This is a genomic window from Streptomyces sp. NPDC054813 (assembly GCF_053611365.1).
In genome coordinates, this window is the sequence record NZ_JBSHAF010000027.1 from 63,816 (window position 1) to 120,516 (window position 56,701).

General features: G+C 68.6%; 51 protein-coding genes and 10 pseudogenes (2 of these 61 only partly in view). 28 read left to right on the forward strand and 33 right to left on the reverse strand.

Annotated features, from left to right (window positions below):
* A protein-coding gene (locus tag ACWGJB_RS39850) for an RNA-guided endonuclease InsQ/TnpB family protein (protein ID WP_453384994.1) crosses the window boundary here: on the forward strand, nt 1–786 show its 3' portion. Its footprint begins 405 nt before the window's first position; only the last 786 of its 1,191 coding nucleotides appear in the window; the start codon falls outside the window, past its left edge; the stop codon is at nt 784–786.
* A 192-nt stretch (nt 787–978) separates the two neighbouring features.
* On the opposite strand, the gene ACWGJB_RS39855 is transcribed toward ACWGJB_RS39850, so the two are convergent.
* Nucleotides 979–1,227: a hypothetical protein gene (locus ACWGJB_RS39855; RefSeq protein WP_453384915.1), complete on the reverse strand. Its 249-nt coding sequence runs from the start codon at nt 1,225–1,227 to the stop codon at nt 979–981.
* Between the two features lie 338 nt (nt 1,228–1,565).
* Between ACWGJB_RS39855 and ACWGJB_RS39860 the strand changes: the two are divergent.
* Nucleotides 1,566–1,705 (forward strand): annotated as a pseudogene (locus ACWGJB_RS39860) (transposase); the annotation flags it as partial.
* A gap of 17 nt (nt 1,706–1,722) precedes the next feature.
* Here the strand turns inward: ACWGJB_RS39860 and ACWGJB_RS39865 are convergent.
* From ACWGJB_RS39865 to ACWGJB_RS39930, 14 genes and pseudogenes are all read right to left on the reverse strand, one after another.
* Nucleotides 1,723–2,898, reverse strand: a complete 1,176-nt coding sequence (locus ACWGJB_RS39865) for an epoxide hydrolase family protein (protein WP_453384916.1) — start codon at nt 2,896–2,898, stop codon at nt 1,723–1,725.
* A gap of 125 nt (nt 2,899–3,023) precedes the next feature.
* Nucleotides 3,024–4,237: pseudogene (locus tag ACWGJB_RS39870) on the reverse strand (IS701 family transposase); the annotation flags it as partial.
* Nucleotides 4,224–4,680 (reverse strand): annotated as a pseudogene (locus tag ACWGJB_RS39875) (helix-turn-helix domain-containing protein); the annotation flags it as partial. The pseudogenes ACWGJB_RS39875 and ACWGJB_RS39870, both read right to left, overlap by 14 nt.
* 85 nt (nt 4,681–4,765) lie before the next feature.
* A complete protein-coding gene (locus ACWGJB_RS39880) occupies nt 4,766–5,314 on the reverse strand; it encodes a GNAT family N-acetyltransferase (protein ID WP_453384917.1) in 549 nt (182 codons plus the stop codon).
* 844 nt (nt 5,315–6,158) lie between these two features.
* Nucleotides 6,159–7,568, reverse strand: a complete 1,410-nt coding sequence (gene zwf / locus ACWGJB_RS39885; protein WP_453384918.1) for a glucose-6-phosphate dehydrogenase — start codon at nt 7,566–7,568, stop codon at nt 6,159–6,161.
* Nucleotides 7,490–8,314, reverse strand: a complete 825-nt coding sequence (locus ACWGJB_RS39890; RefSeq protein WP_453384919.1) for a 6-phosphogluconolactonase — start codon at nt 8,312–8,314, stop codon at nt 7,490–7,492. Before ACWGJB_RS39890 ends, zwf begins: the two co-directional genes overlap by 79 nt.
* Nucleotides 8,315–8,319: 5 nt before the next feature.
* Nucleotides 8,320–9,351, reverse strand: a complete 1,032-nt coding sequence (gene gnd / locus ACWGJB_RS39895; RefSeq protein WP_453384920.1) for a phosphogluconate dehydrogenase (NAD(+)-dependent, decarboxylating) — start codon at nt 9,349–9,351, stop codon at nt 8,320–8,322.
* Nucleotides 9,352–9,361: 10 nt separating this feature from the next.
* Nucleotides 9,362–10,990 (reverse strand): glucose-6-phosphate isomerase, encoded by a 1,629-nt coding sequence (gene pgi / locus ACWGJB_RS39900; RefSeq protein ID WP_453384921.1) that lies wholly within the window; start codon nt 10,988–10,990, stop codon nt 9,362–9,364.
* Nucleotides 10,991–11,035: 45 nt separating this feature from the next.
* Nucleotides 11,036–11,404 (reverse strand): transaldolase family protein, encoded by a 369-nt coding sequence (locus ACWGJB_RS39905; protein ID WP_453384922.1) that lies wholly within the window; start codon nt 11,402–11,404, stop codon nt 11,036–11,038.
* Nucleotides 11,401–13,467 carry a transketolase gene (tkt, locus tag ACWGJB_RS39910; RefSeq protein WP_453384923.1) on the reverse strand — a complete coding sequence of 689 codons (2,067 nt, stop codon included), beginning with the start codon at nt 13,465–13,467 and terminating at the stop codon, nt 11,401–11,403. Before tkt ends, ACWGJB_RS39905 begins: the two co-directional genes overlap by 4 nt.
* A 51-nt stretch (nt 13,468–13,518) precedes the next feature.
* On the reverse strand, nt 13,519–14,292 hold the full coding sequence (gene ppgK, locus ACWGJB_RS39915) for a polyphosphate--glucose phosphotransferase (protein ID WP_453384924.1): 774 nt from the start codon (nt 14,290–14,292) through the stop codon (nt 13,519–13,521).
* A gap of 447 nt (nt 14,293–14,739) precedes the next feature.
* A pseudogene (locus ACWGJB_RS39920) lies at nt 14,740–14,814 on the reverse strand (GNAT family N-acetyltransferase); the annotation flags it as partial.
* 564 nt (nt 14,815–15,378) lie between these two features.
* A pseudogene (locus tag ACWGJB_RS39925) lies at nt 15,379–16,032 on the reverse strand (ISAs1 family transposase); the annotation flags it as partial.
* 53 nt (nt 16,033–16,085) lie between these two features.
* A pseudogene (locus ACWGJB_RS39930) lies at nt 16,086–16,532 on the reverse strand (transposase family protein); the annotation flags it as partial.
* Nucleotides 16,533–16,567: 35 nt separating this feature from the next.
* Here ACWGJB_RS39930 and ACWGJB_RS39935 point away from each other — a divergent pair.
* Complete coding sequence (locus ACWGJB_RS39935) at nt 16,568–17,854, forward strand: MFS transporter (protein ID WP_453384925.1); 1,287 nt, start codon at nt 16,568–16,570, stop codon at nt 17,852–17,854.
* A 354-nt stretch (nt 17,855–18,208) separates the two neighbouring features.
* Here the strand turns inward: ACWGJB_RS39935 and ACWGJB_RS39940 are convergent, their stop codons facing one another.
* The 4 genes from ACWGJB_RS39940 to ACWGJB_RS39955 form a co-directional block, all read right to left on the reverse strand.
* A complete protein-coding gene (locus tag ACWGJB_RS39940; protein ID WP_453384926.1) occupies nt 18,209–18,364 on the reverse strand; it encodes a hypothetical protein in 156 nt (51 codons plus the stop codon).
* Between the two features lie 379 nt (nt 18,365–18,743).
* Nucleotides 18,744–19,289 (reverse strand): HEAT repeat domain-containing protein, encoded by a 546-nt coding sequence (locus ACWGJB_RS39945; RefSeq protein WP_453384927.1) that lies wholly within the window; start codon nt 19,287–19,289, stop codon nt 18,744–18,746.
* Nucleotides 19,290–19,430: 141 nt separating this feature from the next.
* Entirely contained in the window at nt 19,431–19,592 is a 162-nt protein-coding gene (locus tag ACWGJB_RS39950) for a hypothetical protein (RefSeq protein ID WP_453384928.1), read from the reverse strand.
* Nucleotides 19,583–20,011: a Shedu anti-phage system protein SduA domain-containing protein gene (locus tag ACWGJB_RS39955; RefSeq protein WP_453384929.1), complete on the reverse strand. Its 429-nt coding sequence runs from the start codon at nt 20,009–20,011 to the stop codon at nt 19,583–19,585. The genes ACWGJB_RS39950 and ACWGJB_RS39955 overlap by 10 nt, the downstream gene beginning before the upstream one ends.
* Before the next feature lie 146 nt (nt 20,012–20,157).
* On the opposite strand from ACWGJB_RS39955, the gene ACWGJB_RS39960 reads away from it, so the two are divergent.
* The 15 genes and pseudogenes from ACWGJB_RS39960 to ACWGJB_RS40030 all read left to right on the forward strand — a co-directional run bounded on the left by ACWGJB_RS39960 (nt 20,158) and on the right by ACWGJB_RS40030 (nt 34,827).
* A complete protein-coding gene (locus ACWGJB_RS39960; RefSeq protein ID WP_453384930.1) occupies nt 20,158–20,343 on the forward strand; it encodes a hypothetical protein in 186 nt (61 codons plus the stop codon).
* A 248-nt stretch (nt 20,344–20,591) separates the two neighbouring features.
* The gene (locus ACWGJB_RS39965; RefSeq protein ID WP_453384931.1) at nt 20,592–22,211 is read left to right on the forward strand and encodes an FAD-dependent oxidoreductase; all 1,620 of its coding nucleotides are present in this window, start codon (nt 20,592–20,594) and stop codon (nt 22,209–22,211) included.
* A 102-nt stretch (nt 22,212–22,313) separates the two neighbouring features.
* Nucleotides 22,314–23,177, forward strand: a complete 864-nt coding sequence (locus tag ACWGJB_RS39970) for an acyl-CoA thioester hydrolase/BAAT C-terminal domain-containing protein (protein ID WP_453384932.1) — start codon at nt 22,314–22,316, stop codon at nt 23,175–23,177.
* Nucleotides 23,178–23,395: 218 nt separating this feature from the next.
* Nucleotides 23,396–24,034 carry a LysE family translocator gene (locus ACWGJB_RS39975; protein WP_453384933.1) on the forward strand — a complete coding sequence of 213 codons (639 nt, stop codon included), beginning with the start codon at nt 23,396–23,398 and terminating at the stop codon, nt 24,032–24,034.
* 230 nt (nt 24,035–24,264) lie between these two features.
* Nucleotides 24,265–24,657, forward strand: a complete 393-nt coding sequence (locus ACWGJB_RS39980) for a VOC family protein (RefSeq protein ID WP_453384934.1) — start codon at nt 24,265–24,267, stop codon at nt 24,655–24,657.
* A gap of 181 nt (nt 24,658–24,838) precedes the next feature.
* Nucleotides 24,839–25,195, forward strand: a complete 357-nt coding sequence (locus ACWGJB_RS39985; protein WP_453384935.1) for a transposase — start codon at nt 24,839–24,841, stop codon at nt 25,193–25,195.
* A gap of 158 nt (nt 25,196–25,353) precedes the next feature.
* Nucleotides 25,354–26,070, forward strand: coding sequence for a FadR/GntR family transcriptional regulator (locus ACWGJB_RS39990; protein ID WP_453384936.1), 717 nt, complete (start codon nt 25,354–25,356; stop codon nt 26,068–26,070).
* Nucleotides 26,067–27,461, forward strand: a complete 1,395-nt coding sequence (locus ACWGJB_RS39995) for a hypothetical protein (RefSeq protein ID WP_453384937.1) — start codon at nt 26,067–26,069, stop codon at nt 27,459–27,461. Before ACWGJB_RS39990 ends, ACWGJB_RS39995 begins: the two co-directional genes overlap by 4 nt.
* Nucleotides 27,462–28,083: 622 nt before the next feature.
* A complete protein-coding gene (locus ACWGJB_RS40000; RefSeq protein ID WP_453384938.1) occupies nt 28,084–28,755 on the forward strand; it encodes a hypothetical protein in 672 nt (223 codons plus the stop codon).
* 6 nt (nt 28,756–28,761) lie between these two features.
* A complete protein-coding gene (locus tag ACWGJB_RS40005; protein WP_453384939.1) occupies nt 28,762–29,418 on the forward strand; it encodes a DUF5987 family protein in 657 nt (218 codons plus the stop codon).
* A complete protein-coding gene (locus tag ACWGJB_RS40010; RefSeq protein ID WP_453384940.1) occupies nt 29,415–31,001 on the forward strand; it encodes a GMC family oxidoreductase N-terminal domain-containing protein in 1,587 nt (528 codons plus the stop codon). Before ACWGJB_RS40005 ends, ACWGJB_RS40010 begins: the two co-directional genes overlap by 4 nt.
* A gap of 684 nt (nt 31,002–31,685) precedes the next feature.
* Nucleotides 31,686–32,261: a hypothetical protein gene (locus ACWGJB_RS40015; RefSeq protein ID WP_453384941.1), complete on the forward strand. Its 576-nt coding sequence runs from the start codon at nt 31,686–31,688 to the stop codon at nt 32,259–32,261.
* A 144-nt stretch (nt 32,262–32,405) separates the two neighbouring features.
* Nucleotides 32,406–32,816, forward strand: a complete 411-nt coding sequence (locus tag ACWGJB_RS40020) for a cupin domain-containing protein (protein ID WP_453384942.1) — start codon at nt 32,406–32,408, stop codon at nt 32,814–32,816.
* 438 nt (nt 32,817–33,254) lie between these two features.
* Nucleotides 33,255–34,276 (forward strand): annotated as a pseudogene (locus tag ACWGJB_RS40025) (AAA family ATPase); the annotation flags it as partial.
* An 86-nt stretch (nt 34,277–34,362) separates the two neighbouring features.
* The gene (locus tag ACWGJB_RS40030) at nt 34,363–34,827 is read left to right on the forward strand and encodes a hypothetical protein (protein ID WP_453384943.1); all 465 of its coding nucleotides are present in this window, start codon (nt 34,363–34,365) and stop codon (nt 34,825–34,827) included.
* Nucleotides 34,828–34,870: 43 nt separating this feature from the next.
* Here the strand turns inward: ACWGJB_RS40030 and ACWGJB_RS40035 are convergent, their stop codons facing one another.
* Nucleotides 34,871–37,363 carry a SpoIIE family protein phosphatase gene (locus tag ACWGJB_RS40035; protein WP_453384944.1) on the reverse strand — a complete coding sequence of 831 codons (2,493 nt, stop codon included), beginning with the start codon at nt 37,361–37,363 and terminating at the stop codon, nt 34,871–34,873.
* Between the two features lie 343 nt (nt 37,364–37,706).
* Nucleotides 37,707–38,408: an SDR family oxidoreductase gene (locus tag ACWGJB_RS40040; RefSeq protein WP_453384945.1), complete on the reverse strand. Its 702-nt coding sequence runs from the start codon at nt 38,406–38,408 to the stop codon at nt 37,707–37,709.
* Between the two features lie 550 nt (nt 38,409–38,958).
* Here ACWGJB_RS40040 and ACWGJB_RS40045 point away from each other — a divergent pair.
* Both ACWGJB_RS40045 and ACWGJB_RS40050 read left to right on the forward strand, forming a co-directional pair.
* Nucleotides 38,959–39,399: a winged helix-turn-helix transcriptional regulator gene (locus ACWGJB_RS40045; protein ID WP_453384946.1), complete on the forward strand. Its 441-nt coding sequence runs from the start codon at nt 38,959–38,961 to the stop codon at nt 39,397–39,399.
* Nucleotides 39,400–39,409: 10 nt separating this feature from the next.
* Nucleotides 39,410–39,850: a transposase gene (locus ACWGJB_RS40050; RefSeq protein WP_453384947.1), complete on the forward strand. Its 441-nt coding sequence runs from the start codon at nt 39,410–39,412 to the stop codon at nt 39,848–39,850.
* 223 nt (nt 39,851–40,073) lie between these two features.
* Here the strand turns inward: ACWGJB_RS40050 and ACWGJB_RS40055 are convergent, their stop codons facing one another.
* The 5 genes from ACWGJB_RS40055 to ACWGJB_RS40075 are packed head-to-tail and all read right to left on the reverse strand — an operon-like array spanning nt 40,074 to nt 44,684.
* Nucleotides 40,074–40,829 (reverse strand): IclR family transcriptional regulator, encoded by a 756-nt coding sequence (locus tag ACWGJB_RS40055; RefSeq protein ID WP_453384948.1) that lies wholly within the window; start codon nt 40,827–40,829, stop codon nt 40,074–40,076.
* A 40-nt stretch (nt 40,830–40,869) separates the two neighbouring features.
* A complete protein-coding gene (locus tag ACWGJB_RS40060; protein ID WP_453384949.1) occupies nt 40,870–41,619 on the reverse strand; it encodes an SDR family oxidoreductase in 750 nt (249 codons plus the stop codon).
* 46 nt (nt 41,620–41,665) lie between these two features.
* The gene (locus ACWGJB_RS40065; RefSeq protein ID WP_453384950.1) at nt 41,666–42,430 is read right to left on the reverse strand and encodes an SDR family NAD(P)-dependent oxidoreductase; all 765 of its coding nucleotides are present in this window, start codon (nt 42,428–42,430) and stop codon (nt 41,666–41,668) included.
* Entirely contained in the window at nt 42,427–43,293 is an 867-nt protein-coding gene (locus tag ACWGJB_RS40070) for an alpha/beta fold hydrolase (RefSeq protein WP_453384951.1), read from the reverse strand. Before ACWGJB_RS40070 ends, ACWGJB_RS40065 begins: the two co-directional genes overlap by 4 nt.
* Before the next feature lie 53 nt (nt 43,294–43,346).
* Nucleotides 43,347–44,684, reverse strand: a complete 1,338-nt coding sequence (locus ACWGJB_RS40075; RefSeq protein WP_453384952.1) for an MFS transporter — start codon at nt 44,682–44,684, stop codon at nt 43,347–43,349.
* A gap of 156 nt (nt 44,685–44,840) precedes the next feature.
* Between ACWGJB_RS40075 and ACWGJB_RS40080 the strand changes: the two genes are divergently transcribed.
* The 3 genes and pseudogenes from ACWGJB_RS40080 to ACWGJB_RS40090 form a co-directional block, all read left to right on the forward strand.
* A complete protein-coding gene (locus ACWGJB_RS40080; protein ID WP_453384995.1) occupies nt 44,841–45,173 on the forward strand; it encodes a transposase in 333 nt (110 codons plus the stop codon).
* A gap of 25 nt (nt 45,174–45,198) precedes the next feature.
* The gene (locus tag ACWGJB_RS40085) at nt 45,199–45,822 is read left to right on the forward strand and encodes a hypothetical protein (RefSeq protein WP_453384996.1); all 624 of its coding nucleotides are present in this window, start codon (nt 45,199–45,201) and stop codon (nt 45,820–45,822) included.
* Between the two features lie 290 nt (nt 45,823–46,112).
* A pseudogene (locus ACWGJB_RS40090) lies at nt 46,113–46,490 on the forward strand (transposase); the annotation flags it as partial.
* 436 nt (nt 46,491–46,926) lie between these two features.
* Here ACWGJB_RS40090 and ACWGJB_RS40095 read toward each other — a convergent pair.
* From ACWGJB_RS40095 to ACWGJB_RS40105, 3 genes are all read right to left on the reverse strand, one after another.
* Nucleotides 46,927–47,340, reverse strand: coding sequence for a VOC family protein (locus ACWGJB_RS40095; protein ID WP_453384953.1), 414 nt, complete (start codon nt 47,338–47,340; stop codon nt 46,927–46,929).
* Nucleotides 47,337–47,921 carry a dihydrofolate reductase family protein gene (locus ACWGJB_RS40100; protein WP_453384954.1) on the reverse strand — a complete coding sequence of 195 codons (585 nt, stop codon included), beginning with the start codon at nt 47,919–47,921 and terminating at the stop codon, nt 47,337–47,339. The genes ACWGJB_RS40095 and ACWGJB_RS40100 overlap by 4 nt, the downstream gene beginning before the upstream one ends.
* A 139-nt stretch (nt 47,922–48,060) precedes the next feature.
* Nucleotides 48,061–48,228, reverse strand: a complete 168-nt coding sequence (locus ACWGJB_RS40105) for a hypothetical protein (protein WP_453385000.1) — start codon at nt 48,226–48,228, stop codon at nt 48,061–48,063.
* A 174-nt stretch (nt 48,229–48,402) separates the two neighbouring features.
* On the opposite strand from ACWGJB_RS40105, the gene ACWGJB_RS40110 reads away from it, so the two are divergent.
* Nucleotides 48,403–48,966 (forward strand): dihydrofolate reductase family protein, encoded by a 564-nt coding sequence (locus tag ACWGJB_RS40110; RefSeq protein ID WP_453384955.1) that lies wholly within the window; start codon nt 48,403–48,405, stop codon nt 48,964–48,966.
* A 15-nt stretch (nt 48,967–48,981) separates the two neighbouring features.
* Here ACWGJB_RS40110 and ACWGJB_RS40115 read toward each other — a convergent pair whose 3' ends face one another.
* Nucleotides 48,982–49,215, reverse strand: coding sequence for a hypothetical protein (locus ACWGJB_RS40115; protein WP_453384956.1), 234 nt, complete (start codon nt 49,213–49,215; stop codon nt 48,982–48,984).
* A gap of 295 nt (nt 49,216–49,510) precedes the next feature.
* Between ACWGJB_RS40115 and ACWGJB_RS40120 the strand changes: the two genes are divergently transcribed.
* Nucleotides 49,511–50,074, forward strand: a complete 564-nt coding sequence (locus tag ACWGJB_RS40120; protein ID WP_453384957.1) for a DinB family protein — start codon at nt 49,511–49,513, stop codon at nt 50,072–50,074.
* A gap of 463 nt (nt 50,075–50,537) precedes the next feature.
* Nucleotides 50,538–51,352, forward strand: a pseudogene (locus ACWGJB_RS40125) (IS630 family transposase); the annotation flags it as partial.
* 412 nt (nt 51,353–51,764) lie between these two features.
* Here the strand turns inward: ACWGJB_RS40125 and ACWGJB_RS40130 are convergent.
* The 3 genes from ACWGJB_RS40130 to ACWGJB_RS40140 form a co-directional block, all read right to left on the reverse strand.
* Complete coding sequence (locus tag ACWGJB_RS40130; protein ID WP_453384958.1) at nt 51,765–52,883, reverse strand: NADH:flavin oxidoreductase; 1,119 nt, start codon at nt 52,881–52,883, stop codon at nt 51,765–51,767.
* Between the two features lie 106 nt (nt 52,884–52,989).
* Entirely contained in the window at nt 52,990–54,570 is a 1,581-nt protein-coding gene (locus ACWGJB_RS40135; RefSeq protein WP_453384959.1) for an MDR family MFS transporter, read from the reverse strand.
* A gap of 30 nt (nt 54,571–54,600) precedes the next feature.
* Nucleotides 54,601–55,200: an NADPH-dependent FMN reductase gene (locus ACWGJB_RS40140; protein ID WP_453384960.1), complete on the reverse strand. Its 600-nt coding sequence runs from the start codon at nt 55,198–55,200 to the stop codon at nt 54,601–54,603.
* Nucleotides 55,201–55,319: 119 nt separating this feature from the next.
* Here ACWGJB_RS40140 and ACWGJB_RS40145 point away from each other — a divergent pair, with 119 nt between their 5' ends.
* Nucleotides 55,320–56,057 carry a TetR/AcrR family transcriptional regulator gene (locus ACWGJB_RS40145; protein WP_453384961.1) on the forward strand — a complete coding sequence of 246 codons (738 nt, stop codon included), beginning with the start codon at nt 55,320–55,322 and terminating at the stop codon, nt 56,055–56,057.
* A 225-nt stretch (nt 56,058–56,282) separates the two neighbouring features.
* Nucleotides 56,283–56,701, forward strand: a pseudogene (locus ACWGJB_RS40150) (transposase family protein) (its annotated part continues 198 nt past the right edge of the window); the annotation flags it as partial.

Genomic DNA, 56,701 nt, shown 5'->3' on the forward strand with positions numbered 1-56,701 from the left:
GCACCCACGTCCCTGACCGTCACCAAAGACAGCTCCGGCCGGTACTTCCTCAGCTTCGTCGTGGACACCGAGCCGGACATCCTCCCGGGCCTGGAGACCGACGCCGGTCTCGACCTCGGCCTGTCCGCCTTCGCCGTCCTGTCCGACGGGACGAAGATTGACAGCCCTCGTTTCCTGCGCCGGACCGAAAAGAAGGTCAAGCGCCTTCAGCGGGAGCTGTCCCGCAAGGCCAAGGGATCGAAGAACCGGGCCAAGGCCCGTATCAAGGTCGCACGCCAGCACGCCAAGGTGACAGACCGGCGCCGGGACTTCCATCACAGGGCCTCCACACAGATCATTCGCGACAACCAAGCGGTGTACGTGGAGGACCTCGCGGTGTCCGGCCTCGGGCGCACCCGGCTCGCCAAGTCCGTGCACGACGCGGGATGGTCCGCGTTCGTGGACATGCTGGAGTACAAGGCGGCCAAGCACGGCCGCACCTTCGCCAAGGTGGACCGGGCCTTCCCGTCCTCTCAGGTCTGCTCGGCCTGCGGATTCCGGGACGGCCCAAAGCCCCTGCACGTCAGGGAGTGGATGTGCAGCGAGTGCGCCACCGTGCACGACCGCGACCACAACGCAGCCCGTAACGTCCTCTTCGAAGGACGCCGTATCGTCGCCGCCGGACGGGCGGAGACGCTAAACGCCTGTGGAGCGCCGGTAAGACCGGCACCCGTGCCCGCACAGCGCAGTGGAGCAGGAAGCCCCTGGGAGGGTCAGACGACCCAGGCCGGAATCCCTGGACTTTAGGCCAGGGAGCACGTCAATGCGCCACGACTCAAACACCGCGATTTCAGGGACTACCAACATGGATTGGTAATGGACGCGGCTCCGCCGGCTGGTCCATACATCGCCACAACCGGGCCGGTGGCTGCGGTGAGGAATTCAGACGGCGGCCACAGGCCAAAAGCCCTGGACGGGGGCTCGCGCAGGTTCCGAACGCTACCGGCCACAGCCGTCGAAGAAGAGATCCGCCTGTCCCCAACGAGCCGGAGCCGGCTCGCCCGTGTCGAGCAGACTCTCAAGCTGTCCGGCATCGACGACGTCCAAGCCCAGGACCAGCCGGAGAGTCGTTCCCGGCAGTTCGGCATACGGAACGAGAGCCCTCGCCCCGGGCGGGCTGGCGGTCCGGCTGACGAAATTGCATCGCAGAGGAATGCGCGTGGAAGTGAGGGTTTGCGCCTCGATCACGCCCCTCCTCCTGCCCCAACGCAGCGTTGATCCAGTCCAGTTGAGGATCATGGGTGACGTCCGCACCCGGAGCGTGGTAGCCGATGCTGCGGTTGGTCATCAGCATCCGGATCGCCGTCAAGAGGATCGCGAACCTGGCAGCTCGCTCCCGGCCTTCGGCCAGCAGGGGCGCCTCGTACTCCTCCGGAGCGTCCGGATCCTTCCGGCTGGCGGCTAGTAGGGCTTGGTCAGGTTCATTCGCTGGTGGCGTGTCCGTTTGATCGGGTGTGTCGTTGACTGGGTGTGCTGGGTGGGGAGTTGCCGCGGTCCGCTGTGACCTGGAGGACTTCGCGGCAGAGATGTTCGAGCCGTTTGCGTGGGCGGATCAACGCCGGTGGGGTCGGGTGTATCTGCGAGGGCTGCTGCTGGACGGGCGGCGTGAGTGGGTGGAGCCGATAGCCGCCCGGCTGGGCTGAACGGCAACCGGCAGGCCCTGGCCCGCGTGCGGCGGCGCCCTCAGCCCTTCGCCGTCGCCCGGTAGGGGCGGAAGAACGCACGTAGCTCCTCCGCGTAGAGCTCGGGCTCCTCGAACGGAGCGAAGTGCCCGCCGCGCGCGGGCTCGGTCACGTACACCACGTTCGTCGTGCGCTCGAGCCATGCCCGCGGCGGGCGGACGATGTCGCCGCGGAAGAGCGAGAAACCTGACGGCACCTCGACCCGGCGGGCGTGCTGCGCGGGCGGGATCGCGGCGTTCGCGCGGTACATGCGCATCGACGAGCCGATCGTCCCCGTGAGCCAGTAGAGCGTGACGTTCGTGAGGATCTCGTCCTTCGTGAAGCGCCGTTCGACGTCGCCGTCGCCGTCGCTCCACGCCCGGAGCTTCTCGACGATCCACGCGGCGAGCCCGGCCGGCGAGTCGGTGAGGCCGACCGCGGCGGTCTGGGGCTTCGTGCGGTGCATGGCGGCGTAGGCGCCCTCGCTCGCGCCCCACGCTGCGGCGCCCTCGAGCCAGGCGCGCTCCTCGGGCGCGAGGTCCGCCGGGTCGCCGGTGAAGACGGGCAGGCCCCCGTCCATGCGGTGGACGGCCACGACCCGGTCGGGGTGGTCCAGCCCGAGGTAGCGGCTCACGTGGCTGCCGATGTCCCCGCCCGCCGCGCCGAACCGCTCGTAGCCGAGAACGCTCATCAGCTCGGCCCACAGGCCGGCGACGGCGATGGAGTCGAGCGGCGGGCCGGTGGGGCGGTCGGAGTACCCGTAGCCCGGCATGTCGGGCACGACCACGTCGAACGCGTCGGCGGGGTCGGCGCCGTGTGCTCCGGGGTCGGTGAGGAGCGGGATGACCTTCGTGTAGCGCCAGAACGAGTCCGGCCAGCCGTGGCTGAGGACCAGGGGCAGAACGGGACCGGCCGGGGCTGCGGCCCGGGCGTGCACGAAGTGGATGCCGAGGCCGCCGAGCGGGACGCGGAAGCGGGAAAACCGGGCGAGCGCCGCCTCCTGCGCCAGCCACTCGAACCCGTCCGCCCAGTAGGCGACGAGCTCCCGGAGGTAGGCGAGGTCGGTCCCGAGTGACCACCCTGCGTCCTCGGGCGTGTCCGGCCAGCGCGTCGCGCGCAGCCGCGCACGCAGGTCCTCGAGCGCAGCGCGGGTGGTCCGCTGGGTGAACGGCTCAAGGCGGGGCACGGCGTGCGGCATGGGAGTCATCCTAGTAGTGCTTGGTCAGGTGGGTATCGGTTCTGGCATGTCGCGGTGACAGGTGGGACAGGCGCCAGTCCAGACCGCGAGGAGTGACTGGAGTTCGCGGGTGACCTGGTAGAGGCTCAGGCTGGCGCCGTCTCTTTTGGGGACCGGGTCAGTCGCTGCAGGGTGCAGAAGGCGCGAGCGACGGAGACGAGGGTGACGTGGTGGTGCCAGCCCCGCCAGGTGCGGCCCTCGAAGTGGGCCAGGCCCAGGGCCTGCTTCATCTCGCGGTAGTCGTGCTCGATGCGCCAGCGCAGTTTCGCGGTGCGCACGAGGGTGGTCAGCGGGGTGTCGGCTGGGAGGTTGGACAGCCGGAACTGGACGGGTTCGGGGTCGGTGGCGGGCCATTCGGCCAGCAGACAGCGCACGGGCAGCTCCGGGCCGTCGGTGTTCTTGCGGATTTCGCGTCCGGCGGGACGGATCCGCAGAGCCACGAACCGCGAGTACATGCGCTTGACGCCGCTGCGGCCGCTGCCGGCCCGGGAGCCTTCCCGCCACTGCACTGGCTTCGCGGCCTGCTTGCCGGCCTCGATGACCAGCTTCTTCACCATCCGGGCCGGCTCGGGGTAGGCGGGCTGCGGCCGTGGGCCGCGACCGCCGTAGGGCGGGGTGTGCGGCTGTGCCGCTTCCGGCTGGGCGGTGGTCGTGGTGGAGATGCCCACCACGTAGCTCAGCCCGCGTTCTTCCAGGCCAAGCCGGAAGGCTGCCGCATCGCCGTAACCACCGTCGGCGACGACGAGCGGGACTTCGATACCCCACGACCTCGTCTCGTCGATCATGTCCAGGGCCAGCCGCCACTTCTCGACATGCCCCAGCCCGTCGGGAATGCCGCACGTGGTGCGGCGGGCCACCTTGGCCGCATCGGCCTTCGGCGAAGCGGGATCCCAGCTCTCCGGCAGGAACAACCGCCAGTCCACGGCCGCCGACGCTGCATCGGCGGCCAGGTGCAGCGAGATGCCGGCCTGGCAGTTGGTGACTTTGTCCGCGGTCCCGGTGTACGGACGTGCCACGCACGCCGAGGCATCCCCGTCCTTGAGGAACCCCGTGTCATCGACGATCAGCGCGGTCGGCTTGATCACCTGCTGCATCCGCCATGCCAGGCGGGCGCGTACATGCGCCGCGTCCCACGGGCTGGAGGTGACGAAGTGGGCCAGGGCCTGCCGGTTGCCGTTCCGCCCAGCCGGGCGGCTATCGGCTCCACCCACTTACGCCGCCCGTCCAGCAGCAGCCGTCGCAGATACACCCGACCCCACCGGCGTTGATCCGCCCGCGCGAACGGCTCGAAGAAACGAGACGCCCTCCTCGCGGAGCAGAACCAGCAGGCCCTCCTGGCTGATGTCGTCGACCACCCCCTCGGCGACCAGGATGTCGGCCAGCTTGGCCAGACTCCAGGTCGAAAACGGCAGGCCGTGCTCGGCCGGCCTGGTCTTGGGGATCTTCTTGATCTCGCGCCGCTCGGGCAGTGTGCAGTGTGAAGATTCTGGGCCGGCCGCCCTTGTACTTCGGGTAGAGCGCCTCGAAGCCGTCGGCGTTGAAGTTGTGGATCACGTCCCGGACCCGGTCCGCGCTGGTGAACGTGACCTCGGCGATCTTCGCAACCGGCATGCCCTGCGCGGACAGCAGCACCATCTGGGCCCGCCGCCAGGTCACCACCGACCCGGTGTCTCGGCGGATGATCCGCAGCAGGCGCTGCCCCTCGTCGTCATCGATCTCGCGGACGCATACTCGTTCTGCCACCCGGACAGCCTGGCGATATCGCACCGTCCGGACCAGCATCCGCACGGCGCGTCACGTCACGACAGGGGTGGAGGTTCTCGCGGGACTATGCGCTGGGGTCGCGGAGGCCGACTGCGTCGTGCCGCCAGAACGGCTCTGCGTAGACCAGCGTGCCTGTCATCCATGGCTCATACTCCGGGAGCCTGAGGGCCTGGAAGGCGCCATGTGGAATGCGCAGAGATGGCTTTCGGAAGCCCTGGTCGTCACCGGGCGCGAAGCCGAAGCGCGAGTAGTAGCCCGGATCGCCCTCCAGGAAGACCAGGGGGACGGCCCGCTCGGTGAGGGTCTTCAGTCCGTGTCGGACCAGGGCCGAGCCGATACCGCGCTTGTGATGCTCGGGCATGACGGCCAACGGGCTGAGCACATGCACCTCAACCAGTCGCTGAGGGGCATCGAGCAGGCTGCGGGTGAACATGACGTGCCCGACGATCTGCCCGTCGAGCTCAGCGACCAGTGAGAGGCCGTCCGCGGGCGTGATCGTGCCCCGCAGGGTATCGACCAGGTCGGCCACGACAAGGCCGTGGTCACCGAACGCCCGCAGGTGGATGTCCCGCACAGACTCTCTGTCGCTCGGAAGTTCTTCGCGAAGATCCATGACCGGAGGGTAAGGACCAGTCCCACTCGCTCGCACACGGTTTTGAAGCCCGAAGATGCGCGGTGAGTGACACCGAGTTGCAAGTTGCACACCACATACAGCGTCCGAACGGCGCGTCACATCACCACAGGGCAAAGGTTCTCTGGTGCGGCACTATAGGGCCACGAAACCGGGTCCGCTCAGGCCGGGCTGCCCATGGTCGATGAAGCAGCGCCACCCATGGCCCGCCCTCGCCATCTCCTGTTCGACCACCATGCACACGTGCCCCCTGCGCGCATGCACCGCGCTGCGCATCAGCCGCTGAAGGTTGGGCGTGTCCGTGATGTCGGTCCGCAGAAGCGTCGTGGCTTCCACGAGCGGTCGGATACGGCGCCAAATAGCCTCATCAACGATCGCTGGAGAGGAGATTGACGAACTTGCCGCCGCCTCCGCCCGCGCGTCGAACGCCATCACCGCCGACGCCATCGCCGAACACGCATTCCGGCAGGACAACTACGGGCCAAAAGCCGCCTAATCGGGTCTGCATCACCTCGTATCGCACTTCGCCGCCCGCCGACCACCCGGAGCCCGATGGCTCTCACCAAGCACCACGACGTCTTCGTCGGCTCAACCGGCGACGGATAGAGGCTTCGCCGGACGGAACTCCCGCCGCGAGCGCCAGGAGGAAACCCTCGAAGATCACTACTGCCTTTGCGTCGATGATTTACACGACCTCGGCGTCCGCAGGCCGTTCCCGGACACCGAAAAACCCCTTCTGGACGCCACCATCCGCTGGGCTGGACCCGTTCCTCACGCAGGTGCGCTGATCATCTTGCGGTTCACTTAGGTCCGGGGCGCGGCTGTATCAGTCGGGAGGCCTCGCCGGCAGCCATGGTTCGTGCCATCGCGGGTATCCGGCGACGAGCTTGCTCGCTCCCGCCGGTCCCCAGGTCCCCTGCCGATAGCGCTCGGGGTCGCCGGGCGCCTCCAGCAGTGGCTGGACGATCCGCCACGTCTCCTCCACCGAGTCCTCCCGGGTGAACAGGCTCGCGTTGCCCTGCATTGCATCGCTGAGCAGGCGCTCGTACGGCTCGGGTGCCTCACCGAGCTCGGCCGCGAAGAGGAGGTCAAGGTCCACCAGCTGCGTGTCCTGCTTGCCCGGTTGCTTGGCCTGGATGCTGAAGTTCATGCCAGGGCTCGGATCGATCCGCAGGATCCACTGGTCGGGCTCGGGGGCGAACCGCTCCGCGAACGCAAGCCGCGGCGGGCGCTTGAACACGATCCGGATCTCGGTCACTCGCTCGGGGAGCGACTTGCCGGCGCGGATGAAGAACGGCACCCCGGACCAGCGCCAGTTCTCGACCTCCAGCCGCAACCCGACGAAGGTCTCGGTACGCGAGCGCGGCTGCACGCCGGGGACCGCCAGGTACCCCTCGTACTGCCCGCGGACGTAGTGGGCCGGGTCGGCGTCCGGGATCGCCCGGAACACGTCAACCCGGCGGTCTCGGAGCGCGTCCGCATCGGCGGCTGATGGCGGTTCGGACGCCACCAGGGCGAGCAGCTGCAGCAGATGGTTCTGCACGACGTCGCGGAGGGCGCCGACCGGGTCGTAGAAGTGGCCGCGGTCCTCGACCCCGAAGTCCTCGGCCATGGTGATCTGCACGCAGGAGACGTGGTCGCGGTTCCACACCGGCTCGAACACGGAGTTGGCGAACCGCAGGAACAGAATGTCCATCGCCGGCTCTTTGCCGAGGAAGTGGTCGATCCTCAGCAGCTGATCCTCGTCGAGGAGCTGACGCAGCTCGGCGTTGAGGGCGCGCGCCGACGCGAGGTCATGCCCGAATGGTTTCTCCACGACAACCCGGGCGCCCTTGGTCAGCCCGGCGCCTGCCAGGCCCCCGACCGTCCGCGCAAACAGCGACGGCGGGATCTCGAGGTAGAAGACCGGGCTCCGCTTGCCGTTGACCGCCTGGGCGAGGCGATGGAACGTCTCAGGGTCGGCGTAATCGCCCTGCACATAGCTGAGTCGGGCGGCGAACCGGGCAAAGACGCTTTCGTCGAGCGGCTCGCCCGTTGCCTTGATCGCCGTGCGGGCGTGGTCACGCAGCGCGTCGTCGGACCAGCCGTCGCGCGCCACTCCGACGATCGGGCAGGTCAGTAGGTTGCGCCGCTCAAGCCGATAGAGCGAGCGGAACGTCATCTTTCGCGCGAGGTCGCCAGTGATGCCGAAAATGACCAGCACGTCTGCGGGAACGTTCGACGAGTTCGAAGCCACCTCATCCTCCTTACGGAGCCGACACGGCAATGGGGTCGGGCATCATGGTTGCCGGCGGCTGGGCGCCGACGCGGGCAGGAGCCCGGCCGGCTGCCGCCGCGTCCGCGAGGACGAGCGACGCCGCCGCCTCGACCCGGCCGGCGGGAATCGACCGGTCTCCCGCCTCGAGCCTCGAGAGCGGTTCGCGCCTGTCCGCTCCGGTGATGAGCCAGAGCACTTGCTGGGCGCGAGCGAGCGAGCGCAGGGTAGGTGAGTGTCATGCGCTGGTGGCCCATGTAGGGCGCCGTCAGGGCCACCGGCCGGTCCGAGACTTCGAGCACCGGGTCCCGTGGCGCCAGTGAGGCGGTGTGTCCGTCCGGGCCGAGGCCCAGATGAACGAGGTCGAATCGCTCGGGCAGCGACCGCCCGTAGGCGGCGGCCGCCGCGTCGAGGTCGGCACCGTTCACGGGCATCGCGATGACCTCGGCCTGGGCCGTACCGAGGCTCTCCCGCAGGTGGGTGAGGTTACGGTCCGGGTCGCCGTCGTGCGCGACCCGCTCGTCGACCTGGAACACCGCCACGTACGGCCAGGGGACGTCCTCATGTGCGAGCCGCGCGAACATCGCCCATGGTGTGTGCCCCCCGCTGACGGCGAACGTGAATCGGCCGTGGGCTTGCACGCAGGCCCGGGCCAGCCGCGCCACGAACGCCGCAGCGGTGCCGGCGACGGCATCGGGGCCGGCGTCGACCTCGAGTTCGTGATGCACAGCCCTCAGCCCTTCTTTTCGGCGTGCCCGCCGAACTCGGAGCGCATCGCCGAGAGGATCTTGTCGGTGAACTCCCCGGCCTCCCGGGACTCGAAGCGCTCGTAGAGCGAGGTGGTGATGACCGGTATCGGGACGCCTTCGTCCACCGCGGCGAGGACGGTCCAGCGGCCTTCCCCGGAGTCGGAGACCCGCCCGGCGAAGGCGTCGAGGGAGGGCGACCTGGCGAAGGCGTCAGCGGTCAGGTCGACCAGCCACGAGCCGACGACCGAGCCGCGCCGCCAGACCTCTGCCACCTCGCCGACGTCGATGTCGTACTGGTAGGCCCACGGATCGCGCAGCGGCGTGGTCTCCGCGTCGACCTCTTGCCGGCTTGTGCCGGCGTCCGCGCGCTTGATGATGCTGAGGCCCTCGGCGATCGCGGCCATCATCCCGTACTCGACCCCGTTGTGGACCATCTTCACGAAGTGCCCGGCGCCGTTCGGCCCGCAGTGGAGGTACCCGAGCGGGGCGGTGCCGTCGGTCCGGGTCCGGCTCGGCGTCGGCTCGGCGCTGCCCTCGCCTGGAGCGATCGTCTTGAAGATCGGGTCGAGGTGGGCCACGACCTCGTCCTCGCCGCCGATCATCAGGCAGTAGCCGCGCTCCAGCCCCCAGACCCCGCCGCTGGTCCCGCAGTCGACATAGTGCAGCGACTTGTCGGCAAGACGCTTGGCGCGCGTGATGTCGTCGCGGTAGTAGGAATTGCCGCCGTCGATGAGGATGTCGCCGGGTTCCAGCAACGGCTCCAGCTGGTCGAGGATGGAGTCGACGATCGCAGCCGGAAGCATGAGCCACAGGGCCCGTGGCTTGTCCAGTTTCGCGACGAAGTCCTGGAGTGAGTCTGCGCCCGTCGCGCCGTCGCCGGCCAGTTCGGCGACGGCGGACGCGTTGACGTCGGACACGACGCAATGGTGGCCGTCTCGCATCAGCCGACGCACCAGGTTCGCCCCCATCCGGCCGAGCCCGATCATCCCGAGCTGCATGGGCTTGTCTGTCGCCACGGGGTGCCTCCTAGTCCTTGAGCGTGCGGTAGTGCCGGATCAGCGCGTTCGTGGACGAGTCGTGGCCGAGTTCAGGGTCGGTCGCGCTCTCGAGCTCCGGGATGATCGCGACAGCGAGCACCTTGCCGAGCTCGACGCCCCACTGGTCGAAGGAGTCGATCCCCCAGATCGTCCCCTGGGTGAACACGCTGTGTTCGTAGAGCGCGACCAGCGTGCCGAGCCGGTACGGGGTGAGCACCTCGGCCAGCAGCACGTTCGTCGGGCGGTTGCCCTCCATCACCCGGTGCGGCGCCACGTCCTCGGCCGTCCCCTCGGCGCGCACCTCGTCCTCGGTCTTGCCGAAGGCGAGGGCCTGGGCCTGGGCGAAGACGTTCGACGAGAGGATGTCGTGGTGGCTGCCGAGCGGGTTGAGCGACTTGCCGAAGCCGATCAGGTCCACCGGGATGAGCTTGGTGCCCTGGTGGATCAGCTGGTAGAAGCTGTGCTGCCCGTTGGTCCCCGGTTCCCCCCAGTACACCGCGCCGGTCTGGTAGTCCACCGGCATGCCCTCAAGCGTCACGTGCTTGCCGTTGGACTCCATGGTGAGCTGTTGCAGGTAGGCCGGGAAGCGTTTCAGGTACTGGTCGTAGGGCATCACGCCGACGGTCTGGGCGTCGAAGAAGTCGCCGTACCAGACGGCGAGCAGTCCCATCAGGACCGGCAGGTTCTGTTCGAACGGTGCGGTACGGAAGTGCGTGTCCATCGCGTGGAATCCGGCGAGGAGATCGCGATACTTGTCGGGGCCGACAGCGAGCATCGTCGAGAGACCGATCGCGGAGTCCATCGAGTAGCGTCCGCCGACCCAGTCCCAGAAGCCGAACATGTTCGCGGTGTCGATGCCGAACTCGGTGACCCGTCGCGCGTTCGTGGACACCGCCACGAAATGCCGGGCGACCGCCGCCTCGTCACCGAGCTGCGCCAGGACCCATTCACGCGCAGAGCGGGCATTGGTCATCGTCTCCAGCGTCCCGAACGTCTTCGAGGCGATGATGAACAGCGTCTCTTCGGCGGCCAGATCACGGGTCGCCTCGACGATGTCCGTCGAGTCGACGTTCGAAACGAACCTGAACGTGAGATCGCGCCGGCTGTAATGGCGCAGCGCCTCGTAGGCCATGACGGGCCCGAGGTCAGAGCCGCCGATGCCGACGTTGATGATGTTGCGGATCGGCTTGCCGGTGGCGCCTCTCCAGGCGCCCGAGCGGATCTGGTTCGCGAACGCCGTCATCCGGTCGAGCACCTCGTGCACCTGCGCGACGACGTCCACTCCGCCGACGACAAGCGAGGACTCCTTTGGCATCCGTAGCGCCACGTGCAGCACCGGCCGGTGCTCCGAGACGTTGATCCGATCGCCGGCGAACATCTGGTCGATGTGCTCGCGCAGTCCCGATTCCTCGGCGAGCTGGAACAGCAGCCGCAGGGTCTCGTCGGTGATCCGGTTCTTCGAGTAGTCCAGGTACAGCCCGGTGGCCTCGGCCGCCATCCGCTCGCCGCGTCCCGGATCGGCGGCGAACAGCTCGCGCAGGTGGCGCCCGCCGATCTCGGAGTGATGGTCCGCGAGCGCCTTCCACGCAGGACGCGCACGCAGCGCGGTCGATGGCATGGCTTGCTCCTCTGATGGGTTCAGTCCGGCCGCTCGGCACCGAGGTCAGGCCACGGCTTTGCTCTGTAGGTCGAGTGGCTCCATGAGGTCGCTCCAGACCGCGACAGACGGCTTGGCGCCGTCGGTGCGTCCGTGGTTGGGCAGGAACAGGTCGGCGGCCCGCGGCAGTTCCTCGATGGCCGGCTCGAAGAACAGCTCCTCGCCCTTGCGCCCGCCCGCCGCCTTCGCGCGGATCGCGTCGTCGTAGTCACCGGAGCCGATCGCCTTGTCGAAGATCGCGGGGCTGGAGGTGAGCCCTGTCACCGAGTACTGGTCGATGTGGTGCTGGATCTGGCCCGTATCGAGCGTCGAAGGGGTGATGTTGTCCAGCCAGATGCTCCGGCTCTGCTCGTGGAGGGCCCGGGTTACGTTCACGCCTGCTCCCTACCGGCGGCCACGCACTCGCGGGCAACCCGGGTGACCTTCTCGGGGGTGAAGCCGAATTTGGTCAGCAGCTGCTTGAGCGGCGCCGATGCCCCGAACGTATGCATGCCGACGACCGCGCCGCCGTCGCCGACGTAACGGTCCCAGCCGAGGGTTGCCGCCTGCTCGATGGCGACCCGGGCCCTGACCTCGGGCGGGATGACCGAGTCGCGGTATTCCCTGGGCTGGCGGTCGAACAATTCCCAGCAGGGCATGCTGACCACGCGAGCCGCGAGGCCCTCGGTGGCGAGCTCGTCACGCGCCTCGAGCGCGAGTTGTACCTCCGACCCGGTGGCAAGCAGGATGACGTCGGGCTTGCCGTCCGCCGCGTCGACCAGGACGTAGGCTCCCCCGGCCACCCCGGATGCGGCCCCCATCGCGGAGCGGTCGAGGGTCGGCAGTGCCTGACGGGACAGGACCAGCACCGCCGGCTCGTGCCTGAGCGCGGCGACGACCCGCCAGGTCTCGACGACCTCGTTCGCGTCGGCCGGGCGGAACACCAGCAGCCCCGGCATCGCGCGCAGCGACGCGAGCTGCTCGACCGGCTGGTGGGTCGGACCGTCCTCGCCGACCCCGATCGAGTCGTGGGTGAAGATGTGCACGACCGGGATCTCCATCAGCGCTGAAAGCCGAATCGCGCCGCGCGCGTAGTCCGAGAAGATCAGGAACCCCGACCAGTACGGGCGCAGCTTGGTCAGCGCCATCCCGTTCGTGATGGCGGTGGCGGCGTGCTCGCGGATCCCGAAGTGGAGGTTGCGCCCCGAGCGGTCGTCGGCCTGGAAGTCGCCGGCGCCGGAGAACGTGAGGTTGGTCTTGGTGGACGGCGAAAGGTCCGCCGACCCGCCGACCACCCACGGCACGGCTTGGGCAAGCGCGTTGAGCACCTGGCCGCTGGAGTCACGGCCGGCGATGCCCTTGGGGTCGGCCGGGAAGGTCGGCAGCGCCGACTCCCAGCCCTCCGGCAGGTCACGCCGCTGAATGCGCTCCATCTCGTCGGCGAGATCGGGATGGGCGGTTCGGTAGGCCTCGAATCGAGCCTCCCAGCTCGTCCGGGCTTCGCGACCGCGCGCGCCGACGCCTGCGGCGAAGTGCTCGTAGACGCCGTCGGGAACGAAGAAGTCCCTGTCTTCCGGCATCCCGAGGAAGCGCTTGGTCGATTTGACGCCCTCCACGCCGAACGGCGCGCCGTGCGCCTTCGGGGTGTCCTCGGCCGGCGACCCGTAGCCGATGTGGCTGTGCACCACGATGAGCGTCGGGCGCTCGTTCTCGGACTTGAAGGTGTGCAGCGCGCGGGCCACGGCGTCGAGGTCGTTGGCGTCGGCGACGGTGGTGACGTTCCAGCCGTAGCCGATGAACCGGGCCGCCACGTCCTCGGTGAACGTGATGTCGGTGTGGCCCTCGATCGTCACCCGGTTGGAGTCGTAGATCCAGCAGAGGTTCGACAGCCGCTGGTGGGCCGCGAGCGAGGCGGCCTCCGAGGAGATCCCCTCCATCATGCAGCCGTCGCCGGCCATCGCGTACACGTCGAAGTCGAAGACGGTGAAGTCGTCGCGGTTGTACCGGGCGGCGAGCCACTGCCCGGCGATCGCCATCCCGACCGAGGTCGCAACTCCCTGGCCGAGCGGGCCGGTCGTGGTCTCCACGCCGCTGGTCCACCGGTACTCCGGGTGCCCGGGGCAGCGCGAGCCGAGCTGGCGGAATGTCCTGAGGTCGTCGAGGCTCACGGCGGGTCGGCCGAGGATCTCGTAGTCGGGGTCGACAGCCTGCACGCCGGTGAGGTGGAGCAGCGACCAGAGCAACGCGGAGGCGTGGCCTTCCGACAGCACGAAGCGGTCGCGGTTGGGCCAGATCGGGTCGGCCGGGTCGAAGCGCAGGAAGCGCTGCCAGAGCGTGTACGCGACCGGGGCGATTCCCATCGGCGTCCCCGGATGGCCGGAGTTGGCCGCCTGGATGGCGTCCATGCACAGCGTGCGGATCGTGTTGACGGAAAGCGTTTCCAGGTCGTTGTTGCTCAATGCGAGCCTCCCTGAAGGTGCCGCCCCTGCGCTCATATCGAGCGCGGCAGACTAGGGTTGAGCTTTGCCGGCCGGGGCGAAGAGCGCCGCGCCGACAATGCCCGCATCGTTCAACAGCTGAGCCGGCACGATCTCGGTCCTGAGCTCGATGTGCGGCAGGAACTTGTCGGCCTTCTTGCTGACGCCGCCGCCGATGATGATCAGGTCGGGCCACAGCAGCCGCTGGACGAGCTCGAGATACGTCTCCAGACGGTGCGCCCATTTCTTCCAGGACAGGTCGTCGTGCTCGCGCACCGACTCCGCGGCCCAGTCCTCGGCATCCTCGTGGTGCAGCGGAAGGTGCCCCAGCTCGCTGTTGGGCACCAGGAACCCGTCCGAGAAGACGGCACTGCCGATACCGGTGCCGAGCGTCACCATCACGACGACGCCCTTGCGTCCCTTGCCGGCGCCGAAGCGCATCTCGGCGATCCCGGCCGCGTCGGCGTCGTTCACCACCCTTACGTCGCGGCCGGTCGCTCCTGCGAAGAGCTGGGCCGCGTCCGTCTCCATCCAGGCCGGGTCGATATTGGACGTCGTCTGGACTTTGCCACCCCGGATGACGGCCGGGAGCGTCAGCCCGACCGGTCCTGGGACGCCGATCTGGGAGAGCACCGTCACGACCACGTCCGCGACTGCCCCCGGGGTCGCCGGCTGCGGGGTCGGGATCCGGACCCGCTCACCGATGAGGCTGCCGAGTTCGAGGTCGACCGGCGCTCCCTTGATACCGGTCCCGCCGATGTCGACCCCCAGCACGTGGGCCGTCTTGTCAGGAACTGTCTGCGTCACTGCCTGCTCCCCTCAGGGGCCGGCCCAAAATGCGTTGTGTGAATTTTGGACGTCAGGCCCCGCAAGAGCTTCGCCCCGTAATCCGCAATGCTCCCATATGTCGATTATCTTCGCCACATCACTCTTATAGGGTTGCATAGAATCCTAATGGGCATATGCAGGCATCGTGCGCCTGCAAGGGCATTGGCTTTCCCCTCCGTTCGAGAGGAACGCGACTGCAACTCATGCCAGCCGCGGCGGTACCTTCCAGCAACTTTCGGAAATCAAACCGACCGGGAAGGGCAGACAGCAGCGCCGGGTTGATGACGGGAGGATCGTGGCGACGTCCTCACGGGGCACGGCGGGCCATGCGATGACGCGGGCGGCCCGGCACTTGGCGGCCGGCCGCAGCTGCTGCTCCCTCGCGGGCCGGGCATCCCGGTCCGGGTGGCTTTGTGAGCCTTGCCGGTGACCGGCCCGCAGCGAGGTGGTGTCGGCGGCATGGGTGTACCCGGCGCGTTCGAAGTTCTTCCGGATCCCGGCGTCAGTACGTGCTCGGCGGTGACCCGCCGAGGTGCGGAGGACAGCGCGTCCCGCCGTGTGGCAACATCCTCACGATGCATGTCGGATAGGCCAAAGGCCGCCGGGAGTGCTTCTTGAACCGCGGTGGACAGTCCCTTTGGTAAGCCCGTACGCCCAGCTAAAAGGCACGCTTCACCCATTCGGTCAACCCTCGGCCGCCGGGGTGACCGACGCCCGCGCGTCCCTTTTCCGGGGTGCGGACGACCTGCGTGCGGGATAGGCTTTTGACGGCAAGGTCAGGTTATCCGGGCGGTTTTGCAGACGCCCGGGCCTCATTCGTAATGATCAGTTCATCCTGCGGAGACCTTTGACGTGCGTGGTGCACCCCCAGGGCTTCGGCGTAGTCGAATGACGTCCTTTTTGTGATCACGCGAGGTCGAAGAGTGTGAGGGGGCGGCGGGGATCGCGGGCGTTGCTGCGGAGGGCGGCCGCGATGTTGGTGACGCCGGCGAGCTTCAGGGCTCCGATGGCGAGGCTACGCCAGGCGGCCAGGGCGCGCGGCGCGTTGCCGGTCCGCAGCTGGGAGGCTTCCTCGGCGAAGGTGGTGTCGCGGACGTGGTGTAGGGCCTCGATGTGCCAGTGGTCCTTGATCAGTCTCGCCAGCTGGGCTGGAGTCGCCTGCTCGAGGGTCATGCTGGTGACCGCATACACCGTCTTCACCGTGGTCTTGCCGGACTTGCGGTCCGTACGGCGGCGCTTGATCTGGACGGCCTGGCGGGCTCCGGGGAACAGCAGGTTGTTGACGGTGGCGACCTTGATCCAGCGGATCTCCGAGCGGCCGTGGCCGATGCCCTTGACTTGGCCCTGGAGCGGGATGTCCCGCCAGGGAAGGGATTTGATCTGCTTCTGAAGCTTCTTCTGGTTGTCCTTGACGATCACGATGTAGTGGGCTTTGCGGGCGAGGAGGTACTCGGCGTGCTCGCGCTGGGTGTGCAGTGCGTCGCTGGTGACGACGGCTCCGGCCAGCTCGGCGACGGAGTCCAGCAGAGGCTGGAAACAGGTGATCTCGTTGGTCTTCTCGCCGACGTCCAGCTGAGCGAGGACAGGCCGGTGGTGTGCTCCAGAGCGGCGAGCAGATGGATCTTCCGGCCTCGGGCCTTGGTCGCGCCTCGCAAGCTCTTGCCGTCCACGGACAGCCCGCGCAGTCCGGTCGACTTGGGGCGGCGGTCGGTGAGCCAGCTGGCGATCGCCTGGTCCAGCGCGTCGCCGTCGATGCGGGCCGGCAGCCGCCGGACCGTGGTCTCCGACGGCAGGGTTCGCCGGGGCTGGAGTGGGTCGGAGCCGACGCCGAGCCGGTGGAGGACATGCGCGGGAGCATCAGCGATCCACTCACCGACCGCCAGCAGCGAGGTAGCCCCTGCCAGCACGGCACAGGCGGTGAGCGCGAGTACGACGGCCAGCGTGTGGCGCACCCCGCGCGGGTCACGCGGGTCCGGCACCTGGCACAGCCGTTCCAGCAGGTCCGGGACTTCCTCCGAGGCAACCTGGGGCTGATGGCGGAGCTGGTCAAGAGCAGGCGGGATCGGGGATGATGCGTCGGCAGGCATGGTCTTCCGCTGGGGGCATGGGGCGTGGAGAACTCCATGATCTTGGAAGCCGTGCCTGTAGCGTTCCAGCGGCCCGAGCTGGCGGATCGGCAACGAGCCAGACGTCATACGCCTACGCCGAGGCCCTGGCATGGACACGGGTTGTGGCTGATGCCACTATCGGGCGGATGCCTGATGACAACGGAAAACATCCCTCGATCTGGCATCATCGCGACTTCCTGCTGTTATGGGGTGGGCAGACGGTCAGCGAGATGGGGTCGCAAGTCACCGTCCTCGCCCTGCCGTTGGTCGCCGTCGTGCTGTTGGAGGCCTCCGCATTCCAGGTAGGCCTGTTGTCGGCCGCGGAGACGAGTGCGTATCTGCTGGTGGCACTGCCGGCCGGGGCCATAGTGGACCGGGTCCCCAAGCTCCGGCTGATGATCTGGTGCAACCTCGCGCTGTTCCTGGTGATCGGCTCGGTGCCGCTGGCGCAGGCAGTCGGGGCGCTGACGCTCGCCCAGCTCTACGCCGTCGCGCTGGTCTCCAGCGTCTTCTCCGTGTTCTTCTCGGTGGCCTACCAGAGTTATCTGCCGGTGCTGCTCGACCGTAACCAGCTCATGGACGGCAATGGCAAGGTCGCCGTCTCTCGGTCGGTCACGCAAATTGCCGGGCCCAGTCTGGGCGCGGGGCTGGTGGCGTTGATCGGCGCCGCGGGGGCGATGGCCGCCGACGCCCTCTCCTTCGCGTTGTCGGCGGGCTCGCTGACGGCCATCCGTACCCGTCAGCGATGCTCGCCCTCGGCCGAAGCCGACCGGCGTCCCGGGCTGTGGGCGCAGATCCGTGAGGGGCTCGCCTATGTCACCCGCGACCCCATCCTGCGGAACTCGGTGGCCTTCAACGGCACAGCCAACTTCTTCGTCATCATGGTGGAGACCCTCGGCCCGGTGTTCCTGATCCGCACGCTGCATCTGCGTCCTGCCCTGGTTGGGCTGCTGCTGGCGCTGGGGGCCGTCGGCGGGGTGGCCGGCGGCGTGGCGGCACGGTACCTCGCCCGGAAGGTCGGCTCGGCGAGGATCAGCTGGATCTCGATGACCGTGCTGTCCCTGCCCGGCCTGCTGATCCCGCTGGCCGGGCACGGTTGGTGGGTGCTGCTGTTCGGCTTCGGCTGGATCTCGTGGACCTTCGCCTCCACCGTCGCGGGTGTCTCGCTGACCACTTACCGCCAGGCCGCCTGCCCGCCGGACATGCTCGGCCGGGTCAGTGCCGCCGCACGCTGGATCACCTGGGGCACACTGCCGCTGGGCGGCGTGGTCGGCGGCGCGCTCGCCACCGCCCTCGGCGTCCGGACCACCTTGTGGATCGCCGTCGCCGGCGGCTGCTGCGCGGGACTGTGGGTGTTCTTCTCACCATTGCGTGGCATGCGCGACATCCCTCTCGGAAAGCCCGAGCCCGCACCCGTCGGCGGAAAGCCGTAACGCCACCGCGACCTCATCGGGCGGTCAGCTTCCCACGGGCCCGAGTTGGCGGATCGGCACGAACCCAGACATCACACCACTACGCCGAGGCCCTGGGTGCACCCCCTTCGCGTTCGCAGGGGTGAGCAGCAGCCGATTCCCTTCCTCGAATGCGTGCCTCGCTTTGGGCACTGCAGTGGTGCTGCTTCAGGGCCCGCAGCTTTGCGTCCCTGAAATGCAGTTCGGGATGGGAGTTGTTGTTGATCTTTCCCGTTGTGAGGGTACGCGCAGTGCGCGTACCTGGCTCCGGAGGCGTGCCGGCTGGCGCAGTCGTTCGAACCGCGCCGGGATGGGGCCGGACGGCCCGGCGAGCGGTCATGGCGGCGAGATGGCCGCGTCGTCAGGCGCTTGATCCGGTGCGTCGGGCAGCGCGACGGGACCAGCTGGCGCACCGCCCGTGCTGTGCACGACGTTCAGGAGAGCGACCGCGGCACTCAGGTTCGTCTTGGCGAGCTCGAACGCCTTGGTCATGGCGCGGCTGGTCGACCGGACCCGCATCGGTGCGGCGATCCCGTCCGGGAAGAGATACCTGACGATGCCTGTGATGCCCCAGGCGATGGCAGCGAACAGGGTGTGCCGGCCGGTCAGGTGCAGGATGCGGGGCAGTTCCGCGGTGGACGCGGCGCGACTCCAGGTTCGGGACAGGGTTCCTTCACCCCTTGGTGCGCTGGGGTGGGGCAGGACAGTGCTGGATGCAGGTGCTTGTGTCGCGCCGTGGCGAAGCAGGCTCGGTTATAACGGCTGTGTAGGGCGACGTGCGTCACCATGACGGAGGCGACGGCAAGGCGCGCAACTCCTGTGCGCCTGGTGGTTTCTCGCTCGCTCGCTAGGGCCTGATCGGCGGGTCAGCTCAGAGCCGCGTGGCAACCCCGGCGTGCACCCCGACGGCCCGCAGCAGCCGGACCGCCGCGATCCTCTCGTGGCGCGGACGGTCCTCGGCCAGAAGCCCGCGCAGCAGCTCCTGCGGTACGCGGTCGGCCCACGGCAACAGGGCAGCGGTCGCCTGCCGGACCACCGCCGCCGACGGATCGTCCAGGAGCGGTCGTATGTCATCGACGCGTACCGCGTCCAGCGCCCGCAGCCCCGCCAAAGCGCAGGCGCGGACGCCGGGGACCGGGTGCGCGAGGAGCGTCCGGACCAGGTCCGCATCCTCAGGCACCCCGCACTCGCCGAGGCCCACTGCGGCGGCGGGCCGGGTCGCGGGGTCGGCACACAGCGCGCGGTACAGCGGCGCCGGGTCGGTGCCGCCCTGCCGCAGCACCCACCGGGCGCACGCCCGTACCACGGCCGACCGGTCGGTGAGGTACGGCTCGGCGTCGGCGTGCCGCCCGGCCCGGCGCAGCGCGGTCACCCCCGCCGACCTGACCCGGGGGTGCCGGGACCCGAGCAGCGGCACCACGACCTTGCTGAACTCGGCTCTCGCCCGCCCAGGGGCCGCCGGCCACGCGGAACGGCTCCCGGGAGGGGGGGGCATTTGCCCGCGGCTGTAAGCCCTGGGCCAGAGGCGATCAGGTCTCCGGCTTGGTGCGTTCGGGCCTCAGCGGTCCTCCACGATGAAACAGGCCCGTTCGTAGAGCTCGTCGAACGTGATGACTTCGGCGTCCTGGACAGATCGCCTGTACTGCTCGAAGGAGGTGATCTTCTCCGGGTTCGCTGCGCCGCCGTCGGTGAACTCGCTGAGGCTTCCGATCAGCAGCACCTGTCGCGGGCGGACGGTGGAGACTTCGATGCCGGTCGGGGCGCCGTCGTCCCGGAAGTGCCTATGCAGTTACCGCTGACCAGTTGTTGGGCCTTGTAAGCGGTCTTCTGCACCTGCGCCACGGCGCCGACGACGCCCTTGGAGACCTGATAGAGGTCCGGCACCCGGTACGGCGCGCTGGCCAGCAGGGATGTCAGGTGCGTCTTGATCTCGCAGAACCGCAGGCTGCTGATGAAGCCTTTGGAGCGCATGACGGCGTCACTGCGCTTCCCCGCTCCTGCGAAGATGTTCGCGCGCGTCGTGATGCGCTCCGGCTTGCCGTCGTCGATGAGGCCACAAGCGACGAGAGTGAGACCGTATCCGAACATCCAGGAATTCTCCTCGAAGAAGCCCTGCCAGACCGCTTCCAGCCCGGCCACCTGGCCGCGCTCCTGCTCGAAAACTCAGCATCGTTCAACAGCCGTCTGAACCGCTGGAGTTGAGCCTTGCCGTTGCTGATCGGCCGGATGTCCTTCTTCGTGAGGGCGCCGCCGGTGGCGGTCTTGACGGCTTCGAGGAGCGTTGCGTGATCCTGGTCGGCCAGGAGTCGAGCCAACTCGGCTTCGTCGTCGACGACCAGCCGCAGGCTGCTCTCAGGGATGTCTGGTCCGACGCAGCTCTGGAGAAAGCGGATGACTTTCCAGAAGCTTTCATGGACATCGCTGGTGTCGACAAACGCCTTGGCGATCTGAGGGGTCTCGGTGCCAGGTAGCGCTTCCATGGCACTGTCTACGCAGCCTTGGTCTTGTAGCGAATTCGATCGCAGCCGCCGATCCGATTCAAGGGCTTGCCCTTGCGTGCGGCCCTACAGCCTGTGCAGCGGCGGTTCATCGCGGCCTCGATACGGCATCCGGGCGATCACTCGGGCGTGATCGGCCAGATGTCGGCAGAGGTGGGGGAGAGTCCTACAGGGAGGCGCTGGTACAGCACGGCGCTCCGGACCCTGGAGGAGACGATCGTATGAACGACAGCGGTGACGGTGACGAACATGTACCCGTGTTGATTGCGGGGGGAGCACTCGTAGGACTGTCCGCATCGTTGTTCCTCGGGCGCCTGGGTATCCGTCACCAGGTTGTCGAACGCCGCACGACGCTTTCGGAGCACCCGCGCGGCCGGCGCACCAACATGCGGACGATGGAACTCTTCCGGACCGCAGGCCTGGAGCCGGCGATCCGCCGGGCGGCGGGAACCCTGTCCCACAACCGGGGCATCCTCCGGGTGGACACGCTGCACGGCGAACACCGAGAGTGGCTGCAGGCGCCGGTCGCCGGCAGACCGCCCGAGCACGGTCTTTGTTCGGCAGTTCGCTGCGATTGCCCCCAGAGCGATCTCGAACCGGTGCTGCTGCGGGGCATCAGGGAACTCGGCGGGGACGTACGGTTCGCGACGGAGCTGATGTCGTTCACACAGGACGATCGTGGGGTAGCGGCTGTCGTGCGCGACACGGAGTCCGGTGAGTCCCGCACGCTGCGCGCGGACTACCTGCTCGCCGCCGATGGGTCACGCAGCACCGTGCGCGAGCGGCTCGGCATCGGTCAGACGGGACCGGGAGTTCTGTTCCACCGCCTCAGTATTGTCTTCCGCAGCAGGATGCTGCGCGAGCTGGTGGGGGAGGACCACTTCGTCCTGTGCTACGTCACCGATCCTGCGGGCCAGGGCGTGCTGCAGCCCGTGGACGACAAGGAGCGCTGGGTCTTCCAGCTGCCCTGGTTCCCCGAGAGGGGACAGACGGCCGAGCAGTTCACCGACGAACTGTGCACCGAGCACATCCGCGCGGCGGCCGGAATGCGCGACCTGGATATCGAGATCACCAGCAAGGCGCCCTGGTGCGCCGCGGAGCGGCTGGCGGACGTCTACCGGGACGGCAGGGTGTTCCTCGTCGGTGACTCGGCACACGAAATGCCGCCGACCGGAGCCTTCGGCGCCAACATCGGCATTCAGGACGCACACAACCTCGCGTGGAAGGTCGCCGCCGTCCTGCGCGGCTGGGCGGACCCCCGCCTGCTCGACACCTACGAGGCCGAGCGCCGCCCCCTGGCCCAGGCCATCAGCGCACGGTCGACCTCTCAGGCACGCAGCGACCAGAACTCCGGTTATACCGCCCGGAAATCGGCGGGCTACTCCGAGGTACCGATCACGGTGGCGCTGGGATACCGCTACACGTCCCCGGCGGTGGCCGGTGGCGGTGGACCCGTCGTCCCCGACCTGTTGCGCCTGTGTGCCGACCCGGGCTCCCGCGCCCCCCACATGCAGGTCGTACGCGACGGTGAGGTCATCTCCACCATCGACCTGTACGAGCACTCCTTCGTCCTGCTCTGCGGGCGTCCGGACTGGTCCGAAGCGGCGCGCGGGGCGGCCGGACGGCTGGGTGTGCCGCTCGAGGCCTACCTCATCGGCCGGGGAGCCGCGTACGACCTCGACACCGGAGAGGGTCCCGACTGGTCGGCGGTTCATGGGACGACACCCGACGGCGCGGTCCTCGTGCGCCCGGACGGCTTCGTCGCCTGGAAGACCGACGATGGACCGGCAGCCGACGGATGCGGACTGGACGACGTGATCCGGCGGCTGCTCGGACGGTGAACGACGGCCGGCGACCGTGCTCCCGCATGCTTGCGGCAGGGGTGCCGTTGGTGCACTTGGGGCATCTGATCCGCTCATGGTGGCCTCCGCTAGGTTGACGGCATGGCCGCCTCAATCGCTGAGTACGAACTGATCGAGCCCTGGGCCGGCTTCATCGCTGAGCCTCTAGAAGGTGGCGGCAGTGCGGGTGTCCTGGTGCTGTCCGGATCGAGCGGCCGGATCGAGAGGGAACGATGTCGGCTCTTCGCCCGTGCCGGTGTGGTCGCAGCGACGGTTCGGTGGTTCGGTGGGCCCGGGCAGCCGCCCGGCATCTGTGAGGTTCCGCTGGAGACCTTCGTTGAGGCGACCGGGCTGCTGCGCGAGCGCGGTGTTGAACGTGTCAGCGTTCTGGGGCTTTCGAAGAGCGCCGAGGCGGCGTTGCTGGTGTCCACGCTCTCGGACTGTGCTGATGCTGTGATCGCGCTTGCCCCCTCGTCGGTCGTCTGGGCCAATGTCGGTCCTGGACGTGACGGCCGGGATCGCCCGTATCGATCGAGCTGGACTTGGCAGGGGCAGCCGCTGCCCTTCGTTCCTTATGCCGAGTCTTGGCTCCCTCCGAAGCCTTCAGGCGGACTTGTCGCCGTGCTCGATTGGTATGAATGCAGTCTCACGGCATACGAGGACCGCCTCGACGCCGCGGCTATCCCGATCGAGAGGGCCGACGCCGATCTGGTGTTGGTCGCGGGCGGCGCTGACAAGATGTGGCCGTCCGTGCGGTTCGCCCAGGAACTTGCTGAACGGTGCACTGCGGCCGGGCGCGAGGCGGTTGTGATCACCCAGATCGACGCGGGCCACCGCATCGTCTTCCCGAACGAGGTGGCACCACCTCCATCTACTCGCTTTGACCACGGTGGAACCCCGGAGGCGGGCGCGGCGCTGGGAGCGGTCGCCTGGCCGCGCGTGATGGCGGCCATCCGCGGCTTCTGAGCATGTCGGGCATCGCTGCTCAGGAAGCTGGTTCCCCAAAGACAGACGGCCGGCGCGATGCGGCCCGGTCAACTGTCGGCTGGCGCCGCTGCTTCGGCCAGCTGGGGGTGGCACCTTTCCGTGCCAGGGCCTGTCTCTTTGGAGTGGAAACTGACCGGCTCAAGATCCACCGGACCTGCTAACAACGCAGGCGATCCGGCGGGGTAGGCTGGCATTCCATGGCAATGAGCTCCGCCCTGTGGTCCTTCGCCCTCGTTGTAGGGCTTCTCACTCTGACTCCCGGACTGGATACGGCGCTGATCTTGCGCACGTCGGCCCTTGGCCGGCGCAGGAGAGCCTGGGGCGTCGTCCTGGGAATCCAGACCGGCACCTTGGTGTGGGGTGCGTTCACCTCCCTCGGAGTGACCGCGCTTCTCACGGCCTCCCACCTCGCTTACACCGCATTGCGGTGGATCGGCGCCGCCTACCTGATCTGGATAGGGGTCCGCATGCTCCGGGACACCTTCCGGGGGCTGCCCACGGCAGACGCGGACGATTCTGTTCCGGCCGCCGGTGTGGACTCGGTCAGCGGTGGCTGGCGGCAGGGGACGCTGGCCAACCTCCTGAACCCGAAGATGGGCGCCTTCTACGTCGCGGTCCTGCCTCAGTTCATCCCCCCAGGCGCCGGCCACTTCACCATGGGCCTCCTGCTCACCACCGTGCACATCGTGATCGGTCTGCTCTGGTCTGCCGTCCTCATCGGCTTCGCTCGCGTCCTGCAGGGCTGGCTCCGCAAGCCCCAGGCCCGCCGCCTGCTCGACCGGATCACCGGCACCGTCATCGGCGTCTTCGGTATCAGGCTGGCACTCAGCAACTGACGATCCGAAGGCCAGGGTCCAGCGACCTGCTCAGCACCGGACCCAGATCAAGATGGACGTGACGTGGTGTGCGGCCTGGTAGGCGATGGCGAGTCCTGGTAGGCCTGGGCCGGGGTGCAGCAGACTTTGCCTCGCAGCATGCATTGGTGGTGCCACCGTTTCGCATGCGCCCATCCTTCAGCCGAGCGATGGCCGATACCCGCCCTGGCCGGACCAGAGAAGAGCGCCCCATGAAGATCCATCTGACCAGTGTCTTCGTCGACGACCAGGCGAAGGCCGAGCACTTCTACACTGAGATTCTCGGCTTCGTGAAGAAGCACGACGTCCCACTGGGCGGGGAAGCCCGATGGCTGACCGTCGTCGCGCCCGACGAGGTCGACGGCCCCGAACTCCTCTTGGAGCCCGCAGGCCACCCCGCGGTCAAGCCCTACCGCGAGGCGCTCGTCAAGGACGGTATCCCGCTTGCCCAGTTCGCCGTCACCGACGTAGAGGCGGAGTACGAGCGCCTGTATGCCCTCGGTGTGCGCTTCACCCAGGAGCCCCTGACCATGGGTCCTGTCACCACCGCCGTCTTCGACGACACCTGCGGCAACCTGATCCAGATCGCAACGCAGGCGCAGTAGGCAGTCGGCCGTGAGCAGGTCCGGCCGGCGGAGCTGAACGTGGCTTCCCAGCCGGACCGGTCGCGGTGTGTAGTCGACTCTTCCCACGTCAGGGCGTTGAGAACCGATGGGTGGTGAACCGCTCCGGTCTGATGGAGGCTCTGATGTGCCACGGGTCTGATGGAGCCGGGTTGCTGGAGAATTGACCGGCCAGCAGTGTCCGGAGGCTGTCATGCCCCGTAGTTGTCCTCCCGAGTTACGTCGCAAGGTTCTGGACCTGGTCGAGTCCGGCAGCAAGGTCGCTGAAGTCGCTCAACTCCTGGGAATCAGCGAGCAGACCACCTATGTATGGCGCCGCCATCGTTTGATCGACACTGGTCAGCTGCCCGGCACCACGACCGCTGAACATGCTGAACTGGCCGCCGCCCGACGGCGGATCGCCGAGCCGGAAGCGGAGGTGAAGATCCACCGCAGAGCTGCTGAGCTCCTTCCGGCCGGCGTATTGCTGCAGGCGCTCGGCAGCGATGCGGGCCGGCGGAGTTGCGGATGCCCGCCGTAGCGGTCGCCGGGGCCGTGCCCGGTTCGGCGGCGGCACCTTGAAGAACCGGCGTCCAAGCGCGTGGCACCACCGCAGTTCCGGTCACGGTTATTGACGCCGTGTCATTGACGGTGGTTCAGTGGCTGAGCCACTGAACCACTGAATCGCAGGAGGCCAGAGTGGAGGAACTGCCACGCGAGACGATCGTCGACGTGCTGGAGAAGCAACTGCGCGATGACATCCTCGCCGAGCGTCATCCCGCCGGAAGCTATCTGCCTCCCGAACGTGAACTCGCCGACGGATTCGGGGTCACCCGCACCTCCCTCAAGCACGCCTTCGGACGACTGGCGCACGCCGGACTGCTGGAGACGCGCCACGGAGTGGGGACCCGGGTACGGGATTTCCTGCGCCTGGGCGGCGCGGACCTCCTGCCGATGCTGGTGCTCCACAACCCCGACTGGATCGGTGAGATCTTCGAAGTCCGCAGCAGCGTCGGCATGTTGATCGCGGAACGCGCGGCGACCCGTGCCACGGCGACCCAGGTCGCCGAACTGCGTCTGCTGCTGGCGGCCGTCGGGGACGCTGCGGGCGGCGAGCCCGTGCAACTGGCGGACGTCGAGGTGCACCGTGCGCTGGCCCGTGCCACGGGCAACCGGGTGTACGTCCTGCTGACCAACACTCTGTTCAACGCGTATCTGCCAGTGCGCAGGGCGCTGGTCGGGCCCTTCGAGGATCCCCAGGCCGCTCGTGACCGTCTGGCACCGGTCGTCGAGGCCGTGGCCGCCGGCGACCAGGAGGCCGCACGCACCGCCGCGGGCGACTATCTGTCGGCAACGGAACGCATGATGCTCAAAGGGCTGGCACGCTCCCGGCGACGTCGGGAAGGTGCCCTGTGAGCTCACACGGGACGGTGTTCAGGGAGACCATGCTGGGCCGTGTGCGTCTGGCCGACGAGGACCGCGACCGCCCCGTCCGGCTGGACCTGCTGGTCCGTGCCGACGCGGTACCGCTGCCCCACCGCACGACGCGGGCGCACGTGACCGGCCGCGTACGCGTAGCGGGACGCGCCGACGACACCGAAGCCGTGGGCGACCTGGAGACAGCGCCCCATTCGCGCGACTGGATCCGCTACCGGATCACCTTCGCCATGGAAGGCCGGCGCCTCACTCTGGTCGGCTGCAAGTCGATGTCGCCCACGCGTCCGCTCGCCTCCCTGACCGTACTGCCGTACACCCTGTACGAGAACGGTGACCGCGTGGGCGAGGGCACGCTGCGCTTCCCCCTCGCCACCGGCCTGCTGCCCTTCCTCGCGAGCTTCCGGTTCCCACGTGCTGTCGCGTCCCCCGCCGACACGCATCTGACGTCCCGCTGGGACGGCACGCCGGGGCGGACCGAGGTCTGGTACACGACCCTGACCGACCCGGCCACCGACAGCGGGATCTGGCTGCACCACGAACTGGTGGCGCCCTCCGACGGTTCCGCCGCCTACGCGCACGGCTGGATCGCCGTCTTCCCCAAGGACGGCCACGTCGAACACACACGCTTCGGCCCCGTACCGTGGACGGCGCATCCGGAAGGCTTCACCGCCGAGGGCATCTGCGTCCGACCCGGCCGGCTCACGGGCTCCGCGGGGACGTTCACCTGGGCGCTCACCGAGAGCCCGGAGGGCCCGCCGCTGTACACGTTTCCCCGCTGGTCCTGGCGACGCCCCTGGCTTCCGGCCTCGCACATGCTCCCCGCCACCCGCGTCCGCTACAGCGGAACCATCAGGTACGGCGCCGGTGAGCTGCGGCTGGACCACGCTCCGGGAGCCGGCGCCCGCATCTACGGCCATGGCAACGCCCGCCGCTGGGCCTGGCTCCACGCCGACCTGGGGGGCGGTGACGTCCTGGAAATCGTCGCCGCGGTGTCCATGCGACGCGGACTCGACAGGCTGCCACCCCTGGTCTTCCTGCGCCTGCACCGAAACGGCCGCAGTTGGCCCCGGCGCGCGGAACGCTCCGCGGTGGGCTGGGCGGGCATCGGCCGGTTCCGCGCGGACATCCGTCTGCCTGAGTGGCGGGTCGAGGGCAGGTCAGGCCTGAGGCGCATAAAGGTGACGGTTACCCAGCCGCCGCACCAGACACTGACGCTCGGCTACACCGACCCCGACGGCTCCACCGCGGTCTGCCGCAACAGCGAGAGGGCGGACGCGGTGGTCAGCCTGGAGCGCTGGTGGGGCACATGGCGGCGGGAAGCTGTATGGAGGCTGTCGGGTACCGCGCACGCGGAGGTCGGCGACCGATGAACCATCGAGGTCCCCCCGCCTTGGCGGACGTGCAGCCCCCCTGCTCGCGGACGACGGCACCTCCGCGTGGACGCGGGCCGTGCCGGGCGGGGCCGAGATGCTGCTCGAGGCCATGCCCGGTGCGGCACGGACGGTCGTGCGCGCTGTGGCCGCGGCGATCGAGGACTGCACCGTGGCCCGTACGGGCGGGCGGCCTGCCGCCTTGAGCGCGGCGGGGCGGGAGCGGGGTCATGGGGTCGCCCGGTTCCCACCGGTCCCTGCTACCACTCCTGGACGCGGTCAGGGTACCGCTCTGCCGGCGGCCGCCGGCGAACGGACGCTGCGTCAGTGTCGTCCGCCGCCCATGGCGTCCGGCGCCGGCGACCCGCCGCTGGACTGTACGCCGTCCAGCGACCTGCCCACGCGTTCGAGCGCCGACGCCGTCGTTGTCGGGTCGGGCGCCGGCAGAGCCACGGCCGTCCGGACACTCACCCGCGTCGGCATGCGTGTCGTCGCCATCGTGACTCGGTCACCCGCACCACCTCTGCCAGTGAGCAAAGTGCCCCATCCTCGGCCTGCCGGTTCCCCGCCATCGGCGGCCTTTCCTGAGCGACACCACCCTTTTCCGCGTCCAGGAGGTCCTGTGTCCCCTGTGCACCTGCGCACGACCGCGGCCGGCTTCGCGCTGGCCCTCGGGTTCTGCGCCGCGCTGCTCCCGAGCCATGACGCATCCGCCGCACCCGCCGAATCGGCCGCTGCCGTCCGTGCGGCCCCAACCGCGAGCACCTCAGCGGTCCAGGCATCCTCCGACGTGCCTCCGGTCGGGCCCTTCACCGAGCCGGGCTTCGCCGCCACGTGCACCTGGCACAACTTCGGCGAGGGTGAACAGCCGCCTTTGTGGCTGATGTTCGTGAACCCGCTGTGCGTGGAGTACAGCAAGCGCGACATCACCTTCGACGACGGTGGAGCCCTGCGCTTCCTGGTCGCCGAGCCCTCCCGCTTCGCCATCACCATGCTGACCTGCCACTACTACCAGAAGGACCACTGGAGCGTGCAGGCCACCAACGGCGCCGTACCGTACGTGGCCTGGGACGGCCAGTACTGGTGGGACAAGACCGACCGACGAGCCGGTGCCCGCCTCACCCACTTCAGCATCAACGGCCGGACAGTGGGCATCGGCGACGCCGTCACCGCCCTGCGCGCCTCGAACTTCAACAACCTGGCCGACGCGCTGTCCGATTACGGCCAGGAGGCCGGAGAGACCGGTCTGACGGTGGCGCTTCCGTCCGACCTCGGCTGCGCGCTGATCGGCTGACCGGCCGTGTCCACCCTCGACCGACGAGCGATCCTCAAGGCGCTCACCGCATCGGTTGCCGTGCTGGCCGCCGGGGGGCTCACCGCCACCCCGGCGGCCGCCGCGGCGCATGTCGCCGAGAACTGGACGACACAGACCCTGGGGGCCTTTGCCGACACCATCATCCCCGGTGAGCACCGGTTCCCGAGTGACGAGGTGTGCGCCGGAGCGGTCACCGGGCCAGGCGCCGTCCAGGCGGGCGTCATCGACGTCATGAACTCACCCCAGCTGCCGCTGGCCCCACTGCTGCCGGAGATTGCGGCCCTGCTCGACGCCCGTGCCGTCGCCTATGCGGCGGTCCGGCTGATCTGGCTGTCACCCAGTCGGCCGCCCTTCGTCGACCTCTCCTTCTCGCATCGGACCAACCTGGTCAGCGGCCTGTTCGGCTCGGACGACATCGACGAGCCGGTCTGGCAGGTGATGAGCCTGATCGTCGGCATCGCGTTCGACACCGCCGGGCAGTTCGACACGGCCGCCGCCCTGGCCCAGGGCCATCCGGGACTGACCTGGCTGAAGTTTCCCAAGCCGGACCCGGACGGCCTGTGGCGGTTCGGGGACTTCTCCTACGGCCGCCCGCTCGCGGCGCTCCACCCCGCTACGACCCCTTCCGGGAGCCCGACATGACCGAGACCACGGACGTCCTGGTGATCGGCAGCGGCTTCGGCGGGGCCATCCCCGCGTACTACATGGCCGCAGGCGGCGCACGCGTCACCGTTCTTGAGCGCGGACCCCGCTTGGGTGCGGCGCAGTTCAGCCACTCCATGCGCCTGGGCACCTACAACAAGATCGTCGATGTGATCCGCGGCGACGGCGTGTCGGTGGTCGCGGGCAACTGCGTGGGCGGCGGCAGCGTCGTCTACTTCGCCGCCTCGCTACGGGCACCGTCGTACGCCTTCGAGCGCCACGGCAGCATCGGGCGGCGGATGTGGCCGGCGTCCATCAGCCGTGCCACGCTCGACCCGTGGTACGACCGGGTGGAGCAGGCACTGCCGGTCGCCCGCACCGGCTGGTCGGACGTCTCCTACGCGGGCGGGGTACTGGCGGCCGCCTGCCAGCGGGCCGGGCACACCTGCAATCCGGTTCCGGTGGCGGTGGACACCGCGGCCTGCACCAACTGCAACTGGATGCTGTCGGGCTGCGCGTTCGACGCCAAGCGTTCCATGCTGCTCAACTATCTCCCCGCGGCGGAAGCCCATGGTGCGGTCATCCGGCCACTCCACGAGGTTCAGCTGATCACCCCCTCACTGGAGTCCGGCTACCGCTACGCGGTCGCCTACACCGTCCTCGACCCCGATGACTACACCTGCACCACGAACGTGGGGATCATCCACGCCAAGGTCGTGGTGCTGGCGGCGGGTGCGGTGGGCACGCCGGTGATCCTCCAGCGGTCCTCCCTGCTGCTCGGCGGCATCCCGGGCGCGGTCGGACGCCATTTCTCCGGCAACGGCGACCACGTCAGCGTCGCCGACGTCGACGAGGGCAAGGCGGGGTCGCTGCTCGGACTCTCCCGTCCCGACGGGACGGTCTACCAGGGGCTGCCGATCGGCCGGCCGATCACCTCCGCCACGTACGACTACCTGGATCCGTCCGCACCGGAGTACAGCCGGTTCATGCTCCAGCAGATCTACTTCCCGCCGCTGACCAACGTCCTTGCCCAAGGGACCGGCGTGCCCGGCTGGTTCGGCGTCGACAAGCGGCAGATGCGGGCCCGCTGGACGTCGTGGCTGACTCTGCTCGCCATGACCGAGGACGACAACGAAGGCACCTTCGGGGCGGTTCCTCCCACCGGGAGCTTCATCCGCCTGGCACCCGGTCTCGGCCAGGGCACGATGTCCTTCCACCCCACCACCCGAACCCGCCAGGCATGGGACCGGGCAGACACGGCGCTCCGCGGAATTCTGGAGAAGGATGGTCTGTCCCGGGTCCGTCCGTGGACCGAGGCCTTGGCCGGTACGGTGACGGCCCACCCGCTCGGGTCTGCGCGCATCGGTGACGACCCGGCCACGAGTGCCCTCGATGACAGGCACGAACTACGGGGATTCACGGGCCTGTTCGTCACGGACGGCTCGGCTGTTCCGGCCTCGCTCACCGTCAACCCGTCACTGACCATCGCCGCGCTGGCCGAACGTGCCACCGCCGGGATCGCGACCCGCGTCGCCGAGGCCGGAGTGGCGATGACAGGGGGCGTCCCGCTGCCCGGCCGATAGAACCACGGGAGACTCCGAACCGCACTGCCCAGCCCGACGGGCGGACCGGAAGCCCACTTTGACGCGGGGGTCGCGATCAACAGTTCGGCCAGGCTGTCACGCCGGCTTCGGGGTGCCCGTACGGGTCGTACGTCGAGAGCTCACACGCATCGATCCTTGATCCGTCCATTCCGGCGGCGTAGGCGTTGAGCGTGGCATTCGACGAGCCGAGGCCACCCCCGGCCGGCGCGGGGATCACGGATCGGGTCGACGGGATGAGCTTCGCCAAGAGGACCACCCCCCAGGCGCGGGGATTACCAGGACGGCACCGCCGCCGGCCTGTCCGCGACCAGGTTTGTCCTCCAGGGTGTGTGCGGCTCCGAAGAGGGGTGTGCGTCGTCGGATGACGGGGCTGTGAGGCATGGTCTGCCACCGTGGTCACACGTCACGAGGCGATCCTCCATCTGTCCCGGACCACCTGCGATGCCTTGCGTCGCAATGACGGACCGCGGGCGCGGCGAGGGAAGACGCCCCATCCGGCTGCGGACGGAATATGCGCGCGCCGTAGTATCAAGGGACGATCCACAGGTTTCCTGGCTTGGCCTGATGCCCGTGTGCTGCCGTGCGATGCGAGCAACAGTGCGGTCATCGACGCAGTCGGCTCGGGGAGCGGCCCTCCGGAGCCGATAGCAGGGACAGGCAACGTTGAGCGAGCAGCGCGACCCCGCCGACTCGGCGGTCCAGAGAGCCAAGGCATCCGTACCGGACGGTTCCACGTTGCGCCGCCGCCACCGAAGGGCGGTAGGGCAATTTGCCTTGTGCGTGTTCGTGCTCGTTCCTTGGACCGTTTACCTGGCCGTCTCACTACCCCATCGCTTCGAGGCCCGGTACTGGCCCATGGTGTGGGTGGGCTTCGACATCATGCTGCTTGTCTCGCTGGTCGGCGCCGGGGCGGCAGTCTGGCTGAGACGGCAGGCTCTGATTCCGATGTCTTTCGTCGCGGCCACACTCCTGGTCTGCGATGCCTGGTTCGACGTCTCCCTGAACTTGGGGGGAGGCGACGTGTGGGGAAGCGTCGCTTCGGCTGTGCTGGTGGAACTGCCACTTGCCTGTGTGCTCGTTCTGCGCGCGCGCCGGGTGCTGAAGATCTCGGCTCGGCTGGCCTGGCAGCGACTGGGGCTGGCGGGCGAACCCCCTCCGCTGTACAAGATGCCGCTGTTTGTTGCCCTGGCAGCTTCGAGCGACATTCAGCCGGACTCGAAGGGCGCCCCGGACGCCTGACGACCTCTTGGCACCACGTCTCTCGACTTCGGAGACCCGGAGTCGTCCATTGGACAGTCTGCAGGCAGGTTCGCCACGTTGGGCTGTCACAGACGGGGAGGCCGTCTTGTCTTTGCTGATGACGTTTTCCATTTGGAGGAATCCATGAGTGCCGACCATGCGCACCTGCCCCCCGGGGTTGAGATTATTGCGACCCGGCCGGATGCGGCGGTCCAGATCCCGGCCGGCGCCGAGGCCAGGACCGTCCGGATCACCCTGAAGCCCGGTGACCCCGGCGCGCCGCCGCACCGGCACCCCGGGCCGATCTTCGGCTACGTGACCCAGGGCGAGGTCCTCTTCGAGCTGGAGGGGCAGCCGCCCCGGGTGCTCAAGGCCGGCGACGCCCTGTTCGAGCCGGGGGGCGATGTGATCCACTACCAGGGCGCCAACAACCTTCCGAAGGCGCAGTCGCAGATGGTGGTGACCATGTTCGCGCCTCCTGGCACTCCGATTCTGACCGTGGTCAGTGCGGAGGAACTGGCCGAACGACGGCATCTGCGGGTTGCCCAGTCCTGATGACCACCGGTATTCGGGCCCTCTCTGGCAGCCCTGTCCGACGCGGCAGCTGTAGATCGTGATCTGAAGCGCGCAGTGGAGTGGGGGTCGGTTACGGGCACGGGAACGGCCGCCACGATCATGATCGTCTGTGACGACAGAGCAGGACGCGGCGGCCGTAGCGCGACAGGCGCGGAGGTATGGGCTCGGCGAGGCGATGGGCCTGGTGGCGCGCTGTTTCTCGCGCTGAGAGATCCGGCAGACCTCGGCCACCGCGTCCTGTTTCGCCTGCTGCCCTTTCATGACCCGCCTGGTGTGGGGCCAGGACGCCGTACGAGACCGCCTTGCCCACTGGAGCCAGCAGTGGCGGGTAGTCGCGCAGTGTCCTGTGCGTCTGGCCCGTCATCCGATTCCACCGTGGTGACGGGCCAAATATCTGTCCAGCGCGCGAGGGTGACGGTGACGGGCTGGTCCGGGCAGGCCACCGCGGTGTCGCAGGCGGTATGCCGCAACTGCTCCGGGATGGGCGACGCGAACCGTGCCGAGTGAGATCGGTCCTCGTTATGGGCCGACCTGCATCGACAAGACCGAATTCGCCAAAAGACTCACCGAGCTGCTGTCGGGCGAGGAGAACCGTATGGTCCGCTTCGACACGAGCGAGTTTCAGGAGGGGCACACCGTCGCCCGGATTTTCCGGGCTCCGCCCGGATGCGTCGGCTACGAGGAAGCAGGGCAGCTGACCGAGAAGGTGCGCCGTCAGCCGTATAACATGGGGCAAGGCGGACAAATTTTACCTCATCGCCCACGGTCGCCAGTCTGAATTTGGTGCCCACCCTTCGCGCCGCACCGTCCGGGCGGAACTCGACAACCGCACAGCGTCGCTCTTCCTCAGTGGCGAGGCCGCTCCCGGAGACACGATCGTCGCCGACGTGCGAGACGGCACAGTCCATTGCACCGTGCGCAAGAAGCAGCCCGGCTCCAGTGACGACGATGACTTGAGGGGATTCCGGCGCGACTCGCCCGCTTTGGCGCCGGGCAACCGACCGCAGCAGCGATTTCCCGTACTGGCGACGACGGAGCTGGCGAAGGCACAACCGGACACACGTGACACTGGCGCGCGTGGCCCGCAAGGACGGCGCACGGCAGGGTGGTACACCCGGTCGCAACTGCACCCGGGTGCTCACCTCAAGGAGAAGACCATGGTGCATCACCACAAGGCCAACCGGCAGGTAGAGGGAGATCCGGACAGCGACCACGGACGCGGCATGCCCCGCCGGCCCAACGAGACGGAACTGGAGCGACGTACTGAGGAGGACCGGCGCGATGTCGGGTTGCCTGCAGACGCGCCGAAGTCTCCCACCGCGCAGTACGAGGAAGCCGAAGCGGAGGTCGATCGCCAGGCCGACACAGGCGAGGTGCAGTCGAGTTCCGCCCCACGGAAGGAGCGCAACCCGTTTCCGCCGACTCACTACGACGGCTGAGGATCTCCATTCCCGGGAGGCACAACCTCAGACTGCGTTTGAGATCTACGTCGATCGTGGGTGGAGAGATATTCCAACCTCTGCTGGTGAGCGACGCGCGGGTCCCCTTTGTCGGCGATTTCAGAGAACTTGAACAGGGCAGCCCAGATCGGCCGTCGCTGCGGTCCGCGATCAAGGCCGAGGCGTCAGCAAACGCTCATGAGCTGGTCGAATACCTTCGATGCGGTGTTCTGTTGGCTGCGACGACCACGCTCGTGCGTGATGTTCTCAGCCCTGGAAAGGCTGTGATCGGCGGGCTGCACCTGCTGACCGTCGACCCGCAGTTCATCGTGCACGTGCAGGCCAACGGCTGGACGGTTCCACAGCTCGATGACGGGGGACCTGCTCGCATTGCAGGCGGTCCTTCCGCCGGGCTGGCGGTCGGCGAGGCCGCGGACCACACCTTCGCCACTGTCTCAGACGGCGCAGCGCCGGGGACTGTAAGACGTTCGTTTCGACAGTCTCGCGCGCCGTGGCGCAACCGTCCGCCTCGCGCTGTCCACGTACGGTGATCGCCCACCAGATGAGTCGGGGGCCGGGTGCTCGGCGATAGGCTCATCTGCGGGGCGTGAGGTGTTGCTCGGTCCAGATGAGCTTGCCGTCAGGTGTGTGGCGGGTGCCCCATCTGTGGCTCAGCTGGTCGACGAGGAAGAGGCCGCGGCCGTTCTCGTCGGTGATGCCGGGGTGGCGCAGGCGCGGGTAGCTGTTGTTGGTGTCGGAAACCTCGCAGGTGAGCGCGTCGTGCCGGGTGAGGCGCAGGCCTATGGGGCTGGTGGTGTGACGGACGGCGTTGGTGACGAGTTCGCTGACAATCAGTTCCGTGGAGTCCGTCAGGTGTTCCAGTCCCCACTGGGTCAGCTGACGGGTTGCCAGGGAGCGGGCGTGGCTGACGACTGCCGGGTCGGCCGGAAGCTGCCACGAAACGGTCTGGCCAGGGCCGAGTGTCCGGGTCCGGGCGAGGAGCAGAGTGACATCGTCACTGTGCGTCTTGGCAGGCAGCGTGTCCACCACAGTCGAGCAGAGGTCTTCCAGTGGGAGGCCGGCACGGGCCAGTGCGGTGCTCAAGCGGTCCATGCCGACGTCGATGTCGTGATCGCGATCCTCGACCAGGCCGTCGGTGTAGAGGGCGAGCACGCTGTGCTCGGGGAGTTCCAGGGTTACGGACTCGAAGGGGACCAGTCCGAGGCCGAGCGGGGCTCCGGTGGGCAGGTCGAGGAAGGTGACTCCGCCCTGCGGGTTGATGATCGCGGGCGAGGGGTGGCCGGCCCGCGCCAGCGTGCACTGACGGGTGATCGGGTCGTACACGGCGTACACGCAGGTGGCCCCCACGATGGCGGGTTCCGGGTCCTGTGGGTCGGCGTCTTCCTCGGCGAGGCGGATAACCTGCTCGTCGAGACGGGCCAGTAGTTGGTCCGGGGGCAGGTCCATGTCGGCGAGGGTGCGTACGGCGGTGCGGAGTTGGCCCATGGTGGCGGCGGCGTTGATGCCGTGTCCGACCACGTCCCCGACGACTAGGCCGATGCGGGCGCCGGACAGCGGGATCACGTCGAACCAGTCGCCGCCGACGCCGTGGTGGCTGTCGGCTGGCAGGTAGCTCCAGGCGACGTCGGCGGCCGAGCCGCCGGTGGTGCGATGGGGGAGCAGGTGACGCTGGAGGGCGAGGGCCGCGGAGCGTTCACGAGCGTATTGGCGTGCATTGTCCAGGGACAGCGCGGCCCGGCTGACGAGTTCCTCGGCCAGCAGCAGGTCGTCTTCCTCGAACGGCACGGAGTCCGCCATCCGCACGAATGTCGCGACCCCCAGCGCAGCCCCCCGTGCGTGGATCGGGACGACCATCAAGGAGTGCATCGTGTGGGCGCGCATGTGAGCGCGGACCTCATGCTCCCAGGCTGCGTCGTCGTGGGGGTCCGGCCGAGTACTGCCGGGGACATTGTCCAGTAGTGGCTCGAAGTGGGACTGTCCGGAGCACAGAACGCCGGCGGACGGCGATGTCGGCGGGATGAAGACCGGCTCGCCCCGCGCGGACAGCGCTTCCGGCGCCCCGTGATTGATCGAGGCCACGCCCGCACGGAGGAATCGGGGGATGGGCCCGCTGGGCGGACCGGCGCAGGTCGGGGGTTCCTTGCCGCGTGTGACCGATTCCGTCAGATCGACGGTGGCGTAGTCGGCCAGGAGAGGTACCGCGAGGTCGGCCAGCTCCTGCCCAGTGCGCATGACATCCAGGCTGGTTCCGACCCTCTTGCTGGCTTCGCCGACGACCGCGAGCCGCTCACGCGCCCGCTGGCTGTCGGATACGTCGACGCTCACGGTGCACACGCCCAGAGCGTGGCCCTGGCCGTCGTCGAGACGGAAGATGGAAGCCGTCAACGTACCGGCCCTGCGCATGGGAGTGGGCATGAACGCGCGGTATTCCACGTTGACCGCCGGGACTCCGCTCTCGAGCACCTGACGCATCAGGGCCTCGAGCGCTTCGGTCTCAGAGCCGGGGGCTGCCTCGGTCAGTCTGCGTCCCAGCCGCTGCTTGAGAGGGATGCCGTCTTTGGAGCCCTGAGTGTCGTTTGCCCAGGCGCAGCGCAGTCGGGTGTCCCGGATCGTCACACCGACCGGCAGGCGGGCGGGAAGGTGCAGCGCCGTCGGCAGCGACGTGAGCGAAGCTTCGTTCCCCATCGGTGAGAGCGCGGCCCTCTCGGTGGCCGACACCACCACCCCGGCCCGGCCGTCGTGCCCGCACATCGACTGCAGACACAGCTGCACCTCGATCGTGTGGCCGTCGCGGTGACGCACCTTCGCGATGCCGGACCAGCGGTCCGGGGGAGTGCCCTGTTTGAAGAACGCTGATACGTTCGCCCGGTCCGTGCCGTCCGCCAGTAGCGTGGCAGCGGAGCGGCCTACCACGTCCGCGGGCGCGTAGCCGACAAGCCGCTCGGCGGCCTGCGTCCACCCGACCACCCTCCCATCCGCATCCAGCAGGGCTATGCCGGCGCCGGTGCCGGAGGCCTTGACAGCCGTCTGGGCGGCGGTGAATGCCGCTGCCGTGGCAGTGTGCATCGATCATCCTTTCTGTCTGCCCCCTGTCCGTGTCTCCCGTGGTGGGTGGCTCGGATGGTGAGGTGCGCGCTCGCGCGCCGGTCACCGGCCGTTGTGAGGTTGCCGTCCCCAGAGGGCCCCGACTCACGCTCTCGACCCTGGCAGCGGCACGATGGAACGCGTCGCGGCACAAGCGCCCGCTGGGCGGCAGATTCGGGGCGGACGTGCGCGGGGAGCGAGAACGCCATGCGTAAGGACCTCATGCGCCGGCCGTGCCCGGCACTGGTACCTTCGCCCCCGCAGCGGTGCGCCCCTGCCTCGGGGATCAGGTCTTGCACCGCGTGGTGCCGGTCGGAGCGAGCGATCAGATGCCGAATGGTGCGCTGACCGGCTGCGACAGTGCGGCCTTGGCGCGCCGCGTCTCCTCGTCGGCAAGGACTTCGCACTGGTCGCCAGTCAGAGCCTCCATGGTCAGTTCGGCCACGGTGACGGGGCTGATCTTCGATGCGTTGGTCCAGGTGCTGAGATCTGTTTCCACGAAACCGGCATGCACCCCGACCACGAGCGTTCCCTGAGCGTGCAGGGCCTGGCGCAGGGAGTCCGTCAGTGACCACTGCGCGGCCTTGGAAGCCGCGTATCCGGGGAACTGCGGCTGGCCCGCCCAGGACGCCAGCGAAAGCATGTTGACCATTGCTCCGCCGCCGTTGCGGGCCAGTACCTGGGCGAAGGCCCGGGCCATCGCCCAGGTGCCGAAGAAGTTGACCTCCATCGCCTGGCGCGCGCCGTCGAAGGTGCCTTCCATAAGTTGGGTGCTCCCGCTCCCGACTCCCGCGTTGTTGATCACGATGGAGACATCGTTCGCGATGGCGGCGGACGCGGCGATGTCCGCGTGGTCGGTGACGTCCAGGCGCAGCGGCAGGAGGTCGTGATCTGTCACGCTGGCCGGGTCGCGGACCCCGGCATAGACCTTGGCTGCGCCGTGCTTGATCAGTGAGCGGGCGAATGCGCGGCCGATGCCGCGATTGGCGCCTGTCACCAGGGCGACTGATCCTTTGATCTCCATCATGCTTCCTTTGCAACAGGCCCGGCTTGTTCGGGTGGGGGCTTGTGGGCGTTTCCAGGGCGGCAGGAACGACGGGGAACTCATCCTGCTGCGACCGGCTTGATCGACGCAGTCGCACATCCGTGCCGGCGGAAGTGCGTGACATCCGGTCCCGCATTTCCGGGAGGCTCGCATCTGTCACGCCTACGGCTTCCACCCTAGCGTCTGGATTTAAAAACACAAGGCAGGTTATGTCCGTAATGGGATCCGACTTGCGGTGCTCCCTGAAGCCGCGAGCGGGCCCGGACTGCGGCGGCGCCGGCCAGGAGATTCGGGGGACGTGACCCCAAAGGCCGAGACTCGGACGGCGGCGCGGGCGCCGAGAAGGGCAGCGAGAGACGTGGGCGTGGTCAGGTATTCGCCGTCGGTGCTGCCGACAGACCCGCAGCTGATGCCTGGGTTGCAAGGCGCAAGCCAGGGGGTAGGCTTTCTACCAAGACGAGCCAGGTACATGCGGGACCCGGTTCCATGCAGGAGGTGGACGGTGTCAACGGAACGGCAGTGGTCAGGCCCCATGAACGACGAGCCGGCCTGCTCCATCGAACGCAGCCTGCAGATTCTCGGCGAGCGCTGGACCCTTCTGGTGCTCCGCGAGATCTTCGCCGGCAAAGACAAGTTCGCTGAGATCCAGTCATCCCTGGGCATCGCAACAAACCTGCTCAGCACCCGGCTCAAGCTTCTCGTCGAGAGCGGCGTGCTCTGCACGCAGACCTACCAGGTGCCGGGCAGCAGACCGCGGCAGAGCTACCACCTGACGGAGGCGGGGCGCGAGCTGCGCATCGTGCTGCTCGCGCTCCAGCAGTGGGGCGACCAGCACCGCCCGCGCCCCTCCGGCCCTTCCGCGCTGCGGCAGACGCGCTCCACCGGTCGACCCGTCCACGTGGCGCTCGTCGACGAAGACGGTCACGAAGTGCCCCTAACCGACGTGGTCGCCCTCACGGCCGTAGCCCGCTAGGCAGTTTCGTTTGGATCAGACGGTCGTTGGTTCGGGTGCGTCGTTAACTGATGCGCAGTGGACGCGAATCGAGCCGTTACTCCCGGACCGGACTCCGAAGCCCGGTGCCCGGTGGCGTGATCACCGGAAGATGATCGACGCGATCGCGTTCAAGTTCCAGAGCGGAACCCAATCGGTTCGCGCGCGACCTGGTCGCGCTGATGGCGGCAGGGGCATCGGTCTCGCCCGTGTTGGCGAATCTGTTCCTCCATTACGCGTTCGACATGTGGCTGACTCGGGAGTTCCCGAACGTTCCCTTCTGCGTCAGCGAGCGCCGGGCCGGACAACTGGTGGAGGTGATCGGGAACCGGATGCAAGAGGTCGGGCTGCGTCTGCATCCCGACAAGACCCGGATCGTCTGCTGCAGGACGCGAACCGGCGGGTCTCGTATGAGCACGCGGCGTTCACGTAGCCGTCACCCGCTGCGCGGGCGGAATCCCCGGCGGGCGCCGATCGCCGCCGCGAGGCACAGCGTGGGCCACGACACCGGCGCAGGGTCCGCACGGGCCGCCGACGGCACGGGGACGCAAGTGAGGCCGGGCGGCGTTCACCGGACCCGAGCAGCTGGCGCCGGGGCACGCGGGACATGCCCTGCGCCACGGCACCGACACGCTCACCACGCTCAACGCCGGCTGCTACATCTGCCCGTCCTCCCGCAGCCGCCGCGAGATGGTGGCGGCCGCCGCTTTCACGCTCTCCGACAACTGGACACGGTTTTCCCGGAAGCGGCGGGACGGGGCACTGATGCTCAGCGAGGCGATCGTCTGGCCGTGCCGGCCGATGAGCCGGGCGGCGACGCAGCCCACGTCGAGGATGGCGCCGCCGTCGTCGTAGCTGAGCTGGTCGTTCCGGATTCTGACGAGCTGGTCGCGGAAGACCTGCGGCCGGACGACCGCGTTGCTGCTGCGGGTGCGCTGCGAGCTCGTGTCGATGTAGTCCTCGATGTCAGCCGTCGGGAGATGAGCCATCAGCAGCCGGCCCGACGCGAAGCTGTGCGGCTCGTACCGCATCCCGATGCGCGGGCCGACGACGGAGAGCGAGTCGTCGCCGACGACCTTGTCGATGAAGATGAGGGCCTGCCGGTCGTATACCGCCATGCACACCGACTCCGAGTGCCGCCGCGAGAGCTCCTGCATCACGGGGTGGGCGGTCTCGATCAGTCCACCGGAGGTCACCCGGTGGATCTGACCGAGTTCGAACGCACGCCATCCGAGCTCGTAGCGGCCGCGCCGGGACTGGTGGAGCAGCCCGGCCTCGGTCAGCCCGGCAAGCAGCGAGTGAGCGGTCGAACGCGGCATCTGCAAGGCCGTCGCGACCTCGCTGACCCCCCACACCGGACTTCCCGGCGTGTAGAGGTCGAGGACACGGCCCGCCTTGGCGATCGTGCTCACACGCAGCTCCCTTCGATGTACAGAGAGTTGGCAGCCCGTCCTAGTGCGCGGGTGCCGCGGTGATAGGTACCATCCCAAAAGGGTATCCCGCACCGCTCAGCTGCGGATAAAGATCCTGCACCGGCCCGGCGAGGGCCGCCTTCACCTCCACGCTCCACTGGTCGGCGAGCACCTCCAGACTGCCGTCCTGAATGCCGTCGAGTCCGGCGCGGACGATGTCCGCGGGGTCGTTCTTCACCACGTTCAGCGCCTCCGTCATCGGTGTCGCCGTGTAGCCCATGTGGAGGGCGACCAGGTCGACCCCGTGCGGGGCGAGCTCCAGCCGGAAGGCGTTGGTCACCGACCACAGAGCCGCCTTCGCCGCGCTGTAGGCGGCCGGGATCGACAGCCAGCTGAGCAGCGAAATGACGTTGAGGATCGCCCCGCCGCCGTTCGCGACGATGACGGGTGCGAGCCGCCGCGTGACGGTGACGGTGCCGAAGAAGTTCACGTCGAAGACGTGCCGCAGCTTGGCTTCGTCGACGGTCATGATCGGATCACGCAGCGCGATGCCCGCGTTGTTGATCAGGATCGTCGCGTCACTCGCCGCCGCCACGACGCCGTCGATCGTCTCCTCACGAGTGACGTCGAGAACCAGCGGCGAGACGCGGGCGTCGTCCCACGTGCCCAGCGTGACGTCCGTGGCGTACACCTTCGCCGCGCCGCGTTCCAGCGCCTGCGCGACCCACTGACGCCCGAGACCGCCGTTGGCCCCGGTTACGACCACGGCCTGACCTGCGATGTCTGTCATGTGCGTCGTTCTCCTTTCCCTTCACAGGATCGATTCAGGGGACCGTTCAGAGGATGGATCGGCCGGCGTCGACAAGCAGGGTCTGGCCGGAGATGTAGGAGCCCGCTTCGGAGGCGAACAGCAGCACTGCCCCGACGATGTCCTCCGGTTCGGCAATCCGCCCGAGCGCGGTGTTCGCGCCGGCGGCCCGCTCGCGCTCCGGGTCCGACCACAGGGCCCGGGAGAAGCGGGTTCGCACCGTGCCCGGGGCGACGGCGTTGGCCCGCACCCCGCGGTCCCCCCACTCGGCGGCGATGTTGCGCACGAACGAGTTGAGCGCCGCCTTCGCCGCGCCGTACGCCGCGAGCCTGGTGCTGGCTCGCAGCGACGCGATGCTCGACGTGACGACCACGCTGCCCCCGCCCTGCGCCGCCATCAGCGGGAGGAACCCCTCGATCAGGACGAGGTTGTGGAAGACCGAGGTCCGGAAGGTCCGCTCGACGTCCTCCTCGGAGGTGTCGATGAGCGGGCCGACGTGCGTGTGGCCGCCGGCGTGTGCGATCAGCGCGTCGATCCGGCCGAACCGGGCGTGCGCCCGCTCGGCGAGGGTGCGCACGCTGTCGGGGTCGTCGAGGTCGCAGACGATCCCTTCGACCTCGATCCCGTCCGCGGCGAGCGCGTCGATGGCCTTCTTGATGTCGGCCTCGTCGTTGCTCGACAGGACGACGCGTGCCCCGAGGCCGTGCAGTCCCTTGACGACAGCGAGTCCGATCCCCGCTGTGGAGCCGGTGACGAGCGCGGTCCGCCCGCGCATGTCGAAGGGGTGGGTCATGCCGTCGCCCGGCTTCCGGTGCGCGCGAGGAAGCCGTTGACCAGCTGCGAGAAGGCCTCGGGGTACTGGAAGAGGAACCCGTGGCCGGAGTCCGGGTACACGTGCAGTTCGGCGTTGGGCAGCTTCTGCGACATGATGAACGAGTTGACGGTCGGGATCATCACGTCGTGCTCACCGTTGGCGACGAGCACCGGGTGCCAGATCTTCTCCAGCTCCGGGAAGGCCTGGTCGCCGCCCTCGACGCCGCCGGACCAGTTCCGGATCGCGGCGACCTGCTGCAGGACGGCGTCCATCGGCACCTCGGGCTCGCGGTCGGCACGCAGGTGGATGCGGCGCCACATGTCGTCGCCGGCGCGGATGCCCGCTTCCGAGTCGGTGAAGAACAGCACGCGGAACGCGTCGAGCGCGAGCTCGGGAGCAGTGCGCAGCGGGGCGACCACCGGCTCGGACGGCAGGATGCCCTCACCGGCGCCCGGACCGGTTCCGGCCAGCACGACGCGGCGCACCAGGTCGGGGCGGGCCAGCACGAAGCGCTGCGCGATGTAGCCGCCCAGGGAGAAGCCGAGCAGGTCGACCGGACCGTCGGCGATCGCCTCGACGAACGCGATGGCGGAGGCAGTCATCTCGGTGACCGTCCCGGGGTTGCGGCCGCTGGTACGGCCGACGCCGAGGTTGTCGAACAGGATGACCGGGCGTTCGGCGGCGATCGGGTCGATCAGGGCGTGGTCCCAGTCGTCCATCGTGCCGCGCAGCCGGCTCAGGAACACCAGCGGCGTCCCCTCCGAGGCGCCGAAGGACCGGTAGGCGTAGGTCTCGTCCCCGACGGTGACGAACTGGTCGGGGGCGGTGAGCGTCTGTGACATGGGTGTCTCCTTGTGAGGGGGGTCGATGAACGGAATCGGAGGCAGCGGGACGGTCAGACCTTCTCCAGGTCGACGCCCTTGGTCTCCTTGAGGGTGAAGCCGACGATCGCGCAGATCAGGCACAGCGCGATGACGAAGACCTGGAAGGCCCAGGGCGCGCCGATGGAGCCGGTGTACGCGCTGAGGTAGGGCGCGGTGCCGCCGAAAAGCGCCGCGGCGATCGAGCTGACGGCGCCGACGACCGGGGCGCGGTGCCGGGTCGTGACGTTCTCGGCCTGCACGGCAGGCGACTGGGAGCCGGACATGCCCCACAGGGCGAAGATGACGGTCGCGGGAACGGCGAGCGTCCACCATGTGGACCCGATGATCGTGAACGCCGGGTAGGCGAGCGCAGCGAACACGATGCCGTAGGCGATGGCCAGCGGACGGCGCCCGACGCGGTCGGAGGCCCATCCCCAGAACGGCATGAACGCGAGTCCGACGACCTGCGCGACCAGCAGCGACCAGTAGGCGGCGGTCGGGCTCATGTGCTTCTGCGTGATGGCGTAGGTGCCCGCGTAGGCGGTCCAGGTGTACTGCACCACGGAGCCGCCGGCGACGTAGAGCACCAACTGCGTGCTGCGGCGCACGATCCGGCCCGCTGACCAGGCGGGGAGGCTGGTGATGGAGCGCGCGTCGCCGGCGCCGGACGTGATCGCCCGCTCGTAGACGTCGCTCTCCATCATCGAACGGCGCAGGAACAGCGCGTAGATGCCCAGCGCTGCGCCGATGACGAACGGGATGCGCCATCCGCCGTCCGCCATGAAGCCCTCGGAGGTGACCGCAGTGAGGGTACCGGCGACGGCGTTGGCGAGGATTGTTCCCGCGATGACGCAGCCGAGCACGCCGCTCGACCACAGTCCGCGTCTTTCACGCGGTGCGACCTCGGTGACGTAGGAGTAGGAGATCGCCGTCTCGCCGCCGTGCGCGAATCCCTGCAGGAGCCGTGCGACGACGAGGAGGAACGACGACCATCCGCCGATGGCGGCGTAGGTCGGGATGACGGCGATCGACAGCGTGCCGGCCGCCATGCCGATCATCGTCACCAGCAGGACGAACTTGCGGCCGCGGCGGTTGGCGAGGAAGCCGAAGACGACGCCGCCGATCGGCCGCATGACGAATCCGACGGCGAACACCGCGAGCGTCGCGAGCAGCCCGGACACCTTGTTGGCCGGGTTGAACAACGCCGTCGCGATGAACGGTGACATGGCGGCGTAGACCGCCCAGTCGAACCATTCGAGCAGGTTGCCGACCGTGCTGGCGAAATACGAACGAGCGCGGGACGCGACCGAAACCGGCGCAACCGCGCGCAGGCTCGACGCCGACTGGTCCTCGGAGGTGGGAGTCACCATGGCAAGCCCCTTCGCTTGGAATGGAATCAACGGGCTGGGCTGCGATTGTGTGGACGCCTCGCACCGGTGAACAACGCGAATCCGGCGATTCGGGATGGGGAGGCGGCGACGGGGCTCTGTGTCCGGAGATGCCGGAATCGCGCGGTCGACGGCGCCGTGCCGGCTGTCGCGTCCGGCCGTCGGGCTCTGCCTCATCGCGGGCGCCGGACGGAGAGGGGCGGTCGGGGCCGGGGTCGTTGTGACAAGTACCGCCGCCTGCTGTGGAAGCGCGCAATCAGACCACTCATCGGCAGGCAAGGTGTCGCCCATGGCTCCGGCGTGGGGAAGACCCGGTGGGTCGTCGAGCGCACCTTTGCCTGGCTCCACCAGTTCAAACGGCTACCCATCCGCAATGAACGCCGCGCCGGCCTCCACCACGGGTTTTTGCAACTGGCGTGTTGCATCATCTGTCTCCGCCGACTGCAGGCATCGTCCCGGAAGGATCAGTAGGGTCGTCGGCGTGCGTGATGTGCGGGTGGTATTGATCGGCGGGACGTCGAACGTCGGAAAGTCGACTGTTGCCCAAGTGGTGGCGGGGAAGCTCGGGTTCGAGTGCCTGAGCACTGACGGGCTGGCCCGGCACCCCGGGCGCCCCTGGAGAACCCCGGAGTGGGAGGTGCCGGCCCACGTCGCCGAGCACTACGGATCACTCACGGTTGACGAACTGATCACGTCCGTTCTGGGCCACTACGATCGGCTGTGGCCCCGCATCGAAGAGCTGATCACGGCCCATGCGGCCGAGGGCAGTGGCAGGACGGGCCTGGTCCTGGAGGGGTCGGCACTCTGGCCCGTCCGCGTCGCGAGTCTGCAGGTGCCGCGCACGGCTGCCGTGTGGCTCACCACCGACGACTCCGTAGTACGCGCCCGCATCCATGCAGCGGGCCGCTATGAAGCAGCCACAGGCGAGGAACAGCGCCTGATGGACAAGTTCCTGGCCCGCACGGAGCGCTACCAGACACTCATGATCGATGCCATCGACAGGCTGGGCCTGGATCGCATCGACGCGGGTGGCGGACGGTCCGCTGCAGAACTGGCTGACATGGTGCTCGCGGCAGTCGACGCGCAGAACGCGGTGGGGCGGTCATCCGCTGGTCGGTGACTACCCGTGCCCGCTCACCTACGGCAGATCCCGACACCAAACCCCTCACCAGTTCATATTGAAACGATCAGTTGAAGAGTGTTTTGTCCCGGCGAGGTTGTTCGGTGGCGCTTCGAAGGGCGAGTGGGTCTGCGACTGCTGAGGCGAGAGTGGTCAATACGGCCTGTGTGACAGGAGACTCGATATCTCCGCCCGTTTGAGTCGGGTCGCTCCTGTCTGATCCCCAAGCGCCCCCGGTTGACGCTGTTTGCGCCCTGCGGATGCGTCGTGCCCGACGGTGCTACCGAAACATGACGCGACAGCGCCCGTATCCCAGCGACCTGTCCGATGCCCGCTGGGAGTTGATCGGCCCCACGCTCACCGCCTGGCGGGCCGAGCGCAGAGGAAAGGGCCTGGACATCGGCCGCCCACCCGAGCACGACCTGCGCCGCATCATGGACGCCATCCTCTACATCGACCACACCGGGATTCCCTGGCGCTACCTGCCCCACGACTTCGCACCATGGGAGACGGTCTACGGCTACTTTGCCGCCTGGCAGAAACAAGACATTTTCGACCAGCTCAACGGCCTGCTGCGCCGACTGGTGCGTGAAGCCGACGGCCGGGATGCCGAGCCGAGCGCCTGCGTGCTGGACGCGCAGAGCATAACCTTCAGCGTCGGAAGACCTCGACTCCTACCCCGGAACGAAGTACTCACCCGATCTGCACCCTCAACTGCGAAGAGCCAGTTTCCGGACCGTGCTCCCGGCGGTCATGCCGGTCCAGGGGCGGCAGTTCGCGCAAGAGGCGTTCCACGGCTTGCCACCACTGGCTGGCTGAGGCCCGCGAGGCTGTTGCATGACCAGCAGGCCGTGCCAGGCAGCGGATGCGAACGGCCGCCGCGCGAACTCCCGGTCGTCGTACTGGGTCCCCTCCAGCTGCCGCAGATCGCCTGCCCCGTGGCCCAGCGCCAGGGACCGCAGCGCAAGACCGACGTCACAGCGTCTCTCGCACAGCCGCGCCAGGAGCCGGAGTAATTGTCAAGACCTGTGGATGGGGGGGGAATGCCGCCTCGCCTTGCGCCTTGCCCGCCCCGAAGCTTCGTGACTCCGCTCACCGGACCGCTCAGGAGAAGTCCGCCGAGGTGATGCCGTCAGGGTGTCCGGGCGGCCACTCCACCAACTCGATCCGGTAGCCATCCGGGTCGGTGAGCCACGACGTCTTCGGGCCGCGAGGGCCGCCCGGGCGCTGGACAGGTCCCGGCTCCAGGCCGGCGTCGGTCAGCCGCTCCAGGGTGGCGGCCAGTGTGTCCACCTGGATCGCGAGGTGGTCGAAACCGCTGCCCACGTCGACGCGTCCGTCAACGGGACGGTGGACCAGTTCGAGCGAGGCCGCTGGTTCGCCGGGGAACTTAAGGATCACGAGGTGACTCCCGTCGTCGCCATCGACCCTGCCCAGCTCGACGTAGCCCAAGGCGGTGTAGAAGGCGAGCGAGCGGGTCAGGTCGGTGACGCGGTAGCCGACGAAGAGCGTCTTCATGCGGCCTCATCGGGTCGGCGTACCCGGTAGCGGAGGTGCGTGACGTCTCGGTCCTCGAGCCGCCGGACAAGGTCGAGTTCGATGTGATCACCACCGAGGTGGTCGAAGAGCCGTCGGCCGTCCCCGAGGAGGACCTGCACCAGGTGGATCTCCATCTCGTCGATGTGCCCAGCTCGGAGGAGCGCTTGGGCCGCGCACGCCCCATGGACCATGACCGGCCGGTCCCCGGCGGCCGCGCGAGCCTGACGGGCGCAGTCCTCGACGTCGGTGACGAATCGCGCGTGGCCGGGTGGCACGTCCCCGTCATCCACATGGTGGGTGAGGACGAAGATCGGCACACCGTCGTGATGGTCGCCCTGCCAACGCCCGGCGAGTTCGAAGGTCCGACGGCCGGAGATTACCGCGCCGGTCGCCAGCGCCTCGCGATAAACCTGTCCGCTGGGACCGTCGGATTCCCGGTCGTCGAGCCAGTTGAAAAGGCGTCCACCGGCGCGTCCGAGCTCCTGGCCCGGTCGATCGTCCGGACCGGCAACATAGCCGTCGAGCGACATCGACATGTAGAGCCGAATCGGATTGCTCATTCTGGCCTCCATCTCTCGTTCATGGCAAAGGGATGCTCCGCTTCCCGGTGGGAATGTCGCCGTGGAAGACTTCAGCCAGCAGGCAGACTCATCGGCCTGACGAGGCGTAAATCAGGAACAGCCGATCAGTTGAGGTGGTTCAGGATTCGTGAGCCTCGGGGCGTTCGACGAGCCGGCCGCGTTCGAAGCGGGCTCCGGCCCGCACGAGGGCGACCAGGCGGGGTGCGTTCACAGCTCGCCAGTGGGTCCGGGCGGACTCGACCAGGTTGGCGATCTTCTGTGACCTGCTGGTTCTCTGTTGTCTCACCGCCATGTCACCCAAGATCAGTCTCAGATCGATGCCATTTCCTCGGCGGAACAATGAGTCTGCGGCTGAGCCACCGAGCACGAGGACTACATGCGAGCTCAGATCGCGCACCGATGAGTTTCCCGCGCCGCGCCGGTCTGTACGCGTGAGACCGACTCACGGAAGGCTGGCGCCATGCGGAAACTGATCTACGGCATGAACCTGACCCTTGACGGCTACATCGCCGCGCCCGGTGACGACATCGGCTGGAGCGTGCCGAGCGACGAGCTGTTTCAGTTTTGGTCCGACCAGTTGCGGGCGACCGACCTGTCGCTGTACGGGCGCAAGCTGTGGCAGACGATGAGCTCCCACTGGCCGACCGGCGACCAGCAGCCCAACGCCACCCCGGCGGAGATCGAGTTCGCGCGCCGCTGGCGGGACATGTCGAAGGTGGTGTTCTCCTCGACGATCGACAAGGTCGACTGGAACACCCGCCTGGTCACCGGCGACGCGGTCGCCGAGATCAGCCGGCTCAAGGCCGAGGACGGCGGCCCGATGGACATCGGCGGTGCGACGCTCGCCGGGGCGGCCATGCGGGCCGGGCTGATTGACGAGTACCTGCTGGCCACCGCGCCGGTCCTGGTGGGCGGCGGCACGCCGTTCTTCACCGCGCTGGACAACTGGGTGAACCTGAACCTGGTGGAGACGCGGACGCTTCCCTGCGGCGTGATCCTGACCAGGTACGAGACGAGGCGCTGAGCGCCCGTCCGGGAGTCACGGGCCATATGTTCCGTGGGTGACACCGGAGGAGCTGGCTCGGTTGCGCAACTCCACTGCTTGCCGCACCCAGTCGAAGGTGAAAGCCACCTCAGCCTTGGCTACCCGGCGCAGCGGCTTGAGATCGACCACCACCGGCCCCTGCTCCGTGACCAGCGGGAAGTCGGGGACGTGCTTGCGAACCTTCCCATTCACCGTGGCCTTCATCGAGTCTTCGCCATCTTCGAACATGCAGGTCGGAGGCTCTGGCGGGGGGCTCGCTCGGGATAATCATGCTGATCTCGGGCGGGAGTCTGCGGTCTTGATCATCCGTCATGTCATCGGTCGAGGCTGTCACATTTGGGTCATTGAACCCAGCCCAGCCAGCCGGGTTGTTGATGTCAAACAGCCGCTCGCGGCGGCGCGGCCCGAAGGGCACATCAGCCCCCAGCGTCATCTCCCGGTGCGGTAGGCTCTCGCGGCCCACGGCCGGTGACGGCGTCCGCGAGGGTCGCAGCCAGGTCTCCGTTGTATGTAGTGTGCGGAAATGGCAAGAAGCGAGCGAATCGCGGACCAGCTGGACCGGCACTGGCACAAGAACCTGCGGCCGCGGCTGCACGGTCTTGCCGATGAGGAGTACTTCTGGGAGCCGGTGCGTGGCTGCTGGAGCATCCGCCCGCGTGGCACGTCGGCCGCACCGATGTCGGCAGGTTCGGGGGAATGGACGATGGACTCCGCGTCCCCTGACCCGGTGCCGGCGCCGGTGACCACGATTGCCTGGCGGCTGGCGCACATCATCGTCTCCTGCCTGGGCTATCGGGTCGGATGGCACTTCGGCGGCCAGGACGTCGACTCCCAGACATTCGCCTACGCGGGGACCGCTGACGAGGCGCTGAAACAGCTCGATGAGATGTATGGGAGATGGAACGCGGGGGTCCGCGAGCTCTCGGACGCTGACCTGGAGAATCCGCCCACGGTGGGTCCCGAGCGGTTTCCCATGGAGGGCATCGTCCTGCACGTCAACAGGGAGCTGATCCATCACGGCGCCGAGATTTCCCTGCTGCGCGACCTCTACCGCTGGCAGGACGGAGCCGTACCGCGCCGTATATGACTTTCCGGTAACCGGCGATCGAGCTTCGGAGACCTACGTGGACTCCGTGACGCTTCGTGGCTGCGAGCTTCAGTCCGAGCCAGCTCAAGCCTCGACTCATAGATCACGTGGTCACGCGTCGTCGCCGACGAGTACGTGCCCGAATAGTGCTGCTGCCCCTTGCACCAGCGGAACGTCCGCCACGGGACCGTTGTCCGCAACAGGTCGGCCGACGCATCAGTCCATGCCCGCTCATCAGCGACATCACTGTTCCGTCGACGGAAACTGACCGTCACCATCACGCACCCCAGACCCCACAGGCGACCGCTGTGGAGCCAAGGTGCCAGGCACCCGCCCTGGGTGACCCGGACTACCGCCCGAGCCACCCCAGCGAGTGAAGCCCCTGAACTGCAACTGAACTTGATGGGGTGATGTCGGCGCCGTTCGCCTGACAGCGGCCGCTCAGCTTGGGTAGCTCTGGACCGTGAGATACGCGCAGGGCGGTGGGTTGACCGACGCTGGGAGGGCCGCGCGGGAGCGGATCCGGCTGCAGGCCGTGGAACGCTTCGAGCGCGGGGAGAAGAACCGGGAGATAGCTACCGCGCTGCGAGTCAGCGAGCGGTCGATGGAGCGATGGCGCCGACATTGGCGCGAGCGCGGCGAGGCTGGAGTCCTGTCGAAGGGCTCACCCGGGCGGCCGAGGCTCAGTGAGAAGCAGGTCGCCAAGCTGGAGCGGGAGTTGGAGCGCGGCCCCTTGGTCCACGGCTGGGTCGACCAGCGGTGGAGCCTGGCCCCTGTGAAGACGCTGATCGGCCGGCTGTTCCACGTGTCGTACACGGTGGAGGGGACGTGGCGGCTGCTGAAGCGGCACGGCTGGTCGTGGCAGCAACCGGCCCGCCGCGCGATCGCGCGTGACGACGCTGCGGTGGACCTGTGGAAGAAGGAGGTCTGGCCGCGGGTAAGGGCATCGCGGCGGCCTGTGACGGATGGATCGTCTTCGAGGACGAGGCCGGTCAGTCGCTGACGCCGCCGCAAGCCAGGTCCTGGGGCCGTAGGGGCTGCACCCCGGTGGTCCGCGTGCGCGGCCGGGGCTCGGGCCGGGTATGGATGGCAGGCATGACCTGCTACAAGCCTGGCGAGCGGTCCCGGCTCTTCTACTCCGTCCGCGAGTACACCGGACGCAAGGACCAGCCCAAGGGCTTCGGCTGGCGCGACTTCCGCGACCTGCTGATCCGCGCCCGCATCCAGCTCGGCGGCCCGATCGTCCTGGTCTGGGACAACGTCCGCCTCCACCTGACTGACCAGCGAGAGGCTGACCGCGGAGATGGTGCACACGCTGGCGAAGGAGGTGATGGCTCTCAATCTGCAAGTCGCCGAGCTCGACGAGCTCATCGCGGCCCGGTTTCTAGGCGAGCGCGAAGAAGGCCACCAACTGCCCGGCAACGGACGGCGAGACGTCGAGGGAGCGGGAGATGTCGGGCAGGATCCCCGCGATGAGGAAACCGTCGGTGCCGACGGTGAACGTCGCAGACGCAGAACGAGCAGGCGAGGGTCACCTGGATCCTCCGAATTTCCGGACATGCAAGCACGCGGACGGCCGCGGTGGTACTGGACTTACGTACACATCCACGCCGCCCGCGCGGCCGTCGCTCCGGGGGCCGTCCGGAGCGACGGGATCATCGGTCTGCGGTCGGGCAGGCGGCCGTACGGCTCAGTGGAGGCTGCTGACGAGGCCCCGGTGGAACGGGGTGAGTTCGTCGACGCGTCCGGCGAGGACCTTCTGCAGCCACTCGGGGTCCCCGAGCAGGGCCCGGCCGACCGCCACGAGGTCGAACTCGTCGCGCTCCATGCGGTCGAGCAACTCGCCGATGTCCATGACCGTGGCCTGCTCGCCCTGGAACACCTGGAGGAACTCGTTGCTGAGGCCCACCGAGCCGACGCTGATGGCGGGTTTGCCGGAGAGCTTCTTCGCCCAGCCCGCAAGATTGAGGTCGGACCCCTCGAACTCGGGGAGGTGAAACCGCCGGGTGGAGCAGTGGAAGGCGTCGGCGCCCGCGTCGGCCAAGAGGCCGAGCATGGTCTGCAGTTCCTGCGGCGTCTCGGCGATCCGTGCTTGGTAGTGGTTCATCTTCCACTGGGAGAACCGGAAGGAGATCGGGAAGTCGTCGGAGACGCTCTCCCGGCAGGCGACCACGATCTGGGCGGCGAAACGGGTGCGGCCGACGATGTCGCCACCGTAGGCGTCGGTTCGCCGGTTGGTGTGCCCCCACAGGAACTGGTCGATGAGATAGCCGTGGCCGCCGTGGATCTCGACGCCGTCGAAGCCCAGCGCCTCGGCGGACGCCGCGGCCGTGGCGTAGGCGGCGACCACGTTGTCGATGTCCGCCTGGGTCATCTCCTTGCCCGATTTCGTGCCGTCCAGGGCGATGCCCGAGGGACCGATCTGCGGGGCGTCGGGGACCGGCGGATTGCCTGAGGTGCGGTCCATGCCGACGTGCCACAGCTGCGGCATGATCCGGCCGCCCGCCTGATGGACGGCCTCGGCCACGGACGACCAGCCGGCGAGCGCCTCGTCGCCGTAGAAGTGGGGGACGCGGGCGCTGTTGCCCGCCGAGTCGTGGCCGACGTAGGTGCCCTCGGTGATGATCAGACCGACCCCGGCGGCCGCCCGCCGGGCGTAGTACCGCGCCACGTCGTTGCCCGGCACGCCGCCGGGGGAGAACTCGCGCGTCATCGGTGCCATCACGACGCGGTTGGGCAGCGTGAGGCCTCCCAGGGAGAACGGACGGACCAGGATGTCCCTGACACGTTCGACGGAATTCGTGGGCATCGGTGTTCGCCTTCGACAGGGGCCGACCGCACGGCGACGGGGGATCCGGACCGTGCGGCCGGCAGCTTGGGTGGGTGCGGGGACCGGTGGCGGCGCGGGGCCGCGCTCAGTCCCCCGGAGGGGTGCGGGCGGAGTCCTTCCGAGCGTCGGCCCCGACGGTCGGCGTCCCGGCGGCCGCCGGGATCGGGGCCGGCGCCGCACGGACGAACCACGCCGTGCCGAATGCGATCGCGGACAAGACGGCCGCGCCGACCAGGACGCCGTGCAGACCGCTGCTGACGGCATCCCGGACCGCGTCGCGCATGGCGGTCGGCATGTCCTTCAGCAGCGCCGGGGTCAGTCCGCCGCCCGCGGTCAGCCGCTCCTGCTCGGCGGAGCCGAGCCGCTCGGTCAGTACCTCGCTCATGCGGCTGCTCTGCAGGGCGCCGAGCAGGGCGACCCCGAGGGAGCCGCCGATGGTGCGCACCAGGGTGACCGTACCCGTGGCCGCGCCCATGTCCCGCGGGTCCGCGTTGTTCATGGTGGCCAGCAGGGTGCTCTGGATCAGGGCGCCGACTCCCACCCCGATGACCAGGGTGAGCGCGGAGGCCGTGGCGAGCGGGGTGTCCGTGCCGAGCAGGAGGAGCAGCAGCGCCCCGGCGAACGTGACGGCGCCGCCGGTGAGCGGCACGACGCGGTCCAGACCGCCGCCGTCCATCAGCCGCCCGGCAGTCAGCTGCGCCGTCAGCATGCCGAGCATCAGCGGCAGGATGAGCAGGCCGCTGGCCGTGGACGAGGAGCCCTGGACGAACTGCATGTACTGCGGGAGGTAGTTGACGACGGCGAAGAGGACGGCGCCGACCAGGAAGCTGAGGATCTGGGCGAGGGTGAAGTCCCGACGGGCGAAGAGCCGGGGCGGCGTGATCGGTTCGGCGGCGCGCAGTTCCACACACACGAACCAGGCCAGGGCCAGCACGACGACCACGGCGAGTCCGGCGATCTGCCAGGACGTCCAGGCGTAGGTGGTGCCAGCCCAGCCGGCCAGCAGGGTGAGGGCCAGGATGCCGGTGGTGAGCAGGGCCGTGCCGAGCCAGTCGATCCGCCCGGCGACGCGGCCGGCGGCCAGCCGTACGCCCTTGGCGACCGCCAGCAGCGCGACGAGGCCGACGGGCACGTTGACATAGAAGGCCCAGCGCCAACTCATGGAGTCGGTGATGAACCCGCCGAGCAGGGGGCCTCCGACGAACGCGACCGGCATCATGACGCCCACCATCGACTGGATGCGGCCGCGGTCCTGCGCGGGCACCACCACTCCGATGACCGAGAGCGCGCCGACCATCAGACCCCCCGCGCCGAGGCCCTGGAGGCCGCGGAATGCGATGAGCTGCTCCATGCTCTGCGCCATGCCGCAGAGCACCGTCCCGACCAGGAAGAGCGCCACAGAGTTCATGCAGGCGCCCTTGCGGCCGTACAGGTCCCCGAGCTTGCCCCAGACGGGAGTGGACGCGGCCATGGTGAGCAGGTACGCCGTCACCGCCCACGAGAAGTGGTCGAGGCCGCCGAGGTCGCCCACGATCGTGGGGAGCGCTGTACTGACGAGCTGTCCGTCGAGCGTCGCCAGGAACATGCTGAGCATCAGTCCGAAGACGCACAGCCGGGGCAGACCGGGCCGGTCGGGCGCGGGAGTGTCGGTAGGGCGGTCGTTCATCGCTGCCCCCAGGGCACGAGTGGAGGGATGTCAGACGGCATACGGGCGCACGCGCCTGGCCTCGCGCAGGGCCTGCCCCCACCAGGTGAGCTGGTCGAGCATGGCCTTGGCCGCAACGTCGCACCCGGGGTCGGTCGGCCTGCCGTCGGCACCGAAGACCTCGCCGTAGTTGTGGAAGCTGACGGTGTTGCGGATCGTGACCGCGTGCAGCTCCGCCAGCACGACACGGAGCTGTTCGACGGCACGCAGGCCGCCCGCGAGTCCGCCGTAGGAGACGAAGCCGACCGGCTTGGCGTGCCACTGCTCGTTGTGCCAGTCGACGGCGTTCTTCAGCGGCGCGGGGAAGCTGTGGTTGTACTCGGGCGTGACGATCACGAAGGCGTCGGCCCGGGCCAGCCGCGGCGACACCGCGCCCAGCTGGGTCACAACCTCGTCGCTGGGGGCCTGCCCGAACGCCGGGAAGACGGTGGGCAGAGGCGTCTCGACGAGGTCGATCAGGTCGACCTCCATGTCCGCACGCTGGGCAATGTGTCTGACGATCCAGTCCGCGACGACCGGACCGAACCGTCCCTCCCGGGTGCTGCCGATGATCACCGCGGTCCGGAGGGTGTCGTCAGTCACGTCTGCCATGGAGGACTCCTCGATGGTGTGTACGCCGTATCGTTCCCGTACAACGTACACAGCAAGGTGTACGCCGTCTACTCCTGATACGTTGTACGCAGCACCGTTCGTCGGAAGGAACCGAAGCGATGGCCGCCCAGGAGAGACAAGCAGCGAGCGAGGACAAGGACCGCGTCTCCGTGTGGGAACGCCTCGAACGGCCGACGCCCGCCCCCCGCACCACCCTCACCCCCCTGCGGATCGCCAAGGCTGCCGTCGCCGTCGCCGACGCGGAGGGACTCGACGCGGTCACCATGCGTCGCCTGGCCACCGAACTCGGCGTCGCTCCCATGGCCGCGTACCGCTACGTCACCGGCAAGGACGAGCTCCTCGAGCTGATGGTCGACTTCGTATACGCGGAGCTGGAGCTGCCCGACGGCACGGAGGGCTGGCGCGCGACCATGCGGTCCGTCGCCCTGCGGACAAGGGAGGTCCTGCTGCGGCACTCGTGGGTGACGCGGGCGACGTGGTGCGCGCCGACCCCGAACCAGCTGGCCGTGCCCGAGGCCGTCCTGGCCGCGCTCGACGGCCTCGGGCTCGACGCGGACACCGCCATGGCGGTCTACAACACCCTCACCGCCTATGTGCACGGCGCAGTGGACTCGGAGGTCGCGCTGACGCAGATGCTGCGCGTCCGCGGCTGGTCCACTCGCGAGGAGGCCCGCGCGGGACTGGCCTCGCAAATGGCCTGGCTCATGAGCACCGGCCGTTTCCCGATGTACGCGCGCTACATCGGCGAGGCCCGGCGCAAGGACGATCAGCAGTGGCAGTTCGAGGCCGGTCTGGACTCCGTCCTCGACGGCATCGCGGCGCGCCTGTCGATCTGAGGACATCGCCAGGACAGGTCGGTGTAGAAAACCGTAGGCCCGCTACAGAGAAATTACATGTAGCGGGCCTACGCCCTTCCGTTCGCGAATTCGAGAAATAGGTTCGCCTCGCTCGAAGCGGCAGGCGTGATGCGTGCTCATGTCGTGAGACCGAGTTCGCGTTGGGCGCCCAGGGAGGGTCCCGCGGACTTCGGCCGGTTGGAAGACGGCGTGACCCAAATGACCAGATGTCACTGTCCGTGTTCACAGCGCGAGGGCAGTGACACTCTCGCCCGCATCGCGGCCGGCTTCGGGATATCCGTAGGCACCGCACACGCCTGTGTCACCGCGGTGACCGGCCTGCTCGCCGACCGCGTACCGGGCCTCCTCAAGGTGCTGCGTGAGCAGGATCCGGACTTCGTCCTGCTCGACGGGACCCTCGCCGAGTGCGACCGCGTCGGCGACAGCCGCGCTGACTACTCGGCCAAGCACCGCCGTCACGGTGTGAACGTCCAGGTCGTCACCGATCCCGTCGGCGAGGTGCTGTGGATCTCGCCCGCGCTGCCGGGCCGCACCCATGACCTGACCGTGGCCCGCACTCACCGCATCATCCGGATCTGCGAGCGACAAGGCGTCCCGATCCTCGCGGACCGCGCCTACACCGG

Coding starts and splice junctions, on each gene's coding strand:
- ACWGJB_RS40140 (WP_453384960.1), bottom strand. CDS start 55,200: ATGGCAGACGTGACTGACGACACCCTCCGGACCGCGGTGATCATCGGC.
- ACWGJB_RS39975 (WP_453384933.1), top strand. CDS start 23,396: ATGGCAATGAGCTCCGCCCTGTGGTCCTTCGCCCTCGTTGTAGGGCTT.
- ACWGJB_RS39865 (WP_453384916.1), bottom strand. CDS start 2,898: ATGCCGCACGCCGTGCCCCGCCTTGAGCCGTTCACCCAGCGGACCACC.
- ACWGJB_RS39880 (WP_453384917.1), bottom strand. CDS start 5,314: ATGGATCTTCGCGAAGAACTTCCGAGCGACAGAGAGTCTGTGCGGGAC.
- ACWGJB_RS40075 (WP_453384952.1), bottom strand. CDS start 44,684: ATGGTGACTCCCACCTCCGAGGACCAGTCGGCGTCGAGCCTGCGCGCG.
- ACWGJB_RS39935 (WP_453384925.1), top strand. CDS start 16,568: ATGCCTGATGACAACGGAAAACATCCCTCGATCTGGCATCATCGCGAC.
- ACWGJB_RS40095 (WP_453384953.1), bottom strand. CDS start 47,340: ATGAAGACGCTCTTCGTCGGCTACCGCGTCACCGACCTGACCCGCTCG.
- ACWGJB_RS39970 (WP_453384932.1), top strand. CDS start 22,314: ATGGCCGCCTCAATCGCTGAGTACGAACTGATCGAGCCCTGGGCCGGC.
- pgi (WP_453384921.1), bottom strand. CDS start 10,990: ATGCCATCGACCGCGCTGCGTGCGCGTCCTGCGTGGAAGGCGCTCGCG.
- ACWGJB_RS40115 (WP_453384956.1), bottom strand. CDS start 49,215: ATGTTCGAAGATGGCGAAGACTCGATGAAGGCCACGGTGAATGGGAAG.
- ACWGJB_RS40130 (WP_453384958.1), bottom strand. CDS start 52,883: ATGCCCACGAATTCCGTCGAACGTGTCAGGGACATCCTGGTCCGTCCG.
- ACWGJB_RS40100 (WP_453384954.1), bottom strand. CDS start 47,921: ATGAGCAATCCGATTCGGCTCTACATGTCGATGTCGCTCGACGGCTAT.
- ACWGJB_RS40045 (WP_453384946.1), top strand. CDS start 38,959: ATGAACGACGAGCCGGCCTGCTCCATCGAACGCAGCCTGCAGATTCTC.
- ACWGJB_RS40040 (WP_453384945.1), bottom strand. CDS start 38,408: ATGATGGAGATCAAAGGATCAGTCGCCCTGGTGACAGGCGCCAATCGC.
- ACWGJB_RS40020 (WP_453384942.1), top strand. CDS start 32,406: ATGAGTGCCGACCATGCGCACCTGCCCCCCGGGGTTGAGATTATTGCG.
- ACWGJB_RS40135 (WP_453384959.1), bottom strand. CDS start 54,570: ATGAACGACCGCCCTACCGACACTCCCGCGCCCGACCGGCCCGGTCTG.
- ACWGJB_RS40060 (WP_453384949.1), bottom strand. CDS start 41,619: ATGACAGACATCGCAGGTCAGGCCGTGGTCGTAACCGGGGCCAACGGC.
- ACWGJB_RS40110 (WP_453384955.1), top strand. CDS start 48,403: ATGCGGAAACTGATCTACGGCATGAACCTGACCCTTGACGGCTACATC.
- ACWGJB_RS40145 (WP_453384961.1), top strand. CDS start 55,320: ATGGCCGCCCAGGAGAGACAAGCAGCGAGCGAGGACAAGGACCGCGTC.
- ACWGJB_RS40070 (WP_453384951.1), bottom strand. CDS start 43,293: ATGTCACAGACGCTCACCGCCCCCGACCAGTTCGTCACCGTCGGGGAC.
- ACWGJB_RS40010 (WP_453384940.1), top strand. CDS start 29,415: ATGACCGAGACCACGGACGTCCTGGTGATCGGCAGCGGCTTCGGCGGG.
- ACWGJB_RS39965 (WP_453384931.1), top strand. CDS start 20,592: ATGAACGACAGCGGTGACGGTGACGAACATGTACCCGTGTTGATTGCG.
- ACWGJB_RS40120 (WP_453384957.1), top strand. CDS start 49,511: ATGGCAAGAAGCGAGCGAATCGCGGACCAGCTGGACCGGCACTGGCAC.
- ACWGJB_RS40065 (WP_453384950.1), bottom strand. CDS start 42,430: ATGACCCACCCCTTCGACATGCGCGGGCGGACCGCGCTCGTCACCGGC.
- ACWGJB_RS39980 (WP_453384934.1), top strand. CDS start 24,265: ATGAAGATCCATCTGACCAGTGTCTTCGTCGACGACCAGGCGAAGGCC.
- ACWGJB_RS39940 (WP_453384926.1), bottom strand. CDS start 18,364: ATGACCAAGGCGTTCGAGCTCGCCAAGACGAACCTGAGTGCCGCGGTC.
- ACWGJB_RS40035 (WP_453384944.1), bottom strand. CDS start 37,363: ATGCACACTGCCACGGCAGCGGCATTCACCGCCGCCCAGACGGCTGTC.